This window comes from Escherichia sp. TC-EC600-tetX4 (genome assembly GCF_019356055.1).
Classification (GTDB): Bacteria; Pseudomonadota; Gammaproteobacteria; order Enterobacterales; family Enterobacteriaceae.
Window position 1 is genome coordinate 1668411 of sequence record NZ_CP079924.1, and the last position, 57671, is coordinate 1726081.

General features: G+C 50.8%; 42 protein-coding genes, 5 pseudogenes and 1 riboswitch (1 of these 48 only partly in view). Of the genes and pseudogenes, 23 read left to right on the forward strand and 24 right to left on the reverse strand.

The window, feature by feature from the left end:
* The 9 genes and pseudogenes from KXD89_RS07950 to metG form a co-directional block, all read right to left on the reverse strand.
* On the reverse strand, positions 1–287 hold the 5' portion of the coding sequence (locus KXD89_RS07950) for a YehR family lipoprotein (protein WP_001295429.1). It extends 175 nt beyond the left edge of the window; the window shows 287 of its 462 coding nt (coding positions 1–287); its start codon is at positions 285–287; its stop codon lies off the left edge, out of view.
* Positions 288–411: 124 nt separating this feature from the next.
* Positions 412–2412: pseudogene (locus KXD89_RS07955) on the reverse strand (SWIM zinc finger family protein).
* On the reverse strand, positions 2409–3545 hold the full coding sequence (locus KXD89_RS07960) for a VWA domain-containing protein (RefSeq protein ID WP_001333512.1): 1137 nt from the start codon (positions 3543–3545) through the stop codon (positions 2409–2411). The pseudogene KXD89_RS07955 and the gene KXD89_RS07960 overlap by 4 nt, the downstream one beginning before the upstream one ends.
* The gene (locus KXD89_RS07965) at positions 3538–5817 is read right to left on the reverse strand and encodes a DUF5682 family protein (protein ID WP_001294387.1); all 2280 of its coding nucleotides are present in this window, start codon (positions 5815–5817) and stop codon (positions 3538–3540) included. The genes KXD89_RS07960 and KXD89_RS07965 overlap by 8 nt, the downstream gene beginning before the upstream one ends.
* A 10-nt stretch (positions 5818–5827) precedes the next feature.
* Positions 5828–6916: an AAA family ATPase gene (locus tag KXD89_RS07970; protein ID WP_001350535.1), complete on the reverse strand. Its 1089-nt coding sequence runs from the start codon at positions 6914–6916 to the stop codon at positions 5828–5830.
* Positions 6917–7222: 306 nt separating this feature from the next.
* Complete coding sequence (gene yehK / locus KXD89_RS07975; protein ID WP_000636925.1) at positions 7223–7540, reverse strand: protein YehK; 318 nt, start codon at positions 7538–7540, stop codon at positions 7223–7225.
* 60 nt (positions 7541–7600) lie between these two features.
* Positions 7601–11233, reverse strand: coding sequence for a DUF4132 domain-containing protein YehI (gene yehI, locus KXD89_RS07980; RefSeq protein ID WP_000356817.1), 3633 nt, complete (start codon positions 11231–11233; stop codon positions 7601–7603).
* A 9-nt stretch (positions 11234–11242) separates the two neighbouring features.
* Positions 11243–15038, reverse strand: a pseudogene (locus KXD89_RS07985) (DUF4132 domain-containing protein).
* A 140-nt stretch (positions 15039–15178) separates the two neighbouring features.
* The gene (metG, locus tag KXD89_RS07990) at positions 15179–17212 is read right to left on the reverse strand and encodes a methionine--tRNA ligase (protein ID WP_001350533.1); all 2034 of its coding nucleotides are present in this window, start codon (positions 17210–17212) and stop codon (positions 15179–15181) included.
* Between the two features lie 131 nt (positions 17213–17343).
* Between metG and apbC the strand changes: the two genes are divergently transcribed.
* From apbC to KXD89_RS08020, 6 genes are all read left to right on the forward strand, one after another.
* Positions 17344–18432: an iron-sulfur cluster carrier protein ApbC gene (apbC, locus tag KXD89_RS07995; RefSeq protein WP_072647300.1), complete on the forward strand. Its 1089-nt coding sequence runs from the start codon at positions 17344–17346 to the stop codon at positions 18430–18432.
* A gap of 283 nt (positions 18433–18715) precedes the next feature.
* Positions 18716–18997: a YehE family protein gene (locus KXD89_RS08000; protein ID WP_001324851.1), complete on the forward strand. Its 282-nt coding sequence runs from the start codon at positions 18716–18718 to the stop codon at positions 18995–18997.
* A gap of 292 nt (positions 18998–19289) precedes the next feature.
* A complete protein-coding gene (locus KXD89_RS08005; RefSeq protein WP_000830456.1) occupies positions 19290–19832 on the forward strand; it encodes a fimbrial protein in 543 nt (180 codons plus the stop codon).
* Between the two features lie 79 nt (positions 19833–19911).
* A complete protein-coding gene (locus KXD89_RS08010; protein WP_000677393.1) occupies positions 19912–20586 on the forward strand; it encodes a fimbria/pilus periplasmic chaperone in 675 nt (224 codons plus the stop codon).
* 15 nt (positions 20587–20601) lie between these two features.
* A complete protein-coding gene (locus KXD89_RS08015) occupies positions 20602–23082 on the forward strand; it encodes a fimbrial biogenesis outer membrane usher protein (RefSeq protein WP_000945454.1) in 2481 nt (826 codons plus the stop codon).
* Positions 23083–23097: 15 nt separating this feature from the next.
* Positions 23098–24132, forward strand: a complete 1035-nt coding sequence (locus KXD89_RS08020; RefSeq protein ID WP_000405713.1) for a putative fimbrial-like adhesin protein — start codon at positions 23098–23100, stop codon at positions 24130–24132.
* A gap of 81 nt (positions 24133–24213) precedes the next feature.
* Here the strand turns inward: KXD89_RS08020 and rcnB are convergent, their stop codons facing one another.
* Both rcnB and rcnA read right to left on the reverse strand, forming a co-directional pair.
* Positions 24214–24552: a Ni(II)/Co(II) efflux transporter accessory subunit RcnB gene (gene rcnB / locus KXD89_RS08025; RefSeq protein WP_000153067.1), complete on the reverse strand. Its 339-nt coding sequence runs from the start codon at positions 24550–24552 to the stop codon at positions 24214–24216.
* Between the two features lie 218 nt (positions 24553–24770).
* Complete coding sequence (gene rcnA / locus KXD89_RS08030; RefSeq protein WP_000134636.1) at positions 24771–25595, reverse strand: nickel/cobalt efflux protein RcnA; 825 nt, start codon at positions 25593–25595, stop codon at positions 24771–24773.
* A 120-nt stretch (positions 25596–25715) separates the two neighbouring features.
* Here rcnA and rcnR point away from each other — a divergent pair, with 120 nt between their 5' ends.
* The 5 genes from rcnR (at position 25716) to KXD89_RS08055 (ending at position 29477) form a co-directional block, all read left to right on the forward strand.
* Positions 25716–25988, forward strand: coding sequence for a Ni(II)/Co(II)-binding transcriptional repressor RcnR (rcnR, locus tag KXD89_RS08035; protein WP_000019944.1), 273 nt, complete (start codon positions 25716–25718; stop codon positions 25986–25988).
* Positions 25989–26079: 91 nt separating this feature from the next.
* Positions 26080–26176, forward strand: a riboswitch (TPP riboswitch).
* Positions 26177–26210: 34 nt separating this feature from the next.
* Positions 26211–26999, forward strand: a complete 789-nt coding sequence (thiM, locus tag KXD89_RS08040; RefSeq protein WP_001195564.1) for a hydroxyethylthiazole kinase — start codon at positions 26211–26213, stop codon at positions 26997–26999.
* Positions 26996–27796 (forward strand): bifunctional hydroxymethylpyrimidine kinase/phosphomethylpyrimidine kinase, encoded by an 801-nt coding sequence (gene thiD, locus KXD89_RS08045; protein ID WP_000822274.1) that lies wholly within the window; start codon positions 26996–26998, stop codon positions 27794–27796. Before thiM ends, thiD begins: the two co-directional genes overlap by 4 nt.
* A gap of 64 nt (positions 27797–27860) precedes the next feature.
* Positions 27861–28679 carry a glycoside hydrolase family 25 protein gene (locus KXD89_RS08050; protein WP_001351783.1) on the forward strand — a complete coding sequence of 273 codons (819 nt, stop codon included), beginning with the start codon at positions 27861–27863 and terminating at the stop codon, positions 28677–28679.
* 51 nt (positions 28680–28730) lie between these two features.
* Positions 28731–29477 carry a GntR family transcriptional regulator gene (locus KXD89_RS08055; RefSeq protein WP_000434038.1) on the forward strand — a complete coding sequence of 249 codons (747 nt, stop codon included), beginning with the start codon at positions 28731–28733 and terminating at the stop codon, positions 29475–29477.
* On the opposite strand, the gene KXD89_RS08060 is transcribed toward KXD89_RS08055, so the two are convergent.
* The 3 genes from KXD89_RS08060 to KXD89_RS08070 are packed head-to-tail and all read right to left on the reverse strand — an operon-like array spanning position 29451 to position 32691.
* Positions 29451–30416 (reverse strand): carbohydrate kinase family protein, encoded by a 966-nt coding sequence (locus tag KXD89_RS08060; protein WP_000012001.1) that lies wholly within the window; start codon positions 30414–30416, stop codon positions 29451–29453. The two genes, KXD89_RS08055 and KXD89_RS08060, sit on opposite strands and share 27 nt — an antisense overlap.
* Positions 30413–31417, reverse strand: coding sequence for an ADP-ribosylglycohydrolase family protein (locus KXD89_RS08065; protein WP_000846217.1), 1005 nt, complete (start codon positions 31415–31417; stop codon positions 30413–30415). The genes KXD89_RS08060 and KXD89_RS08065 overlap by 4 nt, the downstream gene beginning before the upstream one ends.
* The gene (locus KXD89_RS08070; protein WP_000858484.1) at positions 31414–32691 is read right to left on the reverse strand and encodes a nucleoside permease; all 1278 of its coding nucleotides are present in this window, start codon (positions 32689–32691) and stop codon (positions 31414–31416) included. Before KXD89_RS08070 ends, KXD89_RS08065 begins: the two co-directional genes overlap by 4 nt.
* A 256-nt stretch (positions 32692–32947) precedes the next feature.
* On the opposite strand from KXD89_RS08070, the gene fbaB reads away from it, so the two are divergent.
* The 8 genes and pseudogenes from fbaB to KXD89_RS08110 form a co-directional block, all read left to right on the forward strand.
* Positions 32948–34000, forward strand: a complete 1053-nt coding sequence (fbaB, locus tag KXD89_RS08075) for a class I fructose-bisphosphate aldolase (RefSeq protein ID WP_000129551.1) — start codon at positions 32948–32950, stop codon at positions 33998–34000.
* 307 nt (positions 34001–34307) lie between these two features.
* The gene (gatY, locus tag KXD89_RS08080; protein ID WP_001307281.1) at positions 34308–35162 is read left to right on the forward strand and encodes a tagatose-bisphosphate aldolase subunit GatY; all 855 of its coding nucleotides are present in this window, start codon (positions 34308–34310) and stop codon (positions 35160–35162) included.
* A 28-nt stretch (positions 35163–35190) separates the two neighbouring features.
* Complete coding sequence (gatZ, locus tag KXD89_RS08085; RefSeq protein WP_000853883.1) at positions 35191–36453, forward strand: tagatose-bisphosphate aldolase subunit GatZ; 1263 nt, start codon at positions 35191–35193, stop codon at positions 36451–36453.
* 9 nt (positions 36454–36462) lie between these two features.
* Complete coding sequence (gene gatA, locus KXD89_RS08090) at positions 36463–36915, forward strand: PTS galactitol transporter subunit IIA (RefSeq protein ID WP_000182899.1); 453 nt, start codon at positions 36463–36465, stop codon at positions 36913–36915.
* A 30-nt stretch (positions 36916–36945) separates the two neighbouring features.
* Positions 36946–37230: a PTS galactitol transporter subunit IIB gene (gene gatB / locus KXD89_RS08095; protein ID WP_000823270.1), complete on the forward strand. Its 285-nt coding sequence runs from the start codon at positions 36946–36948 to the stop codon at positions 37228–37230.
* A gap of 3 nt (positions 37231–37233) precedes the next feature.
* The gene (locus tag KXD89_RS08100; RefSeq protein WP_000490679.1) at positions 37234–38589 is read left to right on the forward strand and encodes a PTS galactitol transporter subunit IIC; all 1356 of its coding nucleotides are present in this window, start codon (positions 37234–37236) and stop codon (positions 38587–38589) included.
* Positions 38590–38636: 47 nt separating this feature from the next.
* A complete protein-coding gene (gene gatD, locus KXD89_RS08105) occupies positions 38637–39677 on the forward strand; it encodes a galactitol-1-phosphate 5-dehydrogenase (protein ID WP_000844219.1) in 1041 nt (346 codons plus the stop codon).
* 105 nt (positions 39678–39782) lie between these two features.
* Positions 39783–40082: pseudogene (locus tag KXD89_RS08110) on the forward strand (DeoR family transcriptional regulator); the annotation flags it as partial.
* 29 nt (positions 40083–40111) lie between these two features.
* Here the strand turns inward: KXD89_RS08110 and KXD89_RS08115 are convergent.
* Positions 40112–41274, reverse strand: a protein-coding gene (locus KXD89_RS08115; RefSeq protein WP_085947771.1) for an IS3-like element IS3 family transposase whose coding sequence is annotated in 2 segments (ribosomal slippage) — positions 40112–41013 and positions 41013–41274 — 1164 coding nt in all. Because the reading frame shifts where the segments join, the coding sequence is not laid out codon by codon here.
* A gap of 66 nt (positions 41275–41340) precedes the next feature.
* Here KXD89_RS08115 and KXD89_RS08120 point away from each other — a divergent pair.
* Positions 41341–41817 (forward strand): annotated as a pseudogene (locus tag KXD89_RS08120) (DeoR/GlpR family DNA-binding transcription regulator); the annotation flags it as partial.
* A gap of 81 nt (positions 41818–41898) precedes the next feature.
* On the opposite strand, the gene yegS reads toward KXD89_RS08120, so the two are convergent.
* On the reverse strand, positions 41899–42798 hold the full coding sequence (gene yegS / locus KXD89_RS08125; protein ID WP_000807348.1) for a lipid kinase YegS: 900 nt from the start codon (positions 42796–42798) through the stop codon (positions 41899–41901).
* A gap of 405 nt (positions 42799–43203) precedes the next feature.
* On the opposite strand from yegS, the gene yegR reads away from it, so the two are divergent.
* The 3 genes and pseudogenes from yegR to ogrK all read left to right on the forward strand — a co-directional run bounded on the left by yegR (position 43204) and on the right by ogrK (position 44208).
* Complete coding sequence (gene yegR / locus KXD89_RS08130; protein ID WP_001318299.1) at positions 43204–43521, forward strand: protein YegR; 318 nt, start codon at positions 43204–43206, stop codon at positions 43519–43521.
* 174 nt (positions 43522–43695) lie between these two features.
* Positions 43696–43908 (forward strand): annotated as a pseudogene (locus KXD89_RS08135) (phage late control D family protein); the annotation flags it as partial.
* 81 nt (positions 43909–43989) lie between these two features.
* Entirely contained in the window at positions 43990–44208 is a 219-nt protein-coding gene (gene ogrK / locus KXD89_RS08140; protein WP_000468310.1) for a prophage transcriptional regulator OgrK, read from the forward strand.
* 272 nt (positions 44209–44480) lie between these two features.
* Here the strand turns inward: ogrK and yegQ are convergent, their stop codons facing one another.
* The 8 genes from yegQ to mdtA form a co-directional block, all read right to left on the reverse strand.
* Positions 44481–45842 carry a tRNA 5-hydroxyuridine modification protein YegQ gene (gene yegQ, locus KXD89_RS08145; protein WP_000476011.1) on the reverse strand — a complete coding sequence of 454 codons (1362 nt, stop codon included), beginning with the start codon at positions 45840–45842 and terminating at the stop codon, positions 44481–44483.
* Between the two features lie 146 nt (positions 45843–45988).
* Positions 45989–46321, reverse strand: coding sequence for a YegP family protein (locus KXD89_RS08150; protein ID WP_001350529.1), 333 nt, complete (start codon positions 46319–46321; stop codon positions 45989–45991).
* 190 nt (positions 46322–46511) lie between these two features.
* Positions 46512–47234, reverse strand: a complete 723-nt coding sequence (gene baeR, locus KXD89_RS08155) for a two-component system response regulator BaeR (protein WP_000137877.1) — start codon at positions 47232–47234, stop codon at positions 46512–46514.
* Positions 47231–48634: a two-component system sensor histidine kinase BaeS gene (gene baeS / locus KXD89_RS08160; RefSeq protein ID WP_000675150.1), complete on the reverse strand. Its 1404-nt coding sequence runs from the start codon at positions 48632–48634 to the stop codon at positions 47231–47233. Before baeS ends, baeR begins: the two co-directional genes overlap by 4 nt.
* Positions 48631–50046 carry an MFS transporter gene (locus KXD89_RS08165; protein ID WP_000130850.1) on the reverse strand — a complete coding sequence of 472 codons (1416 nt, stop codon included), beginning with the start codon at positions 50044–50046 and terminating at the stop codon, positions 48631–48633. The genes baeS and KXD89_RS08165 overlap by 4 nt, the downstream gene beginning before the upstream one ends.
* On the reverse strand, positions 50047–53124 hold the full coding sequence (gene mdtC / locus KXD89_RS08170) for a multidrug efflux RND transporter permease subunit MdtC (RefSeq protein ID WP_000667481.1): 3078 nt from the start codon (positions 53122–53124) through the stop codon (positions 50047–50049).
* Positions 53125–56247, reverse strand: a complete 3123-nt coding sequence (gene mdtB, locus KXD89_RS08175; RefSeq protein ID WP_001197875.1) for a multidrug efflux RND transporter permease subunit MdtB — start codon at positions 56245–56247, stop codon at positions 53125–53127.
* The gene (gene mdtA / locus KXD89_RS08180) at positions 56247–57494 is read right to left on the reverse strand and encodes a multidrug efflux RND transporter subunit MdtA (RefSeq protein ID WP_000678989.1); all 1248 of its coding nucleotides are present in this window, start codon (positions 57492–57494) and stop codon (positions 56247–56249) included. Before mdtA ends, mdtB begins: the two co-directional genes overlap by 1 nt.
* Between the last annotated feature and the right edge of the window lie 177 nt (positions 57495–57671).

Genomic DNA, 57671 nt, shown 5'->3' on the forward strand with positions numbered 1-57671 from the left:
GTTAATTTTTCTTCAACACCCGCGATGTTTTTGTATTTGGCGCTTAACGGCTCAAGTGTCTTGGCAGCATCTTCTTTGGTGGTTGCACCAATGGAGGCAAATTGAATTTTGGTTTCAGAAGATTGCTTAAGCACCTTGTCACCTTTGTAGACATAGGTAATGGCAATTTCAGTGCCGTTCAGATTGGCGCTGAATTTCTTCGATTCTTCTTTGTCACCGCAGCCAGCAAGAGAGAAAACCAGAACAGATGCAACAACGAGGGAAAACAGCTTATTGAAAGCCTTCATGTAAAACTCCATTTTATTTAATCAAGGAACTGGTGACTCTCACCAGGGGCTATATAGGATATGCCTAATACCGTGGCGTGAGCAGTCCGGAACTGGAGTAGAACTCTTAGTAAAAAGCACTATTTCATCCTTGTTGCTGAAGCATGGGGAATAATTGTTCGCAAAGCAAAACACCGTTATTCATTGCTTCTACCCGTGCCTCGCTTTCTGTATTACGAAATTGTCCCAACACATGTGCCAGCCGATAAAAACCCACCGCGGTGAGGTCATTCGCCAGCAACTATGCCTGACCAATAGCACTCTGTTCCTGATAGCGCCAGCCGTTATGGAGCAGTTGAATAAGTAACGCCTGGCAGCGTATCAGCAACTGATGAGCAGTAGACGGCACAGGCAAAACGCTGGCAGAAGGTAGCGGTGCCACAGGCGTAGTTTCTGCGTCCAGCGCCCAGGCACGGGTTTTTGTCATCATCACCCGTGGTTCCAGTGTCAATTGCCCTTCAACAAAACTGACAAAGCCAGAAACCAGACACACGGGGTCGTCTGTTTGTTGCAAAAGCGCCGCCATGCGTTCAACGGCATAAGGTGCGCTGGCTGAGGCTGGTAATGATAACGTCAGCACATTATCTTCCCCTTCGCCGCTAATGACCTGCGCATCCAGCGTCTGGCGGCTGCTGTCCCAACCGAGCGAAATACACTCAGCGACCGGCAGAATAAATAAGTTATCGACCTGATTAAGAGGCCGTATGCAGGCGGGGGGACGCTGGCGTAAATATTCCCGCAAAGCCACAATGCCCGGCTGGCGTAACGGCGCGCTCAACATTTGCCAGGCATCAGGCGACAGCGGCACAACGCTGCTTAAGCGGTTGCGGGTAGCTAACAGCAGCTCGCCATCGGCACTGCGTTTTGCTGCTTGTGAAACAATTTGCCCGCCCGCCAGTGCGCCAGCCTGAAAACTAAACAGCCGACGCGTAGCTGCCGGTGAGTTTTCCTGTTCACTTCGCGGCCAACTGCGCGAAAGGTGCAAAATACTGCCGGTGTCGGGATCGGTAAACCAGATGCGTAAACCATAATGCTCAATATCCTGCCAGCAACGCATACCTAAAGACACCAGCCGCAGATGATCAAGCTTTGCTTCTCCGGCAATGCCAGAGCCAACGACCGTGCGCCACGGCACAGGAGGAACTTCACCAATACTGTCGCGCCGGGCCATCTCTTGTGCGCAATTTAATCGACTGTTTAATGCCGCAAGCTGATGTAAGCATTCTCCGGCATTATAGTGGCTGGCGCGGGCGTGGAAGGCATCAACGCTGGCGCGCAGTTGCCGTAGCGATTCACTCACCCAGCGCCAGTTGCAGGTCTCTGCCGCCTGCAATGCGCGGTTGAATGCTGCCTCGTAATGGATGAGCGGCTGGCTGATGCCGCCAAGCCATAATGTCTGGCTTAATTGCTGAACATATTGACGACACGCGTTGCCTTCTTCGCTGGCAAACGGATCGTCAGATGATGTGACGTGTTCGCTGCGCATCTGCCAGATTAAATGGTTAAATTCTGCTTGCTGCGCTTTGGCCTCGACGAAGGCCTGTACCGCCAGTACGACATGTTCGCAAAGTGTGCCTTCAATACAATCACAACGGGCGAAACGAATACTGCTGCGGGAATAAAAACGCACATCGCTCATCGGTAAGCGGGCAGAGGGAATTTCACCCGGCGCACAGAACAACTCAATGGTGATGCCTTTAGCGACCAGCGCCTGTGCGCGTTTGCGGGTAGCATCGGGAAGGGTAGCCAGTTCTTCCAGCCAGATTGCCGGATCCCACTCTTCTTCTTTTTCCGTAGACTGAGTGGTGGCACAAAGTCGTTGATAACTTAACACCAGCATCACGCGATGACGGCACATACCGTTGGCCCCGCAACTGCACTGAGCCTCTTTCAGTGCCTGGCCGTTCGCCAGCTGGGTACGGACACCGTCACTGAAGGTGGCGATTAAAGCGTCGTTCTCATGGCTGATCTCCGGGACGTTGCCATTTTCCAGTTCCTTAAGACTGCGCTTAACAAAACCGGCATTGCTTAACGCCGTCAGGGCCTGCGGTGTCAGTTCTAATAATTCCGGACGTAGTGAATTCATGACTGAAGATTCTCCGCAAGCCATGATGCCAGCTCGCCCGGCGTCATGGCGGCTATTTGTGCGCCGACATTAACCAGCGCCTGGGCCGTATCGCGGTCATAGCAAGGTGTTGCGGTGCTATCGAGCGCTGCCAGTCCCAGCACTTTGATGCCGCTCTGGACACACTTTTTCACCTGATGCGTCAGTAATGATGATGAACCCCCTTCGTAAAAATCGCTCACGAGGATAATGACGCTTTTCGCTGGTTGTTCAATAAGTTGCCGACCATACTCCACGGCACTGGCGATATTGGTCCCGCCGCCCAACTGTACTTTCATTAATAACTCTACCGGATCGGCAACGTCTGCCGTGAGATCAACGACGCTTGTGTCAAACGCCACCAGATGGGTACGAATGCCGGGTAACTGCCACAAACAGGCCGCCATCACCGCAGAGTGGATCACCGAATCGACCATCGATCCGCTTTGATCAACCAGTAAGACCAGTTGCCATTGTTCGCTTTGGCGTTTAATGCGGCTGTTAAAGCGGGGGGATTCGATATACAACTTGCCGTGTTGCGGGTGCCAGTGTTGCAGGTTGGCGCGCAGAGTACTTTTGAAATCAAAGTTTCGCGCCAGTGGAATAAATGAACGGCGACGGCGATCGCGGACACCAGAAAAAGCCTGACGAACTTCCTTTGCCAGTCGAGCCATAATTTCTTCAACAACCTGGCACACTATCCGGCGGGCGGCAGCCAGTACTTCGGGGTTCATCAGATGTTTGGTGTGCAAAACAGCGCGTAGCAGGCTTTCAGAAGGCTGCATACGTTCCAGCACGTCGAGATTCGTCACCACATCTTCAATGCCGTAGCGCAGCACGGCATCGCTTTCCAGCCGCTCAATCACCTGCTGCGGAAACAGCGTGTGAATACTGTTGATCCACTCAGGGGTGGTGAGATTTGAGCCACCTAATCCACCGGAACGTTCACCACGCTGGAGCCGTTCAGGATCGCGCCCATACAGCCACTCCAGCGCGTGGTCTATCTGCCGGGCGTTGTCATCCAGCCCACAAAGCGTCGTTTCTGCCGCTTCGCCAAGAATTAATCGCCAGCGTTGTAGCTCACGGGTGGTCAGAAGATCGTTCAGTTCAGACATGGAAAACTCCCCAGTTTTGCAGCGATGCCAGTGCCTGCTGTTCGAGTTGTTGATGATGTGCAATGGCCTGTGGTGGACAATGCAACGGCATTTGCAGCGCCGAAACGGGAAGTTGCGCCAGTTGATAATGCTCAAGCACCTGATGCGCCAGCGTCCCGCGTTCTCGTGGTGGTAGCCAGGCCATCGCCGCGCGTAAATCGGGCAGGGCGTTAATAAAATCGGCTTCACTCAGTTGATTTAAATGACTGCTGAAACCGGCGATAAATGCCGGCTGACAGGCCAGTTGATGGCGGGCCAGCGCCAGCAAACCGTGCAGCGCCTCACCAGATTGTGCCGGGGATAACTGCGCCAGCATCGTCAGCGCCGCTTCGGCACTGGCGTTGGGATGTTCCAGACGCATTAGTGCGCCAAGAGCCGCGCCGCGATCCAGCGCCGGGGCATGAATTGCCTGACTGCGTCGCTCCAGTAAGGCTACCGCCGCAGAAAGAGAAACGCCGGGTAAATTAACGCCGCTATGTAGATCGCGCAGAATATGGCAAAGCGCTTGCCAGCTATGCAGGTGAGCGTGAAACTCCTTTTCATCCGGTCTGCCGTTAGATTCACACAGCCACAGCGTGCGATCGATAGTCGCGCATAACGTCGTTTGTAATATCTGCGCGCCTTGCATACCGCTAATTTCATCCAGCCGCCATAAGGCATAAAGCACTTCCAGCGCCTGGCCCATTTCGGCAAATTGATTTTCCTGGGCGATTAATAGTGTGAGTTGCTCCAGTAATTGTTGACTGAAGGACGCCAGACCCGCTAACGCCGCCTGGCTAAGACATGTGGTGATACTGCCGATTCCGCCCGCGTCCAGCATATCGGCTTCTAATTTATTGCGTGCGGCTTCCTGGAGTGTGGCACCAAAACAGGCGGCCTCAATCAATGCCGCATGCTGGCTAAGCGGGCGGGTTAATTTCCAGCGTTCTTCACCGTTGCCTGCAAGTGTCAGTGTACTTCCCTGCTGGCGTACAATCCCAGGGATCTCCAGTATTGCCAGCCGATGTAACACCTGACTTTGCGCCAGCCCATCGGGGGTAAAGCGATTTAAGGTAAGCTCCGCCGGAAGGGAGATTGCGGTACGTTCCAGTTCGCAGGTGACATCTTTTGGCAGAGGCGGTTGTGGCGTAGAAGGGGCAAGTTTACCGAATCCGTCACCCGCTAATGTGTCTATCAACGTTAGCAGAATCGGATCGGTATCGGGATGAATAACGCCGCGATAGCTCCACGGCAACGGCGCGTTCAGGGCTTCTTTAATCAGCGAGCCTGCTATGGCATCCAGCCAGTCAGTGCGTAACGGTAGTGTATGACCGCGCAACTGTGCCAGCGCCATCGCATGCAGATGAGCGGCAGCCATATCCGCGGTAGAAGCGGGCAATTTGTGCTGGCGCAAACGGGTAAGGATAGTTTTTAGCAGTTGTTCACCGGCCTTCTGCAAGCCCCACTGCCAGCACCAGTTTTGCCATACCGGGGCAGGCATTCCTGAAAGGTATCCTGCCAGCACATCAAGGCGCTTTTCACTGTAGGGTGTGAGATAACAACCTGTAACGGCATCTGCCAGCGAGGGCAATTCTGGCTTGTTAATTTTCTGAGGGCATTCGCGCCACATCTTTGCCAGTGCCGGAGCGTGCCAGCCACCGCAGACAACTAACACGTCGCCATTATTTTGCTGCATCGCCCATCCAATCCAGCGGGCCATAAAGGCTTCGCGCTGACGATTGAGCGCATCGCCGGAGGCGTCGCCCCGCAGTTGGGCAAAATAGTGCGCCAGCGCAGAGGGTAATGCAGTTTGCTGGCTTTCATCTTCGAACAAGTGATCCCACAGGGTATCGCTGTTATCCATGCGGGTGGCACGCAGCAGTAAGGCCTGGCTTTCATCTTGCGTATCAGGCGAATCGTCCTCTTCTTCACTCTGCGCCCAGCAAGGCAAATCGATGAAGTAAGTTTGTGCCTGAATGCGACGTGCGGCTTGTAGCGCCTGCCACTCCGGCGAAAATTCAGCAAATGGCGTCCAGGCACCACGCCCGGGGGCTGCACCGTCCTGATACTGGCAATAACTGTAAATAGCTACCGGAAGCTGGTGGGCTAAAAACAGTTCGTCTACCCGGTCATTAAAATCAGCCGGGCCTTCAATCAACACGTATCGTGGCCGCTGGCTTTCGATTAACGATTTCACCAGCCGGGCGCAGGCCGGACTATGATGCCGGATGCCGACAATTAACGGCTCGCTCATGCATCTTTCCTCACGGCAGGCGGTGGCGGGCTTGATAATAAGCCTGCCAGTGAGCTTCTTTATGTGTGGCGACACGCTGTTCGAAGTAACGGCGCAGACGCGCGCGATCTTCTTCGTTATCTTTGACGATGGTTCCGGCAATACATTCCACCAGGTCGGCAGGCTCCCCCGCGCGATTCGCTAAAAACCAGGCGCGGACGCCCACAGCATGGGCCACGTTCACGGCTTCAGCGGTGGACATAATCGCTGTCAGTGTATCCATTGACGTTTTCTTTTCGCCGTTGGCACGCAGATCGCGGAAGGTGCGGACCAGTAATTCCAGTACCGCGTCAGGCACTTTATGCGGAATACCGCTATGGGCCAGCAAACGCGCCGAAGCACTGGCGACCAGTTCCAACTCCTGGGCGAAATCCATAATCGGAAAAACCGTTTCAAAATCGAAGCGACGCTTTAGCGCAGCACTCATTTCATTGACGCCGCGATCGCGGGTATTGGCAGTGGCAATAATATTAAAGCCTTCTCGCGCATAGAGCTGACTGGCTTCACCAGTGAGTTCCGGCCCCGTCATCACCCTGTCAGAAAGCATACCTAACAGACAGTCCTGCACTTCCAGCGGTGTACGCGTTATCTCTTCGAAACGGACGATTTTGCCGTCGCGCATTCCCTGATAAAGCGGGGCAGGGACCAGCGCTTCCGTTGACGGACCATGATTGATAAGCAGGGCGTAGTTCCAGCCATACTTGATTTGATCTTCGGTGGTAGATGCCCCGCCCTGGATGGTTAACCCGGCATCGCCGCTAATAGCGGTTGCCAGTAATTCAGAAAGAAGAGATTTTGCGGTACCCGGTTCCCCCACCAACATCAAACCGCGGCCGGTAGCAAGAGTGACTAACATACGTTCGACAGCGGAGGGGCTAATCACCACTTTACGGCTGATATTTTGCGCTTCGTCGCCAAGGATAAAAGCACGGGCCGCAGGCAAACTTAACTGCCAACCGGGCGGGCAAGGTGCGTTATCATTTTGTTTTAATTTTGCCAGTTCATCGGCGTATAACACAGCAGCAGGCGGACGCTGCAGATGATTATTCTGCGGTGACATATATTCATCCCTGAAATGTATTAATGAAATAAACGATATTTTACGCGCAATAAATGTTTGGCGCATTAGTTGTTTGAGCGAAAAATATCTGGAAAGCAGATCACAGTAAATAAAAAAACCTGCTGGTGAGGCAGGTTCTTTTATTTACTATTTTCAGGCCTAACACCACAGCCTGTGCAACATCGTGTTCCAACGAACGAATTATAACCACGGCTGGACCCCGTTGCAATTAAGATAATGAGATTTATAATCCAGGCCATTGGGACGTTGCGCCGGATCGGACCAATTTGAATTATTTAGAGTATATTATTCTATTTCTTGGTTGAATATATTCTGTAGTTCACGATTAAAAATTGCTATTACAGTTTCAGGTGATTCACCTCGTAATTTCCGCTCATCAATACACTCATCTCTTATATAAATCAACGCATCATTTATTAGCGGGTCAGCATCTTCTCGATCACGTTGATGAAATGTTGGACGTAGCCGGAATCGCTCCAGTCGATAGACGGAACCTGTAAATAATTCAGAGCATTTATGGATCTCAAGTCTGAAGGAAAACGGATCTTCAGGTACAGGGACCTCATAATCGTAAATAGCAACCAGCTCTTTTTGCACGATCATCGCTTTCCCCGCTGGTAAGTCGTGTTGATAACGGGCAGTTGCATCACTGCCCGCTGTGTTTTAATGGAAAATGACGTCAGGTGCGCTTAACGCCTCACTCAAATCAAACACATCAAGTTCGGCAAAAGTGACGGATTTATTGTCACGGTACACTCGAAGAGAACGGAAGCTCATTAGCGCTTTGCTATCAACATTGTAGTGGTTAAAACCGGGTGAAAACTTAAGGACCAGCCGGTACTCACCCAGGTTATAGACAAATGCGTCCTCATAGCCTGACTCCCAGCCTTTGTATCGCATTCCCATAAGTTGCCCAACGGTAGCGGATTTACCTTCCCAGCGAGTCAGGCTGTTACTGGTTGACTCGTCAGGTGTGAGCAGCACCGTGCGGCGCGACAACTGGCGAAAAGGCGGCATAATTTCGTAATCGGCAAAAAGCTGTGCAAATTCACTGCGCATTTCTGCTGTCATTTCTAACGGGTGGGCAATGCCAATCAGAGCGTCCGCAGGCAGGTCAATTGGCTCATCTTGCGCATTGCAGAACTCCCCCTCTGCGGCCACACGAAAGGCTTTGAGTAAACAACGCGGTTCATTTGCCGGATAAACCCCCCATATTAATCGCTGGGTAACCAGACGGGTAAAGGGATGATTAACAAACAGAGAATGAAAATCTGCCAGCGACCAGCGTCGGGTGGTACGTAGGGCCGTTTCAAGACGCGGGAGCAGGTTTTTGCTCACCTGAGTAGCATCTTTTTTTAGCCCTTTTAGTCGGGCCAGTGCCTCGGGCGCTTTCAGTTGATCGTCATCGGCGCGCAAACGGGGAACGCTTTTCTGGCGAACGTTTTGCTGATCAAAGATAACCGGGTTGAGATTTTCATCGAAGCGAACGGTAAACTGCCGGGGACCAAAATCAAAACTCAACGCCTGCGGATCATCAAGGCCCAGGGTTGGGACTAATCTGTCCGCTAGCTCTTCCTGGCTTAGCCCGCGATTTTCTGCGACCACCTGAAGAAATTCCGCCGCGTTATCACGTAAGGGGCGGGATTTAGCCCGTTGCGATATATGATGCAGCTGTATCAGCGCCATATCATTATTCATCAGGGTAAGGATGTTCAGGCCGCTGACAGCACGGGCAGATTTGCCTTCTTGTGGCCAGGCGAGGATCTGTGTCGTCAGATCCCGTGCCGTGCTTTCGTCACCAAAGAGACTTAACGCCAGAAATGCCCAGTTGTCTTTTGCGGGGGCACCAGCTTGTTGCCACGCAGTGAAGAGATCCCAGGCAAAAGCTGCCAGCGTTTGTGGCTGGCAGAACGTTTTCAGTTGTTCCAGCCCGCTATAAAAACGTCCCCCCTGGGTAAAGCGCAGCATTTCGCCGATAATTTCCAGAGCGTCATTGGTAACAGTTTGATTATTAGTGATAAGGCGCGGCCTGGACCACATTTGCGGATGCCAGAAATCAGGGGCTTTTGGAATGCGTGCCGGGTAAATGTCCATTGGACCCTGTTTAAGCAACTGCTCCAGGGCAGACCATACATCTGTACGCTGCCAGCGGTTTGCCACGGTTTGTAGCAATTCGCCATGTCCCTGTTCGTACAGTAAACGCAGGGCAAGTAATGCGGCTTCGCTATTATCGCTGGGTTTGGTAAAGACAAGAGGGATAAGTGCACTAGCCGTATGTTCCGGCCATTGTAAAATCCACTGGCGAGCCAGATCACGCTGCGCCGCGAAACGTCGCCAGACGTGGGCAACAGGCAGCGCCAGTTCTGTTGCGCCAAAATTTAAAATTAACGGAAATGTTTCTTTTGGACGATGTGAAAAAGCCAACAGCAGACCTGGTAGCGCATCCAATCCGAGGATACTGAGAAAATAGTCCTCACCCGCGAACAGATGCTTTTTCTCATTGATACGCAGCCAGAAGGTCAAAGCCATCTCACGCGGCAACTGTGCCAATAAATACAGGTTCCAGACACTCTTTTCCGGACGATAATGTGAGTAGTTGTCATTTTCCCATATGTTAATTAACGCTTCTATGTGACCGCTGCGGAGCGCCTGTTCTGCTAATTGTGCTTCCGGGGAGTTCCAGCCATTCAGGATCTCTTCAACCCGCCCCTGGTAGTAATGCCACTGAACAAAGAGTGAATTGCGTGCAGCATCCAGTTTTCCGGGGAGTATATAATTCAGAAACAGCCATACATCATCCCCAAAACCCAGTTCCTGTAATACAACTCGTCCACTTTTTTGTTCCATGCGTTGCGCAAGAGATTCCGTGCTGAAATAACGGGCAGGCTCAGTGGCGGCAAGCCTCTCTTGTTCGCCTGGTTGCCAGTAAACTTGCGGAGTTAATTCGAGCGGTGCCAAATCAAGACGTGGAGCTGTCATTTTTTTCTTACTACGCCACGGTGGTGAAACGAGGATTTCTGGCAGATTGCTGTTATCGGTGCCATCAATAACCGGTTTGGGCGGTGCCGATAAATAACTCTTCAGCACTGACTGGGGTTGAGTACTTAACCACGGCATCACTTCTGCTGCCAGTTGTGGCTGCGATGCCATCAGCGTTTGTAACAGCGTACGCCAGTATTCATCGCGTGCTTTTTGCTGTGCAGGCAGCTTTTTGTCTTCGATGATTGGATAACCAGGGCGGGCTGGTGGTTCTGTTAACGCCAGCAGTTCTGCCAGTGCGGCGAGCGTCGCATGGGGGAAGTTTTTATGGTATTTAGCTACACGTTGCAGGCTGGGTTTGTTTTTATCAGCCACCAGTAGCAAGGTGCGGATGACTTGCGGATGGTTAATTTGTACCAGCAGACTGCCGCAATCTTCTTTATGGGCATACATCGCGAGGCGCGGAATGGCTGCCAGTCCTTGTTCGCGCAAAAGGGCGGCGCAGGCCGCGTAGCCGAAGTGGTTTTCATGCGACATGTAGCTGGCTTCTCGATCGCTAAATATATCCTGGCTCCAGTAGTGTTCGAGTTTTCTCACCGCTGTGGGGTCATTAGCAACAACTTTTAACCACTCCTTAGAATGAAAATGAGTTCGCGGGCATTCAAGGCCTACCAACTCATTGGCTATTTCTGGTTTTTCCGGGAGGATCAGCGCAATAAAAGGGCGGCGAACTTTGTTTATTCCTGGTAGTGCGGCAATGAGTTTGTCGGCGCAACGCTGCCAGCAGCTTTCCTCTGCCAGAGAGAGATGCTTACGCAGTCGGAGATCGAATTCGTTATAGGTTTCTGAGCGATAACCATAGCCATAATCCTCGTCCTGATACTGCAATGTCACTACCAGAGGATCACTCTCATAACACCGCGCAATAAACTGGCGTGCAATCACCACCTCAGTCGCATATTCCAGCCCCTCTTGTTGGACGATTTCGTCGAGCAACTGTTGGCTGTCATTTTGCGCGATACAGGCTAGCGCCGCCATTGTCCGGGCCGGGATTGAGGGTTTGTGTTCGCCGATCAAGTTGATGGCCTGCGTGATGGCGGACTGCCACTCCAGTGAAAAATTCTCATAACGCCAGACAATGTTTTTTTTCTTCTCAGCTTTTTGTAGCAATTCATCACCCAATGTCTGGATGAGACTTCCAGTGATAACGGACACTGGTTCGCCCGGCCAGCGACGATGACTGAGCGGCGTTTTGCCTTTTTTATATTTCAGTTCCAGTTGGGCGTTATCCGCCAGCCACGGTAATTCCTTGTCCATGCTCTTTCCTTATTCAAACAGGGCTTCAATATCGTTAATTAGCTCGCTGGCGGTGATGGCATCGATTACGGAGAACTGCGCTTCCTGTGTTGAATTACTCCCCCAGCCATATCTTTCTGCTTTGCCTTCCCATAGCCACAGCTTGCTTAAGAGCTGCTCAGCGCTGAGTTCGGCTGGCGACATGCCTACCGCAAAGCCTTCATCGATTTCCATGATTAACGACCAGCGACCCAAAGGTTTGATCATCCATCCGATCCAGCCTCCATCCTGTGGTTCGCCCTTTATCCAGCCTTTATTCGCCAGCCCCATGACCCGACCACTCGGGCATTTTCTGCCTGCCCAGCGGGTCAGTTCACTGGCATTGCGCTCGGCTTCTGTCAGGGCGTAGCTGTTACGGTCGAGCTGGCGGAACGGTGGTAGCAGTTCGTAGTCGGCAAAAAGCTGACCAAAGGCGGCAGCATCCGTTGGTGATATTTCCAGAACGTGAGGAGTGCCGATAGAGATATCGCCTTCCGGCAGGGTGAAAAGATCATCGTCAGCGGTGCTGGAGCTGTTATCTTCTGCTACGCGAAAGCAAGCCAGTAGCTGGTTTTCGGCGCTATAAACGCCCCAAATCAGACGGCGGGTTAAGTGACGAACCAGCGGATGCTCAACCAGGAAGAGCTGGAAGTTTTCCAGCGACCAGCGGCGGCGCAGGCACATGGCGGATTCCAGCCTTGCTACCTGCTGGGCGGCGATGGTACGCGCATCTTTTTTCAGCAATTTGTAGCGGTTAACCGCATCGTTCGCCCGCGTTTCATCATCGCTTTTGTTCGGTTTGGGCAGGTCTTTCAGGCGGCTGCCGGAAACATCACGCACAAACGGTTTTAAGGTTTCATCAAAGCTGACGGTGAACTGCCGTGGGCCAAAATCCAGCAGCAGCGAACCGTTATCATCCAGACCGAGATCCGGTGCTAACCCGATCTTCAAGCTCCGCCACCGTGAGTTCGCGGCTCTCGGCAATGTCGGCAATTTTTTCTTTTGCCCGCTCCTGTAATGCTTTGAATTTCAGTTTCTGGGCGATGCCGTTAAGCTGCATAAGGGCGATATCACTACCGATAGCAGCGAGAATATCCAACCCAACGGTGGCGCGTTTATGCTGGGATTCACCAGGCCAGGCGCGTATTAATGGCGTCAGTTTGCGGGCGGTGTCATCGTTACCGAGAACGCCTAACGCAGTGAACGCCCAACTCTCTTTCGACGGCGCGCCAGCGGTCTGCCAGGCGGTAAACAGATCCCAGGCAAATCCCGCCAGTGAGTCGGCGGAACAGACGTCTTTCACCTGCAATAATCCCGGATACAGAGCCTCTTCCTGAGGGAAGCGGAGCATTTCACCGAGGTGGAGGAGGGCGCTATCTGGCAGTGATTGGGCATTTGCTTTTAATACCGGGCGCGTCCAGAGCGATGGCTGATAAAAGGCCGGAAGAGTGGGGATTTTTGTCGGGTGATTATCTAAGGGATCGAGCGCAAGCAGAGCGTTCACCGCATCGGTTACTTCCGGCTGGTTATAACGTCGGGCGATTTCTTGCAGTAATGGCTGATGACCGTTTTCGGTAAGCATACGCAAGGCAGCGCGGGCGTTATCCTGTGCTTCACCGGCTTTGCCGAGCGCCGCAGGCAGCAGGCCGGTAAGGGCATGTTCCGGGTATTTCAACAGCCAGCTACGGGCGTTTTCGCGTAGCGTTTTCAGTTTGTTGAAGGCACGGGCGACGGCAGGAGCCAGCTCACTCGCTGCGAAGTAATTCGTGATGGGCAAGGCTTCTTGTGGATAGCGTGCAAGTGAGTTTACTAACCCAGGTAACCCTTTGAGTCCAAAATGTAACATGGAGTATTCGGTATCGGTATGTGGAGATAGGGTAAGGGCATTCCATGCTTTTACTGCTTTCTCCAGCGGCAATGTTGTCAAAATCCCCAACTGCCAATAATGCCCGGTAGGTGAATGAAACACCTTAAATTCACTTAGTAAGGTTGAATAATCTTCATTTAGCCATGCCTCAACTACCGCTTCGGGAGCTTTAATATATGTACCAGCGATCCGTCGTTGAAAACCCATCCTTGCCAACAGGTTGGTAGTACTTTCTTCATGGCTAACCGTGATGTGTTTTGAATACCAGATATATTTCGCCAAAAGTTGATTACTGATTTCTTCTGTCAGATAACAGATTGGCTCAATGCCTAATGGCGCTAAATCCAGCACCGGAATCGGCGATTTTTTCTTTTTCGAAAGCCAGGGAGGGGAGACTACTACGGCTGGCAGTAGATCGGCGCTGGCATGGTTTGAGGGCTGTGTCAGTTGTTGCTGGCATGATTTCAGTACGGCAACTGCGGGTGTCGAGAGCCAGGGAATGACCTGTTCTGCCAGTGCTGGTTGTGAGATAAGCATTGTCATTAGCATAATGCGCCAACTGTTCTCTTCTTTTTGCCCAAGAAGTTCCGTCAGTGCCGCCATTGCTGCATGTGGGAACGCAGCAATGGCTTTCGTCATCCGATCGTGACAGCGTTTAGTTTGCCCGGCTACACGTATAAGCAGTGTCAATGCGAACGGATGATTGATATGACGCAACACATCGGCGCAGTAGTCACTTGCGGCATAGGGAGCAAATCGGGGCAGGGCTGCAACACCTTGCTCCTGTAATACGGTGGCTGACCATATCGCACCACAATAGTAATCATCAAAAATGGCATATGGTTCGTGATATTTTTCTAATGAGGCAAGAATGTGCTCATCAGTCGCCACTATTTTTAACCACTCAAGCGAGGGTAATTTTTTTTGCCCCAGTAGACGCTGGGCAATTTCATGTGCAATTTCTGGTTTTTCGGGTAATAACAAAGCAATTAATGGTTGCCGCCATTCTGGAATATGTGGAATTGCGGCAATAAGTTTTTGTGCACATTTTTGCCAGAGAGACTCTTCCGTCAGTGATAAATGTTTACGTAGGCGTCATTCAAATCTGGAATATTGCTCCAAGTAGCTAGGTGCAATGCCAGACGGCAGAATAATAATGACATTATTCGCATAATCCCATTCAATATCAATCTGTTGAAGGTGTATTATTACATCAGTAGCATATTCCAGACCGCCTTCCTGGACGATCTGATCCATAACATCCTCACGCACTTTATATCTTGTGCATTTCATTTCAAGTGCCGTGAGTACAGCCATTACTGGTGATGGTAACTGTGTTGTTTTCAGGCCGTCGATCTGACTGATCGCCTGGGCGACGGTGTTTTGCCATTCTAAAGAACAGGCGCTGAAGTCAAATGTGGCTGTTTTATTATCCCGTTGCGACACACTACAGGCTAAGCGACGTAATTGGGGCAATTTGTCTGCTTGCTGAACAGGAACTCCGGGAAAGCGGCGATGACTTAACGTGGTGTGTACAACTTCGGGCGGAAAAACGACAGCAATATCTTTCGCCAGCCACGGTAAAACAGCATCTGTATTTTTGTCAGGCGCACGGGTTTCTGCTACGAAAGAGGGTTGTTCCTGAATAATGGTGGATAAGTCCGCTACCTTGAGAGAGCCCGTTACCGTTTGGGAAGGTTGCAAAGAATTATCCTTCGCTTGCTCCACATACCCCTTCTTCACCTTCTCCGCAATCAGCTTAAGCTCCGCTTTTGCCGCTGCCGCAGCATCTGAAAAACTTTTTATCTGGCTTTGCCCTTTGGTGCCAACTTTTCCCCAACTGATATGCAACTCGTTTCCCTGTTGCTCAACTGCCCTGAATTTATGTGATTTTTCGTCCTGATAGATAAAGTGTCTCATTCTGCATCCCTGTAATTTTATCCAGTTGAATGCAGATGCTACCAGTATTTATGCGGGTTAGAGAGAGACAAAATCGCAAGAAAACAACTTTAGGAATTTATAAAGAAAAGTCGCTGTCGATGCAGCGCCTTGAAGGGGGATTATTTCACCTGATGACCCGGTTTAGCACCGGCATCCGGGCTTAGCAGGAAAATATCTTTCCCGCCAGGACCGGCAGCCATCACCATGCCTTCAGAGATACCGAAGCGCATTTTACGTGGTGCCAGGTTAGCCACCATAATGGTGTGACGACCAATCAGTGCCTGCGGATCCGGGTAAGCAGAACGAATACCGGAGAAGACATTGCGTTTTTCACCGCCGAGATCCAGCGTCAGGCGCAGCAGTTTGTCAGAACCTTCAACAAACTCTGCGTTTTCAATCAGCGCCACGCGCAGGTCAACTTTAGCGAAGTCGTCAAAGGTGATGGTTTCCTGAATCGGATCATCTGCCAGCGGGCCAGTTACCGGCGCGGCAGCGGCTTTTACTTCTTCTTTAGAGGCTTCCACCAGTGCTTCAACCTGCCTCATATCGATGCGGTTATACAGCGCCTTGAACGGATTCACTTTGTGGCCCAGCAGCGGTTGCTGGATACCATCCCAGGTCAGTTCCGTATTGAGGAATGCTTCTGCACGCTCGGTCAGTTTCGGCAGTACCGGCTTCAGGTAAGTCATCAGCACGCGGAACAGGTTGATGCCCATTGAGCAAATTGCCTGCAGGTCGGCATCGCGGCCTTCCTGTTTCGCCACCACCCACGGAGCCTGTTCATCGACATAGCGGTTAGCCAGATCAGCCAGCGCCATGATTTCGCGCACGGCTTTACCAAATTCACGGCTTTCCCACGCTTCACCAATCACTTCAGCGGCATCAGTGAAGGTTTTGTACAACTGCGGGTCAGCCAGTTCGCTTGCCAGCACGCCGTCAAAACGCTTGTTGATAAAGCCCGCATTACGGGAGGCCAGGTTAACCACTTTGTTAACGATATCGGCATTCACACGCTGAACGAAATCTTCCAGGTTGAGATCGATATCATCAATGCGCGAAGAGAGTTTCGCAGTGTAGTAGTAACGCAGGCTGTCTGCGTCAAAATGATTCAGCCAGGTGCTGGCTTTAATAAAGGTGCCGCGAGACTTGGACATCTTTGCGCCGTTCACCGTCACATAGCCATGAACAAACAGGTTGGACGGCTTGCGGAAGTTGCTGCCTTCCAGCATGGCAGGCCAGAACAGGCTGTGGAAGTAAACAATATCTTTACCGATGAAGTGGTACAGCTCGGCGGTGGAGTCTTTCTTCCAGTATTCATCGAAGCTTACGCTGTCGCCGCGCTTGTCGCACAGATTCTTGAAAGAACCCATGTAGCCAATCGGTGCGTCCAGCCAGACGTAGAAATATTTGCCCGGCGCGTTCGGAATTTCAAAACCGAAGTAAGGGGCGTCGCGGGAGATATCCCACTGTTGCAGGCCAGATTCAAACCACTCCTGCATTTTATTTGCCACCTGCTCCTGCAACGCACCGCTGCGGGTCCATGCCTGCAACATTTCGCTGAAAGAGGGCAGATCAAAGAAGAAGTGTTCAGAATCACGCATTACCGGCGTAGCGCCAGAAACCACCGATTTCGGCTCGATCAGTTCAGTCGGGCTGTAGGTCGCGCCGCAGACTTCGCAGTTATCGCCGTATTGATCCGGGGATTTACATTTCGGGCAGGTGCCTTTCACAAAACGGTCCGGCAGGAACATGCCTTTTTCCGGATCGTACAGCTGAGAGATGGTGCGGTTTTTAATAAAACCGTTTTCTTTCAGGCGAGAGTAGATAAGTTCTGACAACTGGCGGTTCTCTTCGCTGTGCGTCGAGTGATAGTTGTCATAGCTGATGTTAAAGCCTGCGAAATCAGTCTGATGCTCCTGACTCATTTCGCCAATCATCTGCTCCGGGGTGATACCAAGCTGCTGAGCTTTCAGCATGATCGGTGTACCGTGGGCATCGTCGGCGCAGATGAAGTTGACCTCGTGGCCGCGCATTCGCTGGTAACGGACCCAGACATCAGCCTGGATGTGCTCCAGCATATGGCCGAGGTGGATTGAGCCGTTAGCGTACGGCAGTGCGCACGTCACCAGAATTTTCTTCGCGACTTGAGTCATAGTAGGCATTACTTCTTAATAGTGAAAAGGGGTTAGATAGTACCAAATGGGAAAATGTTAAGTAAGTACTTCTCTATATTCTTCAGGTAAACTATCAGCTGATGGTTTATCTATACAAAAAAGGAGTCGGGATGAACGAACAATCCCAGGCCAAATCACCAGAAGCCTTGCGCGCAATGGTCGCCGGGACACTGGCCAATTTTCAGCACCCAACCCTGAAGCATAACCTCACCACGCTGAAAGCGTTGCACCATGTCGCCTGGATGGACGACACGTTGCATGTGGAACTGGTTATGCCGTTTGTCTGGCATAGCGCGTTCGAAGAGTTAAAAGAGCAATGTAGCGCCGAACTGCTGCGCATCACCGGGGCGAAAGCTATCGACTGGAAACTGTCGCATAACATAGCCACTCTGAAACGCGTGAAGAATCAGCCGGGAATTAACGGTGTGAAGAACATTATCGCGGTGAGTTCCGGTAAAGGCGGCGTGGGTAAATCGTCCACGGCGGTAAACCTGGCACTGGCGCTGGCGGCAGAAGGGGCGAAAGTCGGCATTCTGGACGCCGATATCTACGGCCCATCAATCCCAACAATGTTGGGCGCAGAAAATCAGCGTCCAACTTCGCCGGACGGTACCCATATGGCACCGATTATGTCTCATGGCCTGGCAACCAATTCAATTGGTTATCTGGTCACTGACGACAATGCGATGGTGTGGCGTGGACCGATGGCGAGCAAGGCGTTAATGCAGATGTTGCAGGAAACCTTGTGGCCGGATCTCGACTATCTGGTGCTTGATATGCCGCCAGGCACCGGTGACATTCAATTGACGCTGGCGCAAAACATTCCAGTAACCGGTGCAGTCGTGGTCACCACCCCGCAGGACATCGCGCTGATCGATGCGAAAAAAGGCATTGTGATGTTCGAGAAAGTCGAGGTTCCGGTGCTCGGTATTGTCGAGAACATGAGTGTGCATATTTGCAGTAACTGTGGTCACCATGAACCGATTTTCGGTACCGGTGGTGCAGAGAAACTGGCTGAAAAATACCATACACAGCTGCTGGGGCAGATGCCGTTACACATCTCCTTACGTGAGGATCTCGATAAAGGTACGCCAACGGTTATCAGCCGTCCGGAGAGCGAATTTACCGCTATCTACCGCCAGCTGGCTGACCGCGTTGCAGCTCAGCTCTACTGGCAGGGTGAAGTCATTCCAGGCTAGATTTCCTTCCGCGCGGTCTAACGCCTATTAACCATTCTGGTTATTCTTCATACACCGCAGAGATGTTACATTGATGCGGTGTATTAGTTTTTGCCGCATTAATGAACACTTATTTAATACTGCGAATATTCTGCGGACCTTCGTCCGAAACTCTACAAAGTCGATTGATCATACAGGCAATGCTTCATTATCATCCTTCGTGGCTGTGTAGTGGATGTACAGCTATAGTTTGTTATGCACTCATTCTATCCAGGCATAACCTTTACTACAGGGATAACGTTCAATGAATAAGTATTGGCTGTCAGGAATTATTTTTCTTGCCTATGGATTGGCTTCTCCCGCATTCTCTTCAGAGACTGCCACATTAGCGATTAATGGCAGGATCAGTCCCCCAACATGCAGTATGGCTATGGTTAATGGTCAACCTCAACAGCATTGTGGTCAGTTAACGTATAATGTTGACACCCGTCATCTGTTTTCTTCGCCCGTCAAAGGTGTAACGACAGAAGTGGTTGTTGCAGGTAGCGATAGCAAACGTCGAATCGTGTTAAATCGCTACGATTAATTTGGCAACCTGATTTTAATTGCATTTAGAAAGCCGAAATCATTTATATAAATGATTTCGGCTTTTTTATTGATATCAACAATACCATTTACATAAATCTACATTAATTGATAGATGCGATAAATAGTTAATACTCTTAAATATTTTTTGTATTTATATTGCAATGGTTAATTTGTTTTAAATCAATAAAACAATGTGTTTACATTGCGGCAACTTTTTTGATGTGAGAAATTTGTTTCCAAGAGATACAGACTCTTAACAACCAAAAATAAATTTTATTAAGGAACATATTATGAAACGTTCAATTATTGCTGCCGCTGTCTTTTCTTCTTTTTTTATGAGCGCTGGAGTATTTGCTGCAGACGTTGATACCGGAACATTAACTATTAAGGGGAATATTGCAGAATCTCCGTGTAAATTCGAAGCGGGTGGTGATTCAGTAAGTATTAATATGCCGACTGTACCAACCAGTGTCTTTGAAGGTAAAGCTAAATATTCTACCTATGATGATGCAGTCGGTGTAACCAGCAGCATGTTAAAAATTAGCTGCCCGAAAGAAGTTGCTGGTGTAAAACTCTCGTTGATTACCAACGATAAAATAACCGGTAACGATAAGGCGATAGCCAGTAGCAACGATACCGTGGGTTACTATCTCTATTTAGGTGATAACAGCGATGTCCTGGATGTTTCTGCACCTTTTAACATTGAGAGTTATAAAACAGCGGAAGGTCAATATGCTATTCCGTTTAAAGCAAAATACCTGAAACTGACAGATAACTCAGTGCAATCAGGTGATGTGTTATCTTCTCTGGTTATGCGTGTGGCGCAGGATTAATAAATAAAATTGTAAGTTTCTCCAGGTAATAAACATGGCCGCTATCCCATGGCGGCCTTTTAATTTAAGAGGCATTAAAATGAAAGGATTATTATCTTTACTCATTTTTTCTATGGTCCTTCCTGCACATGCCGGAATTGTTATCTACGGGACGCGCATTATTTACCCGGCAGAAAATAAAGAAGTGATGGTGCAGTTGATGAACCAGGGAAACCGTTCTTCGCTGCTGCAGGCGTGGATTGATGATGGCGATACGTCATTACCACCAGAAAAAATTCAGGTTCCTTTCATGTTAACGCCACCAGTGGCAAAAATAGGGGCAAATTCCGGGCAGCAAGTAAAAATCAAAATTATGCCGAATAAACTGCCCACTAATAAAGAAAGCATTTTTTATCTGAATGTTCTGGATATTCCACCAAATAGTCCAGAGCAAGAAGGTAAGAATGCACTGAAGTTTGCGATGCAAAACAGAATTAAGTTGTTTTACCGGCCAGCGGGTATTGCTCCGGTAAATAAAGCGACATTTAAAAAATTGCTGGTAAATCGCAGTGGCAATGGTTTGGTGATAAAAAATGACTCAGCTAATTGGGTGACGATTTCGGATGTCAAAGCTAATAATGTCAAAGTCAATTATGAAACTATTATGATTGCCCCCTTAGAAAGTCAGAGTGTTAATGTCAAAAGTAATAATGCAAATAACTGGCATCTGACCATTATCGATGACCATGGCAACTATATTAGTGACAAAATTTAATTGCAGGAGCTGCCTATGTTGAGAATGACCCCACTTGCATCAGCAATCGTAGCGTTATTGCTCGGCATTGAAGCTTATGCAGCTGAAGAAACCTTTGATACCCATTTTATGATAGGTGGAATGAAAGACCAGCAGGTTGCAAATATTCGTCTTGATGATAATCAACCCTTACCGGGGCAGTATGACATCGATATTTATGTCAATAAGCAATGGCGCGGGAAATATGAGATTATTGTTAAAGACAACCCGCAAGAAACATGTTTATCAAGAGAAGTTATCAAGCGGTTAGGCATTAATAGCGATAACTTCGCCAGCGGTAAGCAATGTTTAACATTTGAGCAACTTGTTCAGGGTGGGAGCTATACCTGGGATATCGGGGTTTTTCGTCTCGATTTCAGTGTCCCGCAGGCCTGGGTGGAAGAACTGGAAAGTGGCTATGTTCCACCGGAAAACTGGGAGCGGGGTATTAATGCGTTTTATACCTCTTATTATCTGAGTCAGTATTACAGCGACTATAAAGCGTCGGGTAATAACAAGAGTACATATGTACGTTTTAACAGCGGGTTAAATTTACTGGGGTGGCAACTGCATTCTGATGCCAGTTTCAGTAAAACAAATAACAATCCAGGGGTGTGGAAAAGCAATACCCTGTATCTGGAACGTGGATTTGCCCAACTTCTCGGCACGCTTCGCGTGGGTGATATGTACACATCAAGCGATATTTTTGATTCTGTTCGCTTCAGAGGTGTGCGGTTGTTTCGTGATATGCAGATGTTGCCTAACTCGAAACAAAATTTTACGCCACGGGTGCAGGGGATTGCTCAGAGTAACGCGCTGGTAACTATTGAACAGAATGGTTTTGTGGTTTATCAGAAAGAGGTTCCTCCTGGCCCGTTCGCGATTACAGATTTGCAGTTGGCCGGTGGTGGAGCAGATCTTGATGTCAGCGTGAAAGAGGCGGACGGCTCGGTAACCACCTATCTGGTGCCTTATGCAGCGGTGCCAAATATGCTGCAACCCGGCGTGTCGAAATATGATTTAGCGGCGGGTCGTAGCCATATTGAAGGGGCGAGCAAACAAAGTGATTTTGTCCAGGCGGGTTATCAGTATGGTTTTAATAATTTATTGACGCTGTATGGTGGCTCGATGGTCGCGAATAATTATTACGCGTTTACTTTGGGGGCTGGCTGGAATACACGCATTGGTGCCATTTCCGTCGATGCCACTAAGTCGCATAGTAAACAAGACAACGGCGATGTGTTTGACGGGCAAAGTTATCAAATTGCCTACAACAAATTTGTGAGCCAAACGTCGACGCGTTTTGGTCTGGCGGCCTGGCGTTATTCGTCGCGTGATTACCGGACATTTAACGATCACGTTTGGGCAAACAATAAAGATAATTATCGCCGTGATGAAAACGATGTCTATGACATTGCCGATTATTACCAGAACGATTTTGGCCGCAAAAATAGCTTTTCCGCCAATATGAGCCAGTCATTGCCAGAAGGTTGGGGGTCTGTGTCATTAAGTACGTTATGGCGAGATTACTGGGGGCGTAGCGGCAGTAGTAAGGATTATCAGTTGAGTTATTCCAACAACCTGCGACGGATAAGCTATACCCTCGCGGCAAGCCAGGCTTATGACGAGAATCATCATGAAGAGAAACGTTTTAATATTTTTATATCGATTCCCTTTGATTGGGGTGATGACGTTTCGACGCCTCGTCGGCAAATATATATGTCTAACTCAACGACGTTTGATGATCAGGGGTTTGCCTCAAATAATACGGGATTATCAGGAACAGTAGGGAGTCGGGATCAGTTCAATTATGGTGTCAACCTGAGTCATCAACATCAGGGAAATGAAACGACAGCTGGGGCGAATTTGACCTGGAACGCGCCGGTTGCGACAGTGAATGGCAGTTATAGTCAGTCGAGTACTTATCGACAGGCTGGAGCCAGTGTTTCAGGGGGCATTGTCGCCTGGTCGGGTGGCGTTAATCTGGCGAACCGTCTTTCCGAAACGTTTGCTGTGATGAATGCGCCAGGAATTAAAGATGCTTATGTCAATGGGCAAAAATATCGCACAACAAACCGTAATGGAGTGGTGATATACGACGGAATGACACCTTATCGGGAAAATCACCTGATGCTGGATGTGTCGCAAAGCGATAGCGAAGCAGAATTACGTGGCAACCGGAAAATTGCCGCCCCTTATCGCGGCGCGGTTGTACTGGTTAATTTTGATACCGATCAGCGCAAGCCATGGTTTATAAAAGCGTTAAGAGCAGATGGGCAATCATTAACGTTTGGTTATGAAGTCAATGATATCCATGGTCATAATATTGGCGTTGTCGGCCAGGGAAGTCAGTTATTTATTCGCACCAATGAAGTACCGCCATCGGTTAATGTGGCAATTGATAAGCAACAAGGACTTTCATGCACAATCACCTTCGGTAAAGAGATTGATGAAAGTAGAAATTATATTTGCCAGTAATAGTCAGGTGGTTCTATGGAAATTCGCATAATGCTATTTATATTAATGATGATGGTTATGCCTGTGAGCTATGCGGCATGTTATAGTGAGTTATCTGTTCAGCACAACTTGGTTGTTCAGGGGGATTTTGCACTTACTCAAACACAAATGGCGACATATGAGCATAATTTTAATGATTCGTCATGCGTAAGTACAAATACTATCACCCCTATGAGCCCGTCGGATATTATTGTTGGACTTTATAACGATACCATAAAATTAAATTTACATTTTGAATGGACCAATAAAAACAACATCACGTTGTCAAATAATCAGACCAGTTTCACCAGTGGTTATTCAGTTACGGTGACACCTGCGGCCAGTAATGCAAAAGTGAATGTTTCTGCGGGGGGCGGCGGTTCAGTGATGATTAATGGTGTTGCGACATTATCCAGTGCTTCATCATCGACACGCGGGAGTGCCGCAGTACAATTTCTACTGTGTTTATTAGGTGGCAAGTCATGGGATGCATGTGTAAATAGCTACAGAAATGCATTGGCACAAAATGCAGGTGTCTATTCCTTTAATCTGACATTGTCATACAACCCGATAACCACAACCTGCAAACCGGACGATTTATTAATTACTTTAGACAGTATTCCCGTTTCACAATTACCAGCCACAGGTAACAAAGCAACAATAAATAGTAAACAAGGGGATATTATTCTGCGTTGTAAAAATTTATTAGGTCAACAAAATCAAACATCACGGAAAATGCAGGTGTATTTATCAAGTTCTGACTTGTTAACCAACAGCAACACAATACTGAAAGGTGCGGAAGATAATGGCGTAGGATTTATTCTTGAAAGTAATGGTTCGCCAGTCACACTTTTAAATATCACTAACAGCAGTAAAGGATATACAAATTTAAAGGAAGTTGCGGCGAAGTCAAAACTTACAGATACAACGGTTTCAATTCCGATAACAGCCAGTTACTACGTCTACGATACAAACAAAGTTAAATCTGGCGCACTGGAGGCAACCGCATTAATCAACGTGAAATACGACTAATAACAAGCAAGACGAGCAAGTGGCTAATAATAAAAAATAACAAGGTGTCTGCATTTCCCCCTCATGATGAGGGGGCTTTTTTTAGCGATGATAAAAAATCTCACCGTCGTAGGCTTTAATGATTTTACCGTCGGTGTCGCTGATCAACACGTACGCGCCACCCATATAGGTCCAGTGCGTCCCGGCATCAGGCGCGGGCAGGTTACGCAACTGCCACTGCTTAATGTTGTACTCATCGGTACGGTACATTTCTGGTACGGTGTCCCCTGGTTTGAAATGCTTAAAGTCAGCAATGAAACTACTTAACTCATACTTAGAAATTCCCGAGGTATTGGTCGAACCCGCGGTGGCTGGTGCGGCCCAGGCGGCACTGGTAACCAGCAAAAGCGCACCCAGCAACATCTTATTTTTAATGGTCATAAACTCTCCACTTTGGGGATCTGTAATATCAGTCGCATATCTTTCCTGCCATACAATATAACTGACAAGCGATATTTTGTTAGTGATCCCATGATTTCGTAAAAAGTGTAAATGAAAGGATGCCCTAAAAGCATCCTTAGCGAGCAGAGAGTCAGCGGAAATAGCTGATTTAAGAATCATCCTGGGCTGAAGATAACATGCAAGCCTAAAGGATTGAGTTATCGCATTATGCCCATGAAGCCATGTACGCCCATATACACACCGACTAAGCCAATCAACAGACTGGAAAAATAGGGGGCGCGTTTAGCGAGAGTGTTAAATCCGCTCCAGCGTTTTGCGACCTGCTGAACGCTGATTGCTGCGCCAACGCCTACGGTGACAAGCGTTAACGCCAGGCCAATGCTGAAACTGACGACCAGTGTTGCGCCCAGTGTCAGGGCTTTCAACTGAATGCATATCAACAGCACGGTAATTGCTGCCGGGCAGGGGATAAGGCCACCGGTTAAGCCAAATAACAAAATTTGCCAGTTGGTGACCTCTCTACCATCAAAGCGTCGTTTAATGTCATTGGCATGGGCTCGTGCATGGGCATCCTGATACTCGCCATGTTCGTGATGGTGATGATGTCCATGGTCGTGGTGATGTTCGTGATCGTGATGATGATGCTCATAATCATGCCCGTGCATATTCTCCAGCCAGTTGCGTTCGCCGCGCCAGGTACGCCAGAACATCCAGAACGCGGTGCTAATAATGATCACTGCGGAAATCAGCTGGAGCCACGGTTCTGCTGATTGAGCAGTAAAGCGCTTGCTGATCACCATCCCGCCAAAGGCAATTAACCAGACCACTGCGGTATGCGAAATAGTTGCTGCCAGTCCGAGCATCACCGCTTGTTTAATGGTGCCTTTGATGGCGATGATAAACGCCGCCATCATCGTTTTTGAGTGCCCTGGTTCCAGGCCATGAAGCGCACCAAGTAAGATGGCGCTGGGGATGAAGAACCAGGCGTTTCCTTGCTGAAGAAGAGTTGTAAATTCGGTCATGATAATAATTCTTAGTATTAATTCGGCAATCTGATTCTACTCCCCCCCAGTACCTGATACTACCCCCCAGTAGATTAATAGTGCTATGATTTTTCATATTCTTGTTAACCAGGTGTTGCCATGTCTCATACAATCCGTGATAAACAGAAACTGAAAGCGCGTGCCAGTAAGATTCAGGGCCAGGTCGTGGCGCTCAAGAAAATGCTCGACGAGCCGCACGAATGCGCTGCAGTTTTACAACAGATTGCTGCTATCCGTGGCGCGGTAAACGGTCTGATGCGGGAAGTGATTAAAGGTCATCTGACGGAACACATCGTTCACCAGGGGGATGAGCTAAAACGTGAAGAAGATCTGGATGTCGTTCTGAAGGTGCTGGATTCATATATCAAATAATTTATTAACGCGATTGTAAAACTGCCGTTTTTCCTCGTTTACAACGCGTGCGCTGGACATTACCATCCTCCTCTGCGATTTATCATCGCAACCAAACGACTCGGGGTGCCCTTCTGCGTGAAGGCTGAGAAATACCCGTATCACCTGATCTGGATAATGCCAGCGTAGGGAAGTCACGGACCACCAGGTCATTGCTTCTTCACGTTATGGCAGGAGCAAACTATGCAAGTCGACCTGCTGGGTTCAGCGCAATCTGCGCACGCGTTACACCTTTTTCACCAACATTCCCCTCTTGTGCACTGCATGACCAATGATGTGGTGCAAACCTTTACCGCCAATACCTTGCTGGCGCTCGGTGCATCGCCAGCGATGGTTATCGAAACCGAAGAGGCCAGTCAGTTTGCGGCTATCGCCAGTGCCTTGTTGATTAACGTTGGCACACTGACGCAGCCACGCGCTCAGGCGATGCGTGCTGCCGTTGAGCAAGCAAAAAGCTCTCAAACACCCTGGACGCTTGATCCAGTAGCGGTGGGTGCGCTCGATTATCGCCGCCATTTTTGTCATGAACTTTTATCTTTTAAACCGGCAGCGATACGTGGTAATGCTTCGGAAATCATGGCATTAGCTGGCATTGCTAATGGCGGACGGGGAGTGGATACCACTGACGCCGCAGCTAACGCGATACCCGCTGCACAAACACTGGCACGGGAAACTGGCGCAATCGTCGTGGTCACTGGCGAGATGGATTATGTTACCGATGGACATCGTATCATTGGTATTCACGGTGGTGATCCGTTAATGACCAAAGTGGTAGGAACTGGCTGTGCATTATCGGCGGTTGTCGCTGCCTGCTGTGCGTTACCAGGCGATACGCTGGAAAATGTCGCATCTGCCTGTCACTGGATGAAACAAGCCGGAGAACGCGCAGTCGCCAGAAGCGAGGGGCCAGGCAGTTTTGTTCCACATTTCCTTGATGCGCTCTGGCAATTGACGCAGGAGGTGCAGGCATGAAACGAATTAACGCTCTGACGATTGCCGGTACTGATCCGAGTGGTGGTGCGGGGATTCAGGCCGATCTTAAAACCTTCTCGGCACTTGGCGCTTATGGTTGCTCAGTTATTACTGCACTGGTGGCGCAAAATACCCGTGGCGTACAGTCGGTGTATCGCATTGAGCCTGATTTTGTCGCCGCCCAGCTCGATTCGGTGTTCAGCGATGTGCGAATCGATACCACTAAAATCGGTATGCTGGCGGAAACCGATATTGTTGAAGCGGTGGCAGAACGGTTGCAACGTTATCAGATCCAAAACGTGGTACTCGACACCGTTATGCTGGCAAAAAGCGGCGACCCGCTGCTTTCACCTTCGGCGGTTGCTACGCTGCGCAGTCGATTATTGCCACAGGTTTCATTAATAACGCCAAACTTGCCCGAAGCTGCCGCCTTGCTCGACGCGCCACACGCGCGCACCGAACAGGAAATGCTGGAACAAGGGCGATCGCTGTTGGCGATGGGCTGTGGCGCAGTGCTAATGAAAGGTGGTCATCTGGATGATGAGCAAAGCCCGGACTGGCTGTTTACCCGCGAGGGTGAACAACGGTTTACCGCACCGCGCATTATGACCAAAAACACCCACGGCACTGGTTGTACACTCTCTGCGGCGTTGGCTGCACTACGCCCGCGCCATACAAACTGGGCTGACACCGTACAGGAGGCAAAAAGCTGGCTTTCATCGGCGTTAGCCCAGGCCGACACGCTGGAAGTTGGTCACGGTATTGGTCCGGTTCACCACTTCCACGCCTGGTGGTGAGCACCGTACTATAGCTGCTTTGGTTATTGTCAGCCTTTGGCACTGACATTCAGGGATGAAACCAATGCAGCTAAGAATTACCAGTCGAAAAAAACTCACCTCTCTATTATGCGCTCTTGGGCTAATTTCCATCGTTGCAATTTATCCGCGTCAGACGGTGAATTTTTTCTATTCGACAGCAGTTCAGATTACAGACTACATCCACTTCTACGGTTATCGCCCGGTTAAATCTTTCGCTATTCGCATTCCTGCCAGTTACACCATTCACGGAATAGATGTTTCGCGCTGGCAGGAGCGGATCGACTGGCAGCGGGTGGCAAAAATGCGCGACAATGGTATCCGCTTACAGTTTGCTTTTATTAAGGCGACGGAAGGCGAAAAGCTGGTGGACCCCTATTTTTCGCGTAACTGGCAACTAAGCCGCGAAAATGGCCTGCTGCGTGGGGCGTATCATTATTTCTCCCCGTCGGTATCCGCTTCAGTTCAGGCGAGATTATTTCTGCAAACGGTGGATTTCTCACAAGGCGATTTCCCTGCCGTGCTGGACGTAGAAGAACGGGGAAAATTATCGGCAAAAGAATTACGCAAGCGGGTAAGTCAGTGGCTAAAAATGGTCGAAAAAAGTACGGGGAAAAAGCCGATTATTTACTCAGGAGCCGTTTTTTATCACACCAATCTGGCGGGCTATTTCAATGAATATCCGTGGTGGGTGGCTCACTACTATCAACGTCGTCCGGACAATGACGGAATGGCCTGGCGCTTCTGGCAGCATTCCGACCGTGGACAGGTAGATGGCATCAATGGTCCGGTGGATTTTAATGTATTTAATGGCACGGTGGAGGAGTTGCAGGCATTCGTTGATGGGATTAAAGAAACGCCTTAAATAAGAAGCAGTGATATACTCCCACCAGACTCCCCGGCAGGAAAAAGACAAATGGAACAAGCGCATACCCAGCTGATTGCCCAACTGAACGAGCGTATTTTAGCGGCGGATAACACGCCGCTTTATATTAAGTTTGCCGAAACGGTAAAAAATGCCGTGCGCAGCGGGGTGCTGGAGCATGGCAATATTTTGCCCGGTGAGCGTGATTTAAGTCAGTTAACCGGCGTTTCGCGCATTACGGTGCGCAAGGCGATGCAGGCGCTGGAAGAAGAGGGTGTGGTGACGCGTTCGCGCGGTTACGGCACGCAGATCAACAACATCTTCGAATACTCGTTGAAAGAAGCGCGAGGTTTTTCTCAGCAGGTGGTATTGCGCGGGAAAAAGCCCGATACGCTATGGGTTAACAAGCGTGTCGTGAAATGTCCCGAAGAAGTCGCGCAGCAGCTGGCGGTCGAAGCAGGAAGTGATGTCTTTTTGCTTAAGCGTATTCGCTATGTCGATGAAGAAGCGGTATCGATTGAGGAATCGTGGGTTCCGGCGCATTTAATTCATGATGTTGATGCCATCGGGATTTCACTTTATGACTATTTCCGCAGCCAGCACATTTACCCACAACGTACGCGTTCCCGCGTTAGCGCCCGGATGCCGGATGCCGAGTTTCAGTCACATATTCAGTTAGATAGCAAAATACCGGTGCTGGTGATCAAGCAAGTGGCGCTTGACCAACAGCAACGGCCTATTGAGTACAGCATTAGCCACTGTCGCAGCGATCTATACGTTTTTGTGTGCGAGGAGTAGTTCCTCGCGCGTTGGCGCACAATCACCGCCCCGATGCCCGACAACCCACGACGCCACTGCATTGCCCAGTAATACGGCATCCGCCAGTGGCAGACCAGAGGCCAGCCCGGCAAGTACGCCACCGGCATGACTGTCGCCCGCCCCAATGGTGTCGACAACTTGCGTTGGAAATGCCGGAATGCAGCCAGAAGCGTCGTTGCTGAAATACCATGCGCCTTCTTTATCGAGACGAACGATCAACGGCGCGGCAAATTTCTCCTGCCATTGCTTGCCAAGTGTTGTTATCTCTGCGGATAAAGCAAAACGTTCGGCGGCAATCTCAGCCTCTTGACGATTGAGCGACACTAAAGGTCGACAGGCCATGATCCGCGCCAGTAATGCATCCGGGATATCGCCAATACGTGGGCCAAAATCGATAAACGGCGTCACGTCTTGCAGCTCTTCCAGCCATTCCACTAACAATTCGCCGCAGGGCGAGGCCAGTTGATAACCGGAAAAATAGAGCAGGCTGCCAGGCGCAACGGTTAATCGCGCCAGCCACTGGCGATTCCACTGATTTTCAACACCGCTGAATGACATAAAAGTGCGTTCGCCATCCGGCTCAACCAGCGCCAGACACCAGCCGTTATCACCTTCGGCGTTATCGATCAGGCTGATTAAGCCCTCTTTTGCCATCCGGTTGCGAATCATCTCCGCCCACACGCCCTGACCGAGCGGCAAGGCATTACCCGCTTCGATGCCGAGGCGCTTTAACGCCACGGCAATATTCAGTGCGCAGCCGCCAACGTTAACGCTCTGCTGTTTCAGTTCGATATCGCACCCACGCCAGGGGAGGGCATAAGCGTCGGCGATCACGTCAATGACCGCCGCGCCGACGACCATCACCGACTGACGCGTGGTTAATTCAGGCAGCAGCGTGTGTAATCGAGCGCCGCTCATACCGCCTCCCGTTGTTGACGATATTTCGCCAGCGCTGTGGCATAGCGGTTGAAATCAAGCTGATTTACCGCATCCAGTTCCGCCTTTAACGCAGGATCGATAGCGTTAACGCCATGCAACGCGCCGCAAATTGCCGTCGCCATAGCACCGATGGTGTCTGTGTCGCCGCCAAGGTTAGCGCACAGGACGGCGCAGCGATTCGGGTCGGTTTGTGCCAGTTCAACCAGCGCAATGGCGCACGGAACGGACTCAATAGTGCTGGTACCTGCGCCAACGACCTGGTAAAGCTGTTCGCTGGCGGATTCGGTGCCGTCGGCATTGCGCACAATTTTCAGCGCAATCTCCAGCCGCGCCGCCAGTGAGGCGCTGAACGTAGTGATGCGTTTTTGCTGTGCATGTCGCGCAATTGAAGGCAGGGAATCAACAATCGCTGACCAGCTTTCTCCGTCAATGGCACGAGAAATCGCCCATGCGATGACTACCGCGCCTGCAACCGCCAGATCGGATTTATGGGTCGGGCTGGACGCCAGCGCTACATCATCAATAAAGGAATCAACATCACGCGCCGGAAGCAAACAACCTAATGGCGAGACGCGCATCGCTGCGCCGTTGGTCACGCCGTTGTTTTCCAGTTCAGCAACGGGTTTACCGTCGCGAATGGCGTTAAGCGCAATCTTCGAGGTCGGACCTAGTACGTTTTTGTTAAAGGCGTCGAAACGCAGCGCCCAGTCGAGAATATTACGCCCAATCAGATCCGGATCGATCTTGCCTTCACGTTCCAGTAACGCATCCGCCAGACACAGCGCCATCGAGGTATCGTCGGTGAATTCGGCGCGGTTAAAATAACAGGCCGCGTTATTCTCCTTTGGTCCAGGAAGAAAACGGTCAATCCAGCCAAAGTGTGCTTTAACGCGGCTGCGTGGCCAAAGCTCGGAGGGCATCCCCATCGCATCCCCTAACGCCTGCCCATAAAGAGCACCGAGAATACGTTCTGTTTTCATTTAACTTCCCCTTGTGTCAACGCAATATCGCGATCATCGACCTTGATAGCCGTAATTTCGTTGTCGGATTCGCGGAAAAAAATCATGAACAGCACGGCGATAATGGCAATCATCACCGCGCCGAAAGTCCACATCCCGGACCAGTTGAAAGTCAGTCCGTTTACCGGTTCCTGATAAGCGAACATCTTTTCCATCATCACACCGCCAAGACGATAGCCGAGCAAACTGCCGAAGCCCTGGCAGCAGAGCGTGATCAGCCCCTGCGCAGCGGTACGCATATGCACGGGGGCTTTTTTATCGACATAGATGTAAGCGGTAACGTAGTAAAAATCGTAACTTACGCCGTGAAGCAAAATACCGAGGAACAGTAACGCGTAGGTGAAATATTCATCCGCACTACCGTAAATAAAGAAGCCATAGCGGATCGCAGCGGTGACCAGACCAAGCAATAATACCTTTTTGATACCAAAGCGTTTAGTGAAAAACGGCAATGCCAGCATAAAGAAGATTTCAGAGAACTGGCCGAGCGTCATCCAGCCGGTGGCGTTTTTCATGCCAACTTCGGTCAGATAACCGTTGGCAAAGATGTAATAGAACGCTAGTGGCATCGCAAACAGGAATGAACAGAAGAAAAAGACGAGGAAGTTTTTATCGCGCAGCAGGATCAGCGCATCCAGGCCGAGCATGACTTTAATATCCATTTTGCCGGTGCTTTTTGGTGGCGTGTCGGGCAGGAAAAACGCAAACACACCGAGCAGAGCAGAACTTCCGGCGGTAATCAGCAGCGGGATGTTAGTCGGTGAGATATCGGCATACCCCAGTATTTGCGGCAAGAAACCACATGCCAGACCGGAGGCAATCCAGCCGATAGTGCCCATCACACGAATGCGCGGGAAATCACGCTCAACATCCGGCACGTTGGCAAAAGCGATGCTGTTAGTCAGCGCAATGGTCGGCATATAGGTTAGCGAGTAGGCCAGCAGTAACGGGAAGAACCCGGCAAAAGTGGTCTGTTGCGCAGCGAAATACATCAGCAGCGCGCCTGCGAACATCAATACCGCCAGCACTTTTTGCGCCGAGAAAAAGCGGTCAGTGATGGAGCCAACCAGAATTGGCGACAGGATCGCCGCAATGGCGGTACAGGCATACGACCAGCCAATTTCTCCGGCACTAAAACCGCTTTTACTTAACCACAACCACAATGGCACAAACCACGCGCCCCAGATAAACCATTCAACAAACATCATGAACGACAGCTTTGCTGTTGTTTTCATCTTTTAATTCCTTCATGACAGGTAATGTAAGGTACGCGATGACAATACCACTTAATAATACCTTTTAAATACCTTTGCGGTGAAAACTTGACCGCGCTAACATTTTTTCTGATGAATCGAGCCAACAGAAAACGCTGAAAAAACATCCAAAAGATGGAAAAACTCGCCCGTAACGACCAGGATTATGATTGCCCGCAAAAGGCGGGCCAGGACAATCCATAGCCGATATCCAATCGGAATTTACGGGAGCATAGTAATGACAGATATTGCGCAGTTGCTTGGCAAAGACGCCGACAACCTTTTACAGCACCGTTGTATGACAATTCCTTCTGACCAGCTTTATCTCCCCGGACATGACTACGTAGACCGCGTAATGATTGACAATAATCGCCCGCCAGCGGTGTTACGTAATATGCAGACGTTGTACAACACCGGGCGTCTGGCTGGCACAGGATATCTTTCTATTCTGCCGGTTGACCAGGGCGTTGAGCACTCTGCCGGAGCTTCATTTGCTGCTAACCCGCTCTACTTTGACCCGAAAAACATTGTTGAACTGGCGATCGAAGCGGGCTGTAACTGTGTGGCGTCAACTTACGGCGTGCTGGCGTCGGTATCGCGGCGTTATGCGCATCGCATTCCATTCCTCGTCAAACTTAATCACAACGAGACGCTAAGTTACCCGAATACCTACGATCAAACGCTGTATGCCAGCGTGGAGCAGGCGTTCAACATGGGCGCGGTTGCGGTTGGTGCGACTATCTATTTTGGCTCGGAAGAGTCACGTCGCCAGATTGAAGAAATTTCTGCGGCTTTTGAACGTGCGCACGAGCTGGGTATGGTGACAGTGCTGTGGGCCTATTTGCGTAACTCCGCCTTTAAGAAAGATGGCGTTGATTACCATGTTTCCGCCGACCTGACCGGTCAGGCAAACCATCTGGCGGCAACCATCGGTGCAGATATCGTCAAACAAAAAATGGCGGAAAATAACGGCGGCTATAAAGCAATTAATTACGGTTACACCGACGATCGTGTTTACAGCAAATTGACCAGCGAAAACCCGATTGATCTGGTGCGTTATCAGTTAGCTAACTGCTATATGGGTCGGGCTGGGTTGATAAACTCCGGCGGTGCTGCGGGCGGTGAAACTGACCTCAGCGATGCAGTGCGTACTGCGGTTATCAACAAACGCGCAGGCGGAATGGGGCTGATTCTTGGACGTAAAGCGTTCAAGAAATCGATGGCTGACGGCGTGAAACTGATTAACGCCGTGCAGGACGTTTATCTCGATAGCAAAATTACTATCGCCTGATACGCCTTATACGAACAACACCACCCCGTAGGACGGATAAGGCGTTTACGCTGCATCCGGCAACCTATGCCTGATGCGACGCTGAAGCGTCTTATCATGCCTACATAGCACTGCCACGTATGTTTACACCGCATCCGGCATAAAAACACGCGCACTTTGCTACGGCTTCCCTATCGGGAGGCCGTTTTTTTGCCTTTCACTCCTCGAATAATTTTCATATTGTCGTTTTTGTGATCGTTATCTCGATATTTAAAAACAAATAATTTCATTATATTTTGAAATCGAAAACAAACGACAGGATATGAAAATGTACGTGGTATCGACAAAGCAGATGCTGAACAACGCACAGCGCGGCGGTTATGCGGTTCCGGCATTCAATATTCACAATCTCGAAACGATGCAAGTGGTGGTAGAAACCGCTGCCAACCTGCATGCGCCGGTCATCATCGCCGGAACGCCTGGCACATTTACTCATGCTGGTACAGAAAATCTGTTGGCGCTGGTCAGCGCGATGGCGAAGCAATATCACCATCCACTGGCAATTCATCTCGACCATCACACGAAATTTGACGATATCGCTCAGAAGGTTCGTTCTGGCGTGCGCTCAGTCATGATTGACGCCTCGCATTTGCCTTTTGCGCAAAATATTTCACGGGTCAAAGAGGTGGTGGATTTTTGCCATCGCTTTGATGTCAGCGTCGAGGCGGAGCTGGGGCAACTTGGCGGCCAGGAAGATGATGTGCAAGTCAATGAAGCCGATGCGTTGTACACCAACCCCGCTCAGGCGCGTGAATTTGCCGAGGCAACCGGAATTGATTCCCTGGCGGTCGCCATCGGCACGGCTCATGGGATGTATGCCAGCGCACCGGCGCTTGATTTTTCTAGACTGGAGAACATTCGCCAGTGGGTGAACTTACCGCTGGTGCTGCATGGCGCGTCAGGGTTATCGACTAAGGATATTCAGCAAACCATCAAACTGGGGATATGCAAAATCAACGTTGCAACGGAGCTGAAAAATGCCTTCTCGCAGGCGTTAAAAAATTACCTGACCGAGCACCCTGAAGCGACCGATCCCCGGGATTATTTGCAGTCGGCTAAATCCGCAATGCGCGATGTGGTGAGCAAAGTGATTGCCGATTGTGGCTGCGAGGGCAGGGCATAACGCACCTGCCATTTAACAAGGAAAAAACATGAAAACGTTAATTGCCCGGCATAAAGCTGGTGAACATATCGGCATATGTTCAGTCTGTTCTGCCCATCCGTTGGTTATCGAAGCGGCGCTGGCATTTGATCGCAACAGCACGCGCAAAGTGCTGATTGAAGCAACGTCAAACCAGGTCAATCAATTTGGCGGTTATACCGGAATGACACCGGCAGACTTTCGCGAATTTGTTTTTACGATTGCCGATAAAGTTGGGTTTGCACGCGAACGCATTATTCTCGGCGGCGATCATCTGGGGCCAAACTGCTGGCAGCAAGAAAATGCGGATGCGGCGATGGAAAAATCCGTCGAGCTGGTAAAGGAATATGTTCGTGCCGGCTTCAGTAAAATTCATCTTGATGCGTCAATGTCCTGCGCGGGGGATCCCATACCGTTAGCACCAGAAACGGTTGCGGAACGAGCTGCTGTGCTTTGCTTTGCTGCGGAAAGTGTGGCGACAGATTGCCAGCGTGAGCAACTGAGCTATGTCATTGGCACCGAAGTTCCGGTTCCGGGCGGTGAGGCCAGCGCCATTCAGTCAGTACACATCACCCATGTTGAAGATGCCGCCAATACTTTACGTACGCATCAAAAGGCCTTTATTGCCCGTGGGCTGACAGAGGCGTTAACACGTGTGATTGCCATCGTGGTGCAGCCGGGTGTGGAATTTGATCACAGCAATATTATCCATTATCAGCCGCAGGAAGCGCAGCCGCTGGCGCAATGGATAGAAAACACCCGAATGGTTTATGAAGCACATTCTACCGATTACCAGACCCGGACGGCTTATTGGGAATTAGTCCGCGATCACTTTGCAATATTGAAAGTCGGTCCCGCATTAACCTTTGCTTTACGCGAGGCGATATTTGCACTGGCACAAATTGAGCAGGAACTTATCGCCCCTGAAAATCGCAGCGGTTGCCTGGCGGTAATTGAAGAAGTGATGCTCGACGAACCGCAATACTGGAAAAAATATTATCGTACGGGTTTTAACGATTCATTACTGGATATTCGTTACAGCCTGTCGGATCGTATTCGTTATTACTGGCCGCATAGTCGGATTAAAAATAGCGTCGAAACGATGATGGTGAATCTTGAAGGCGTGGACATCCCACTGGGCATGATTAGTCAGTATCTTCCCAAACAATTTGAACGCATTCAGTCCGGGGAATTATCAGCAATACCGCATCAGCTGATTATGGATAAAATTTATGATGTTTTGCGCGCCTATCGCTACGGCTGTGCGGAATAAGGACGGTATATGACTAACCTGTTTGTTCGTAGCGGAATTTCTTTTGTCGATCGTAGCGAAGTTTTAACCCATATCGGTAATGAGATGCTCGCCAAAGGTGTGGTTCATGATACCTGGCCACAGGCATTAATTGCCAGAGAAGCAGAATTCCCTACCGGGATAATGCTTGAGCAGCACGCTATTGCAATACCGCATTGTGAGGCGATTCATGCTAAGTCGTCAGCCATTTATCTGTTAAGGCCAACAAATAAAGTTCATTTTCAGCAAGCGGATGATGATAACGACGTGGCGGTATCGTTGGTTATTGCGTTGATTGTGGAAAATCCGCAGCAGCAATTGAAACTTTTACGCTGTTTATTTGGCAAGTTACAACAGCCCGATATCGTCGAGACACTAATCACTCTTCCTGAAACCCAGTTAAAGGAATACTTCACAAAGTATGTTTTAGATTCAGACGAATAAATCCCTCTGTAACAATAAAAAGGACTATTTATGAAACGCAAGATTATTGTCGCTTGCGGAGGCGCGGTTGCGACCTCTACGATGGCGGCGGAAGAAATTAAAGAGTTGTGTCAGAATCATAATATTCCTGTTGAATTAATCCAGTGTCGGGTTAATGAAATAGAAACCTATATGGATGGTGTGCATTTGATATGCACCACTGCCAAAGTGGATCGTAGTTTTGGCGATATTCCGTTAGTTCACGGCATGCCTTTTATTTCTGGTATCGGTATCGAAGCATTACAAAATAAAATTCTGACTATCTTACAGGGGTGACCTATGTTTTCAGAAGTCATGCGTTATATTCTCGACCTCGGCCCTACGGTGATGCTGCCGATTGTCATCATTATTTTTTCTAAAATATTAGGCATGAAGGCAGGCGATTGCTTTAAAGCGGGTCTGCATATCGGGATTGGCTTTGTTGGCATTGGCCTTGTGATTGGCTTAATGCTGGATTCCATTGGCCCGGCGGCGAAAGCGATGGCGGAAAATTTCGACCTGAATCTGCATGTGGTCGATGTTGGCTGGCCGGGCTCTTCACCAATGACCTGGGCGTCGCAAATTGCGCTGGTGGCGATTCCGATTGCGATTCTGGTTAACGTGGCGATGTTACTGACCCGTATGACGCGGGTGGTAAATGTTGATATCTGGAATATCTGGCATATGACCTTCACCGGCGCGTTGCTGCATCTGGCAACCGGTTCATGGATGATAGGGATGGCAGGTGTGGTAATTCACGCGGCGTTTGTTTATAAGCTCGGCGACTGGTTTGCCCGCGATACCCGAAATTTCTTTGAGCTGGAAGGTATTGCTATTCCGCACGGTACGTCGGCGTATATGGGGCCGATTGCGGTGCTGGTCGATGCTATCATCGAGAAAATCCCAGGCGTTAACCGAATTAAATTTAGCGCCGACGATATTCAGCGCAAATTTGGTCCATTTGGCGAGCCTGTCACCGTGGGTTTTGTGATGGGGCTGATTATCGGCATCCTCGCGGGTTACGATGTCAAAGGTGTATTGCAGCTGGCGGTAAAAACGGCGGCAGTGATGCTGCTAATGCCACGGGTGATTAAACCCATCATGGATGGTTTAACGCCCATCGCTAAGCAAGCTCGTAGTCGTTTACAGGCGAAGTTCGGCGGTCAGGAGTTCCTGATTGGCCTTGATCCGGCGTTGCTGCTGGGACATACGGCGGTGGTATCGGCAAGCCTGATTTTTATCCCACTCACCATTTTAATTGCTGTTTGTGTGCCGGGTAATCAGGTGCTGCCGTTTGGCGATCTTGCCACCATCGGCTTCTTCGTGGCGATGGCGGTCGCCGTGCATCGTGGAAATCTGTTCCGCACCTTAATCTCGGGTGTCATCATTATGAGCATCACCCTGTGGATCGCGACGCAAACTATTGGTTTGCACACCCAACTGGCGGCTAATGCTGGGGCGTTAAAAGCCGGGGGTATGGTGGCTTCAATGGATCAGGGCGGTTCTCCCATTACCTGGTTACTGATTCAGGTTTTCTCCCCGCAAAATATTCCCGGTTTCATTATTATCGGTGCAATTTATCTGACCGGTATTTTCATGACCTGGCGTAGAGCGCGTGGCTTTATTAAACAAGAGAAAGTCGTTCTCGCAGAATAATTTTTACCTGAGGGGGAGGTTATCCCCCTTAACAATCAGGAGTTTTTATGAAATCAGTGGTGAATGATACTGATGGTATCGTGCGCGTTGCAGAAAGCGTCATTCCTGAAATTAAACATCAGGATGAGGTGCGGGTAAAAATTGCCAGCTCGGGCTTATGTGGTTCCGATTTACCCAGGATATTTAAAAATGGTGCACATTATTATCCAATAACGTTAGGCCATGAATTTAGCGGCTATATTGATGCGGTGGGATCCGGTGTTGATGATTTACACCCTGGCGATGCGGTTGCCTGTGTGCCGTTATTACCCTGTTTTACTTGTCCAGAGTGTCTGAAAGGGTTTTATTCCCAGTGCGCAAAATATGATTTTATTGGCTCGCGGCGTGATGGTGGATTTGCTGAATATATTGTCGTTAAGCGAAAAAATGTCTTTGCTCTACCCACGGATATGCCTATTGAGGATGGGGCTTTTATTGAGCCGATTACCGTTGGTCTGCATGCTTTTCATTTAGCGCAAGGTTGTGAGAATAAAAACGTTATTATTATTGGTGCCGGAACCATTGGCCTGCTGGCCATTCAGTGCGCTGTCGCGCTGGGAGCAAAGAGTGTGACGGCGATCGACATTAGTTCAGAAAAACTGGCACTGGCAAAATCTTTCGGTGCGATGCAAACATTTAACAGTAGCGAAATGAGCGCGCCGCAAATGCAGAGCGTTTTACGCGAACTGCGCTTTAATCAGCTTATCCTCGAGACGGCTGGCGTACCGCAAACTGTCGAACTGGCGGTAGAGATTGCCGGTCCTCATGCCCAACTGGCGCTGGTGGGCACGTTGCATCAGGATCTGCATTTAACATCGGCAACGTTTGGCAAAATATTGCGTAAAGAGCTGACGGTTATCGGCAGTTGGATGAACTACTCCAGCCCTTGGCCGGGGCAGGAGTGGGAAACGGCGAGCCGGTTGCTGACAGAACGTAAGTTAAGCCTGGAGCCATTAATCGCTCACCGTGGAAGCTTTGAAAGCTTCGCCCAGGCGGTGCGTGACATCGCTCGTAATGCTATGCCGGGCAAAGTGTTGCTCATTCCCTGAAACCGCGGGCCAGCGTGATGCTGGCCCGGTATTGTGCAAAACAGATCATTCACCAATGGTCCCCCTTCGTTTACACTAGCCACAATTGAATATGGGTAAATGACGATGAATTCATTCGAGCGAAGGAATAAGATCATCCAATTAGTGAATGAACAGGGAACCGTGCTTGTTCAGGATCTGGCGGGAGTATTTGCTGCCTCGGAAGCGACAATCCGTGCCGATTTGCGCTTTCTCGAACAAAAAGGCGTGGTTACGCGCTTTCATGGCGGTGCGGCGAAAATAATGTCTGGTAATAGTGAAACCGAGACCCAGGAAGTCGGGTTTAAAGAGCGATTTCAGCTCGCCAGCGCGCCAAAAAACAGAATAGCGCAGGCGGCAGTCAAAATGATCCACGAAGGGATGACTGATCCTACCCACGTAATATGGACACAGGCCTAAGCGAGGTTCTTGTTTTCAAATTGTTCCGGACTGAGGCCGCCACACCAACTGTGCCGCCGCCACCGATTGTAATCACATTCGATATAATTAAACACCGTTGCCCGCATTATTTCCCGGCTGATAAAGTGTTCTCCATGGATACATTCCACTTTCAGCGAATGAAAGAAGCTTTCCACGCAGGCATTATCGTAGCAGCAACCTTTTGCGCTCATACTTCCACGCAGATTATGCCGCTTCAGTTGCGCCTGATAATCTGCTGAACAGTACTGGCCTCCACGGTCCGTGTGAACGATAACGTTCCGGGGCCTCTTACGCCGCCACAGCGCCATCTGCAGGGCATCGCAGGCCAGTTGCGCCGTCATGCGTGGCGACATTGACCAGCCAATAACGGCACGTGACCACAGGTCAATGACCACTGCCAGATACAGCCAGCCTTCATCTGTACGTAAGTACGTGATGTCTCCTGCCCACTTCTGGTTCGGGCCACTGGCGTAAAAATCCTGCTCCAACAGATTTTCTGACACAGGCAGGCCGTGTGCGCGGTAGCTGACCGGGCTGAACTTCCGGGAGGCCTTTGCCCTCAGTCCCTGACGGCGCAGGCTTGCCGCCACGGTTTTTACGTTAAAGGGGTAACCCTGAGCACGCAGTTCATCCGTCAGGCGTGGGGCACCGTAACGCTGTTTTGACCGGGTAAAAGCCGCGAGGACAACGCTGTCGCAGTGTTGGCGGAACTGCTGACGCGTGCTTATCCTTGTCCGCCGCTGACACCACGTATACCAGCCGCTGCGGGCCACCCGGAGCACGCGGCACATTGCTTTGATGCTGAACTCAGCCTGATGTTTTTCAATAAAGACATACTTCATTTCAGGCGCTTCGCGAAGTATGTCGCGGCCTTTTGGAGGATAGCCAGCTCTTCATCCCGTTCTGCCAGCTGGCGTTTGAGACGTGCAATCTCGGTAGACATCTCCAGTTCACGTTCAGAAGACGTCTGCTGATTTTGCTGTTTACTGCGCCAGTTGTAGAGTTGTGATTCATACAGGCTGAGTTCACGGGCTGCGGCAGTAACACCGATGCGTTCAGCAAGCTTCAGGGCTTCACTGCGAAATTCAGGCGAATGCTGTTTACGGGGTTTTTTACTGGTTGATACTGTTTTTGTCATGTGAGTCACCTCTGACTGAGAGTTTACTCACTTAGCCGCGTGTCCACTATTGCTGGGTAAGATCAGACCGTTATTCTCGACAGCGGAAGTACGACAATGCTTATCGCCGAAGGATTAATGACCGCCAAAAATATCACGGTGATTACCAACAGTCTCCCGGCAGCGTTTGCCCTTTCCGAAAATAAAGACATTACTCTGGTCGTCTGTGGTGGCACGGTCCGCCATAAAACGCGCTCGATGCATGGTTCCATTGCCGAGCGTTCATTACAGGATATTAATGCCGATTTAATGTTTGTCGGTGCTGATGGTATTGATGCGGTTAATGGTATTACGACCTTTAATGAAGGTTATTCTATTAGCGGTGCGATGGTCACAGCCGCTAATAAAGTGATTGCCGTTCTCGATTCATCGAAATTTAACCGTCGCGGTTTTAATCAGGTACTACCAATCGAAAAAATTGACATTATTATTACCGATGATGCTGTGTCAGAGGTGGATAAACTGGCATTGCAGAAGACGCGGGTAAAATTAATTACGGTGTAGTATTGTTCTGTATGCCGGATAAGGTGTTTACACCGCATCCGGCATTACGGATTCTCCCTGGTTCAAGAGAGAATAGTTTGATTAACGCAACAGTGGACAATCTGGTGGTAATCGACAACGCAACGCTGCCGGAAGTATTTCAATATGAAAATTTTGCCCACTCAACGGTTCGCCATCAAGATTAAAGGTGATGTCGTGTGGTGCCTGAATATCAAACCACGACGAAGCGCCTTCGATAATATTCGGGTTATCTTCGTCAGATTTTAAGGTTGATACGAGAGCCGGAAGTATTTCATCGCCGGTAAAAATGCGCAGTTGCAGCAAGCCATCGTTAATTAACGCGTTCGGACACAATTGCTGACCGCCACCGGCCTGACGCCCGTTACCAATACCAATGACCAGGGCGTCACCTTGCCAGTGAAAGTTTTCACCGCGGATTTCACAACGGTCCGGTTGCAGAGTATCCATACGCATTAAGCCATGAATGATGTAAGAGACGCTACCCAGCGCGGCTTTTAATTTTTCCGGCGTTTCTGTGGTAATACGCGTCCCAAATCCGCCTGTCGCCATATTAATAAAACAGGTTTGTTTGTTGACCTGCGCCATATCTATCGCAATGGCGTCACCGGCAATTGCCAGTTTCAGCGCCTTATCCAGTGCCTCAGGAATCCCTACACTGGTGGCAAAATCATTGGCGGTTCCTAATGGCAAAATTCCCAGCGCGGGTATGTCATCCCCCTCACACTGAATCAACGCCGTAGAAACTTCATTAATGGTGCCATCGCCACCACCGGCAATCACCGTTGCGACGCCAAACTTCCGGGCCTCCTCTACATATCGTGCGGCATCGCCTTTCTCCCAGGTGACCCGCACATGGATCGTCATTCCTTCCTCACGCAACAGCATAATTGCTTCGCGCAAGGGTAGATTGTCAGTACTTTTGCCATTAAGAATCAGTAAGCTGGCGGGAAATTCTGCCATGATCGTATGTGCCTTTATGATTGGTCTGTAGATAGTGTAGAGCAGAAAACAAAAGGTGGAGTCAGAACAGGATGAAAGTCGGAGGATAAAAAGTCAGTTCAAGTATGGAGGATTCAGTGGTTACCACCAGGAGCTTGCAATGGGGACAGCGAATACTAACGGCTGCCACCGATAAATTTCAAAAAAGAGCATATACCTAATATTCAACTAAACAGTGGCATCTTCAATATAATATATTAAAGCCCCCATGGAGTTACCCTGAAGGGCCTCAATGTCCGTAATTCCTACTTATGTAGGAAATGTTGTACAGAACATTTATTATAATCCTATTCAATTATAATAATCATGCCATTATTATATTTAAACACTAGAGAGTGTCGTTGGTATTTAATGGGGGAAGGTGAGATGAAAAAGATAGCTGCTATATCATTAATTAGTATTTTTATTATGTCTGGTTGTGCTGTGCATAATGATGAGACAAGTATCGGTAAATTTGGTCTTGCATATAAAAGTAATATTCAGCGTAAACTCGATAACCAATACTACACCGAAGCCGAAGCTTCTTTAGCCAGGGGTAGAATATCTGGTGCAGAAAATATAGTAAAAAATGATGCAACTCATTTCTGTGTTACTCAGGGCAAAAAAATGCAAATAGTTGAGCTGAAGACAGAAGGTGTAGGATTACATGGTGTCGCTCGTCTGACATTCAAATGTGGAGAGTGAGAATATTTTTTGGTAAGCGTCAAATATGCGCGTTCTGGCTGTGCGTAGCCGGAACCTGTGGGAGCACGATGCCGATAAGTGAAAGGCATCGTGCTATGAAGGAGGATTCTATCGATGTGGTCAATGGAAGACGGTTACCAGAGATAGGGCTTATGCATAAAAAAATAAGCCCGTGTAGCAGAGTTCTCCATCAGCCTGGCTACCGGTCGGGCAGATATTTACACGGAAACACCGGTCAAAGTGTCTGGCTTTAAGCGCGTCATAGACGAGCAGGACTGGACAATCACTAAGGTGACACATTTTCTGAATAATAGCGGCTTCACGACGTCATTAGAGCTTGAGGTCAGGCTTTCTGATGTGGGGTACGAAACAGAAGATAATGAGTGATGTTTTTATTTTATCTGTTTGTTTTGTAAGGGTAAATTAACTAAAATGGCACCATCAACAAAACCGGAAGAGGTGCTCGCGATGTTTCATTGTCCTTTATGCCAGCATGCCGCACATGCGCGTACAAGCCGCTATATCACTGACACGACAAAAGAGCGTTATCACCAGTGTCAGAACGTGAATTGCAGCGCCACGTTCATCACTTATGAGTCGGTACAGCGATACATTGTGAAGCCGGGAGAAGTCCACGTCGTAAGGCCGCACCCGTTGCCGTCAGGGCAGCAAATTATGTGGATGTAATTAGAAACAGGAAGCCCCTCAGTCGAGGGGCTTTTTTGTCGATGTGGTCAATGTGTGGACGTGACCAGAAATAAATCCTTTTATTTCATTGTATTACGCGTAAAAAATAAGCCCGTGTAAGGGAGATTACACAGGCTAAGGAGGTGGTTCCTGGTACAGCTAGCATTTTATGGGTTATGTTTTTCAGCGAAACGGATGATAACCTTAATAAATGCAGCTGTATGTGATCGGTTTCTAAGAATTTTCCATCCGGGAAAAATAATCGAAATTAATCACTTACCGTGGGGATTACGCGTGGTTTCCCCGGAGAAATTACGCATCAGCAGCGCGTAATTGAGCTCAAGATCCTGCGGGACCGGGAGCCACACAGTATAACCATCGCCTGGTGCTATCGGCATAGCTTCGCCTTTGGCGTTTTCCATGTGCTCAAGGGTAAAATTAATGTTGCCTTGCGGCGTCATCAGCTCAAGGCTGTCGCCAACGGAGAATTTATTTTTCACCGCTACCGCCGCGAGGTCCCCCTTGCGCTCACCGGTAAACTCACCAACAAACTGCTGGCGGTCAGAAACTGAATAACCGTATTCGTAGTTCTGATAATCGTCGTGAGTATGACGACGCAGGAAACCTTCGGTATAGCCACGATGCGCCAGACCTTCCAGAGTTTCCAGCAGGCTGGTATCGAACGGTTTTCCCGCAGCGGCGTCATCGATAGCTTTGCGGTAAACCTGTGCGGTGCGTGCACAATAGTAGAAAGATTTGGTACGACCTTCGATTTTCAGCGAATGCACGCCCATTTTGGTCAGGCGTTCTACATGGGCGATGGCGCGCAGATCTTTCGAGTTCATGATGTAAGTGCCGTGCTCATCTTCAAACGCGGTCATATACTCGCCCGGACGCTGGGCCTCTTCGATCATAAACACTTTGTCGGTTGGTGCGCCGATACCCAGCGTCGGCTCAACATTTTGCACCGGAATCGGCTCGTACTTGTGTACGATGTTGCCAACATCATCTTCTTTCCCTTCCTGGACGTTGTACTCCCAGCGGCAGGCGTTGGTGCAGGTGCCCTGGTTCGGGTCGCGCTTGTTGATATAGCCAGAGAGCAGGCAGCGACCGGAGTAGGCCATGCACAGCGCGCCGTGAACGAAGATCTCGATCTCCATATCCGGCACCTGATTGCGGATCTCTTCAATCTCTTCCAGCGACAGCTCGCGAGAGAGGATCACGCGGGTCAGGCCCATTTGCTGCCAGAATTTCACCGTCGCCCAGTTCACGGCGTTAGCCTGCACCGAAAGGTGGATCGGCATTTCAGGGAAGTGCTCACGCACCAGCATAATCAGCCCTGGATCGGACATAATCAGCGCATCCGGCCCCATTTCCACCACCGGTTTCAGGTCACGGATAAAGGTTTTCAGCTTGGCGTTGTGCGGTGCAATGTTGACCACGACATAAAACTTTTTCCCCAGCGCGTGGGCTTCATTGATGCCGAGCTGAAGATTTTCGTGGTTGAATTCGTTGTTGCGCACACGCAGGGAATAACGCGGCTGGCCCGCATAAACAGCATCTGCGCCATAAGCGAAAGCGTAACGCATATTTTTCAGCGTTCCCGCCGGGGAAAGGAGTTCCGGTTTAAACATAATTCTCTCGTTCTGATGACAGGTCAGATCCGCTTCACCTGATGAAGCGGTTAGGGGAGTGCCCCCACTTTAAGGGCGGGCATTGTAGCGCTGTGGGGGGCTCTGGTAAAGCGCCGGACGCCAACAACCCACGCCCGGCATCGTAATTACGTATTGTCTTTCACCGTCTGGCTTGTGCCATTGGCTTTAACGGAGGCAATTCCGGTTTCACGAGATTGCGCGGTGGCGTACATCTGGCTGGAGCCGATAATTTGATGATTAGCGGCTTTCAGATTGAAATAGAATTTGCCGTTACTTGCCGTTTTTTTCTCATAGCGTTCTTCTTGCGGGCTGTTGCTACGCACCGACGCGATGCCCTTTTCCGCAGAGGTTTTTGAGGTATAAAGCTCGCTGGTGAGGATAGTCTCACCATTGCCCGCTTTTAGCACAAACCGGAACTGATTATCACTGCTCTTACTGAGTTCAAACCAACCAGCCATAATGACTCCTTGATTGAAATTGTGTATCGAAAACAGCATCTAAAGGTGCTGTTTACCGATTAAAGTATGAGCGATTTTCTGATGCCTGCCAGGGCGGAGAGATAATGTCAGTTTGCTGACCATGCGTGGGATAATGTTGCCGGATCTGGTCTGAACGCCATCTCCGGCTAACAAAATAATGTCGCTAAAACTAAACGATGCGGCAGGCGTCGGCTTCCCAGCGGTAACCGACGCCATAAACGGCGCGGATAAATGACTGTTCGGCGTCGAGAGATTCCAGCTTGCGGCGCAGGTTTTTAATGTGGCTGTCGATGGTGCGGTCGGTTACTACGCGGTAGTCGTCATAAAGATGATTGAGCAATTGCTCGCGGGAGAACACTTTTCCTGGTTCGTGAGAGAGCGTTTTCAGCAGACGAAATTCCGCAGGCGTCAGGTCAAGCATTTTACCGCGCCATGAAGCCTGAAAACGACCTTCGTCGATAATCAACGGGCTTTCAGCATCCTGTTGCTGCAACTCGCGCTGCGGTTTGCAACGGCGCAAAATGGTTTTGACGCGCGCTACCACTTCCCGTGGGCTGTACGGCTTACAGATATAATCATCTGCGCCAATCTCCAGCCCCAGCAGGCGATCGATCTCTTCGATTTTTGCCGTCACCATCACGATCGGAATGTCAGAAAAACGACGAATTTCCCGGCACAGCGTCAGGCCATCGGTGCCAGGGAGCATCAGATCTAACAGGATCAGATCCGGTGGTGTCTGGCGCACATACGGCAGTACCTGATCGCCGTGGCTGATAAGCGTCGGCGCATAGCTCGCAGCACGCAGATAATCAATGAGCAACTGCCCCAGCTTCGGTTCATCTTCCACGATCAAAATACGCGGTGTGTTTTCGTCGATTGGTAACTCGGTCATACTTCTCTCTGTAAATCCCGTTCCAGCGGTAACTCTACTGTAATGCTTACCCCGCCAAAAGGCGAATGGGCAGCAATAATGCGACCATTATGTGCTTCAACAATGTTCAGGCAAATCGCCAGCCCCAGCCCGGAACCGCCGCTGGCACGGTTGCGGGAACCTTCGGTGCGATAAAAACGTTCAAACAATTTTTGTAGCTGATCGTCACTGACACCTGGCGCACTGTCGGCAAAGGTCAGGCGCACCGTTTTGTCGCGCTGCCCGGCAGAGATTTGCAGGCTGCCGCCGCTGTCAGTGTAGCGCAGGCTGTTTTCCAGTAAGTTATTGAATAACTGCATTAAACGGTCGCGATCGCCAAATACGGTAATACTGTCTGGCAGGGAAAATTGCAGTTTCAGGCCACGACTGGCGAATCGTTCGCGAAATGCGCCGCCCGCCACTTCCAGCAGTGGGATCAAATCTACCGGTGCTTTTTGATAGGCGAGAGCGCCTTCATCAGACATCGACAACTGATGGAGATCGTCAACCAGTTTGGTCAGTGTACCGACCTCCGCCTGTAAAGACGCCACCGTCTCCGGCGTGAATTTACGCACGCCATCCTGAATGGCTTCCAGTTCACCGCGCAGCACCGCTAATGGCGTACGCAGTTCGTGAGAAATATCGGCCATAAAATCGCGCCGCATTTGCTGGTTTTTCTCCAGTGTGCTGGCAAGCTGGTTGAAGTCTTGCGCCAGTTTGCCCAGTTCATCTTCACTGGTGGGCGTTACGCGGGTAGTGAAATCGCCCGCCGCCAGTTTGTGCGTGCCATCGACAAGTCGTTTTACCGGTGCCAGTAAACCGCGCGCCAGCAGAAAAGTGGCAAGTGCCGCGAGTAACGTTGCCAGGGCGACAATCAACCAGCTGGTTTGCCGCTGTTGTTTATCGAAATTGATATCAGTATTGCGCGTTAACCGCTCAACGGGGGAGGCGATCACCGCGCCAACTTCCGCACCGTTGACCAGAATGGGTCGCCGTGTACCGTCAGGTGGAATCGGCGCTCGCGGACCAACCAGCACTTTGTTGTTTTGATCAACCACCCAGAACTGGGTACGCCAGCCGTGCGGTGGCATACCCGGGCCGGGTTTATCTTCCGAATTATCGTGTTCAAATGAACGCAGGATCTGAAAGACAAAGCGATCATTGTTGCGCAGGAAGCGCCAGTTGCCATGCTGCGCATACTGCTCGCCAAGCGCATCACTTAACAGTTGTAATCGCTGTTCATTACCATGCTTGATGTAATCAATAAAGCCACGCTCAAAACTGATACGCACCGCCCAGTGCATACTGATCAGCAAGACAATGCAGGTGGCGAAAATCGCCAGAAACAGTTTGCCGGTAATACCGGGTCGCCAGAACTTCATTGCGCGCTCCTTTTTCGCCGCGAAATAGCTACATTTTGATGCGTATCGTTCGGCACTCTGGCAAAGATGAACGCCGGAAGGGCGATGATCAACGCCATGCTAAGCCAGGTGTACATAAAGACGGTTTGTGTGGTGCCGCTGTCGACGCTGACATGCTGTGAACCAAAAAGTCCCAGCAACAGCCCGGCGATAGTGACGCCGATACTCATCGACAATTGCATAATCATCGACAGCAGGCTGTTGCCGCTGCTCGCCAGATTGTCCGGGAGATCTTTCAGCGTCAGGGTGTTCATGGAGGAGAAACGCGTCGAGTTGACCATCCCTTGTAAAAACAGGACGAACGGCAAAACGTAGTACCAGCCCAGCAGGGCGGTAGTCATAAACAACAGGGTGACCAGCGACAGACCCAGCGTGGTCGCTACCAGTACCCGACGATAACCAAAGCGATTCACCACCTGTACCACAATTCGCTTCATTCCCATGCTGCCAAGCACCATCGGGATCATCATCAGTCCGGCATGAAACGGCGAGAAACCGAGGCCAATTTGCAGGAAAACCGGTGTCATAAAGGGCAACATGCCACTGCCAATACGTCCGGCAAAGCTCCCCGCCAGGCCCAGCGAAAAGGTACGAGTACGGAACAGTTTCAGACTGAACAGGGCACGGTTGTTATTTCTGGCGTGCAGCAGATAAAGCACCAGTGCCACCACGCCAACTGCGACCAGGCCTGCAATCGTCAGCGGCGATAAACCTGTACCTTTACTGCCGTCCAGCGCCAGGGTTAATACCGCCATGCCAACCGCCAGCAATAAAAATCCGGAGAGATCAAAGCGCCGCGTCTGCATGGTGTAGTTCGGCATTAACAGCAATGTGGCGATCGCACCGATAATCCCCACCGGAATGTTGATCAAAAAGATCCAGTGCCACGATGCGTACTCCACCAGCAGACCGCCGAGCGCCGGACCGAGCAGCGGACCGACCTGACCGGGTAACGTGACAAAGGTCATCGCCGCCATATATTGCTCGCGCGGTACGATTTTCATCACCGTCAATCTGCCGACCGGCACCATCATCGCGCCGCCAACGCCCTGTAACGCGCGTGCCAGCAACAGTTCGTTCAGCGTGCCGGAAAGCGCGCAAAACAGTGAACCGAGAGTAAACAGCACGATGGCGGTAAAGAAAATATTGCGCACGCCGACTTTGTCCGCCAGCCAGCCGCTGGCGGGCAGCATCACCGCCACGGTCAGCACATAAGAGACAATGACCATGTGCATATGCAACGGACTTTCCCCGAGGCTTTGCGCCATTGAGGGAAGGGCGGTGTTTACGATGGTGGTGTCCAGCGACTGCATAAAGAAGCCGAAAGCCACAATCCACAATTGCCAACGGGTGCTGTCGGGAAGATCTGTCATTTACTCGGTTACCGTTTGTTTAGGTTTACGCGAAAAACGCAGCCGCAGACGGTCGAAAAAGAGATACACCACCGGCGTGGTATACAGCGTAAGGAGCTGGCTCATTACCAGTCCGCCGACAATGGTGATCCCCAGGGGTTGCCGCAGCTCCGAGCCGTCGCCGCCCGACAATACCAGCGGCAGCGCACCAAACAGCGCCGCCAGGGTAGTCATCATAATCGGGCGAAAACGCAGCAGACAGGCCTGGAAAATAGCTTCCTGCGGCGTCAGGTTACCGTGCCGTTGGGCTTCAAGCGCAAAATCGACCATCATAATGGCGTTTTTCTTCACGATGCCGATTAATAGCATGATCCCTATCAGGGCGATTAGGCTGAACGGGGCATTGAACAGCTCCAGCGCCAACAGCGCTCCAACGCCCGCCGAGGGCAGGGTGGAGAGAATCGTCAGCGGATGTACGTAACTCTCGTAAAGGATACCCAGCACGATATACACCGTGGCGATGGCGGCGATAATCAGGATCACCTGCGAGTTCATCGTCTCCTGGAACACCTGCGCCGTGCCGGCAAAACTGCCGCGCACCGTCGAAGGCACACCAAGCTGGGTCATTGCGCGATCGATCGCCGCACTGGCGTCCGAGAGCGATTTTCCGGTCGGCAGGTTAAACGAAATGGTCGAGGCCGCCGATAATCCCTGATGATTCACCGATAGTGGGGCATTCGCCGGTTGCCATTTAGCGAAATACGACAGCGGGATCGCTTTGCCTTCGTTATTGATAACGAACATTTTTTCCAGCGCACTGATGTCCTGGGTATAGCGCGGATCCACTTCCATCACCACTTTATACTGGTTCATCGGCTGGTAAATGGTCGAGATTTGCCGCTGACCGAAGGCGTTATTTAACAGACTGTTGGCGGCTTGTACGTCGATTCCCAGCCGTGCCATGGTGTCGCGGTCGTAAACCAGATTCATCTCCGCGCCGTTATCCTGCTGATCGGAGTTCACGTCCGCCAGTTCCGGCAACGTCGCCAGTTTTTTGCGGATTTTCGGCTCCCATTCTCGCAGTGCCGCCAGGTCGTCGGATAACAACGTGTACTGGTAGCTGGCGTTCGACTGACGCCCACCAACGCGAATATCCTGTACCGCCATCAGGAACAGATTCGCCCCCGGTTCTTTCGCCAGTTTTACGCGCAGACGGTCGATAATTTGCTGCGCCGTTTCGCTGCGTTCGTCGCGTGGCTTGAGGGTGATAAACATCATCCCGCTGTTCACTCGCGAACCGCCTGTAAAGCCGGTGACATTATCCACTGCCGGATCGTCACGGATAATTTTCATGAAATCCTGCAACTTACCGCGCATCGCCTGAAACGAAATACTCTGATCCGCCTGAATCCCGCCCATCAACACGCCAGTGTCCTGCTCCGGGAAGAAGGTTTTCGGGATCGAGATATACAGCCAGATATTCAGCGCAATGGTGCCAAGCAGCACCACGCCCACCAGACGGGTATGATTGAGCACCCATTTTAGTGACTTGCCGTAGCCTTGTTGCAGGGCTACCAACATGCGACCAAAACCACGCAGTCGCTTTTGCTCGCGCGGCTTGCTGGCTTTCAGCATCCAGCCACACATCATTGGCGTTAATGTCAGAGAAACCAGCAACGATATACCAATGGCGACAGAAAGCGTCACGGCAAATTCGCGTAACAGTCGGCCCGGCAATCCGCCCATCAACAGCAGCGGCAGGAACACCGCCACCAGTGACAGACTCATCGACAGCACCGTAAAACCGACTTCGCGAGTACCTTGCAGTGCGGCTTGCAACGGTTTCATTCCCGCTTCCAGATGACGTGCAATGTTTTCCAGCACCACGATGGCGTCATCCACCACGAAACCAGTAGCGATGGTGAGCGCCATTAACGAAAGGTTATTGAGACTGAATCCGCACAGGTACATCGCCGCAAACGTACCAATCAGCGAAACCGGCACCGAAACGGCGGGAATAATAGTGGCGCGACCCGAGCGCAGGAATAAAAACACCACCAGAATCACCAGCGCCACCGAGATAATCAGCGTTTGCTCGACTTCTTCCAGCGAGGCGCGAATGGTGGGGGAGCGATCCTGGGCAATTTGCAGATCAATCGCCGCCGGAATGGTTTCCTGCAACTCCGGTAATTTTGCCCGGATGCTGTCAACCGTCTGGATAATATTGGCTTCCGGCAGTTTGCGGATCATCAGTAAAATAGCCGGTTTGGCGTTGGTCATCCCGGCGTTGCGCACATCCTGCACTGAGTCGGTCACCGTCGCCACATCGCCCAGACGAACCGCGCCGCCGTTGTTGTAGTGAATAATCAACGGCTGATATTCAGCGGCGGTTTTTAGCTCATCATTGGTCTGGATCTGCCAGCGGTGAGTGCCATCTTCCAGCGCGCCCTGCGGTTTACGCACGTTGGCATTGCTGACGGCGGTGCGTACGTCGTCCAGCGACACGCCCTGATTAAACAGCGCCTGCGGATTCAGCCCGACGCGTACGGCGGGCAGTGAGCTGCCTCCGACATCGACATCACCAACACCGTCGATTTGCGAAATCGTCGGAGCCAGCTGCGTCGAGGCGAAATCGTACAGTTCACCCTGCGAATAAGTATCGGACGTCAGCGTGAGGATCATAATTGGCGCATCCGACGGGTTCGCTTTGCGATAGGTCGGGCGGCTGGGCATCCCACTGGGCAGCAAACTTTGTGCAGCGTTGATCGCCGCCTGCACATCACGCGCTGCGCCGTTGATATCCCGGTCAAAATCAAACTGCAAAATAATACGCGTGCTGCCGAGCGAACTGCTGGAGGTCATTTCACTGACTCCGGCAATGCGCCCAAGTGAGCGCTCCAGCGGCGTGGCAACGGAAGACGCCATTGTTTCTGGTGACGCACCGGGCAGCGAGGCGCTGACGATAATCACCGGAAAATCGACCTGCGGCAGCGGGGCGACCGGCAGCATACGGAAGCCCAGTATGCCGCACAGGGTAATGGCAACCGACAGTAAAATCGTCGCCACCGGGCGGTAAATGAAGAGGGCAAAAAACTTCACTTACGCCTCCTCTTCATGACGGGCAAAGCGGCTTTTGGTCCACAATGCCAGGCGGTCGAACAGCAAATAAATCACCGGCGTGGTAAACAGCGTCAGCACCTGGCTGACAATCAGACCGCCGACCATGCCGATACCTAACGGACGACGCAGTTCCGCGCCGACCCCGGTACTCAACATCAGCGGCAGCGCGCCAAGCAGAGCCGCCAGAGTGGTCATCAGGATCGGACGAAAACGCAACAGACAAGCCTGGTAGATTGCCTCGCGCGGCGACATGCCTTGCTCGCGCTCAGCAGCCAGCGCGAAGTCGATCATCATGATGGCGTTCTTCTTCACGATACCGATCAGCAAAATAATGCCGATAATCGCAATCACATCCAGTTCGCTACCAGCAATCAGCAACGCCAGCAGTGCGCCAACCCCTGCGGTGGGTAGCGTCGAGAGAATGGTGATCGGGTGAATAAAGCTCTCGTACAGAATGCCGAGCACGATATACATCGCCACCACCGCCGCGACAATCAGCCAGACAGTGCTGCCCAGCGCCGACTGGAAGGCGAGGGTGCTGCCCTGGAACTGCGTGGTGATATCCACCGGCAGATTCAGCGTCTTTTCGGTGTCCATAATCGCCTGCACCGCATCGCCCAGCGAATAGTTATCCGGCACGTTAAAGGAGATGGTCGTTACCGGGAACTGATCCAGATGGTTGATGGAGAGCGGCGCAAAACGCTGCTCAATTTTGGCAATTGAGCTTAGCGGCACCACGCCGCCGTCGCTGCTGGTCAGGCGAATGGTATCCAGCGCCGCGAGGCCTGGGGTATTTTCGGTGTTGTGCTCCAGCACCACGCGATACTGGTTGGCCTGAGTATAAATAGTGGAAATCAGCCGCTGACCAAACGCGTTGTACAGGGCGTTATCGACATCCGCCATGCTGATCCCCAGACGGCTGGCGCTGTCGCGATCAACATTGACATACGCCACCAGCCCTTTGTCCTGCCAGTCGCTGGAGACATCAGAAAGCTGTGGCAGTTGCTGGAGTTTTTCCATCAACTGTGGCACCCAGGTACTGAGCGCATCCAGTGACGTGGCCTGCAAGGTAAACTGGTACTGGGTGCGGCTGACCTGAGTATCAATAGTCAGATCCTGCGTTGGTTGCAGGAAGAGATCGACGCCCGGCACTTTATCTACCGCCGTTTGCAGACGGGCGATGACTTTTTGCACCCGATCATCACGTTCATCCAACGGTTTGAGGTTGATTTGTAAACGTGCACTGTTCAGCGACGGGTTAGTGCCATCAACGCCAACAAATGAGGTCAGGCTTTGCACTGCCGGATCCTGCAAAATCACGTCCGCGACCTGGCGTTGTCGCTGGGCCATATTGGCAAAGGAGCTGGATTGCGGTGCCTGCAAAGTGCCCTGAATAATGCCATTGTCCTGTACCGGGAAGAAACCTTTCGGAATGAACACCCACAGCAGCACGCTAAGCAGCAGCGTGCTGAGTGCCACGCTTAAGGTCAGCCACGGATGATTCAGCACTTTCGCCAGTCCACGACCATAGGCGGCGATTATCCTGTCGAACATTTTTTCCGAGGCACGGGAGAAGCGGTTCTGTTTACGCAACGACTCCTGGCTGAGCATCCGCGCGCACATCATCGGTGTCAGGGTCAGCGACACCACCGCTGAGATCAAAATCGCTACCGCCAGGGTAATAGCAAATTCGCGGAACAGTCGCCCGACGATATCGCCCATAAACAGCAGTGGGATCAACACCGCAATCAGTGAGAAGGTCAGCGAGATAATGGTAAAGCCGATTTCACCTGCGCCCTTGAGCGCCGCCGCCAACGGTTTTTCGCCTTTTTCGATATAGCGGGAAATGTTTTCGATCACCACGATGGCGTCATCGACCACGAATCCGGTGGCGATAGTTAACGCCATCAGTGTCAGGTTATTGATTGAAAAATCGAGAAACACCATAACCGCGAAAGTGCCGATTAACGACAGCGGTACAGCAACACCGGGAATGATGGTCGCCGGAATATTGCGCAAAAACAGGTAGATAATCATGACTACCAGCGCGATAGCCATCATCAATTCAAACTGAGTATCATCGACGGATGCGCGGATATTGGTGGTGCGATCGGAAAGCACTGTCACCTTCACCGATTTCGGCAGACTCTCAGTGAGCTGTGGCAGCATCTGCCGAATGCTGTCGGCGGTGGAGATAATGTTAGCACCGGGCTGGCGCTGAACATTCATCACAATGGCCTGTTCTTTGTTCGCCCACGCGCCGAGCCAGCTGTTTTCTGCACCTTGCTCTACAGTTGCGACATCGCCCAGACGAATTGGCGCGCCGTTCTGGTAGGCGATGATTAGCTGGCGATACTCTTCGGCGGATTGCATCTGGTCGTTCGCGGAAAGCGTGACCGCACGGGAAGGGCCGTCGAGGCTACCTTTTGCCGAGTTAACGTTAGCGCCGGTAATGGCGGTGCGCACGGTTTCGCTGGTCAGGCCGAGGGCGGCAATCGCCTGAGCGTTAAGTTTGACGCGAACAGCCGGACGCTGACCGCCGGAAAGCGTCACCAGGCCGACGCCGGAAATCTGCGAGATTTTCTGCGCGACGCGGGTTTCCACCATATCTTCCACTTGCGTCATCGGCATGGCGGTTGAGGTGACGGCGAGCGTCATGATCGGCGGATCTGCCGGGTTCACTTTGCTGTAAACCGGCGGGTTAGGCAGATCGCTCGGCAACAAGTTGGTCGCAGCGTTAATCGCGGCCTGCACTTCCTGCTCGGCGACATCGAGCGGTAATGTTAGCTGGAACTGCAAAGTGATAACTGACGCACCGCCGGAACTTTGCGACGACATCTGTTTCAGGCCAGACATCTGCCCGAACTGGCGTTCTAGCGGCGCGGTAACGGCAGAGGTCATGACATCCGGGCTGGCACCTGGGTAGAGCGTGACCACCTGAATGGTCGGATAGTCCACTTCCGGCAGCGCCGAAACGGGCAGGGCGCGATAACCGATAATCCCGGCGAGTAAGATCGCCACCATCAGCAGCGTGGTGGCCACAGGACGCATAATAAACAGGCGCGACGGGCCGCCTGTGCTGCTCGGGGGTAACACCTGCATCAGGAGCGTGCTCCTTTTTTCGCGTATTCGCGGCTGGTGGCTTTCTCTTCCGGAGTAGTGGCGCTCTGGGCTTCCACCACTTCCACTTTCGCCCCTTCGGTCAGGCGATCAATGCCGTCTGTCACCACGCGATCGCCCGCAGAAATACCTGCACGGATCACCACTTTCTGACTGTCCTGAATGCCCGGCGTCACCAGATGTTTGCTGACCTTGTTTTCGCTATTCAGCACCCAGACAAAATGGCCTTCATTGCCCATTTGCAGGGCGGCTGTTGGGATCACTACGGCGTTTTGTTCGGTGTCGACTAACATGCGCGCGTTAACAAACTGATTGGGAAACAGCGCATCATCCTGATTATTAAAGCGTGCTTTCACTTTAATCGTACCGGTAGTGGCATCGATTTGGTTATCTAGACTTAACAGCGTGCCTTCACTTAATTTCTTCGAGTTGGTGCGATCCCAGGCTTCTACCACCAGCGGTTTTCCGGCTTTCTGCGCCTGCACTACGGTAGCGATATCGCTTTCCGGCAGGGTAAAGACTAAATCGATAGGATGCGTCTGGGTGATCACCACGATCCCGGTGGTATCACCACTGGAGATTTGGTTACCAACATCAACCTGCTTGAGACCAACGCGACCATCGACTGGTGCGGTAATCCGGCTCCAGTCGAGTTGCAGCTGCGCGCTGGCAACGCTTGCTTCATCAGCCTTAATGGTGCCTTCGGTTTCACTGACCAGCGCCTGTTGGGCATCCAGCTCCTGGCGGGAAACGAGATTGGTTTTTGCCAGTTGTTGATAACGCGCCAGGTCACGGCGGGCGTTGGCAAGCGTGGCTTTATCTTTTGCCAGTTGGCCCTGGGCTTGTGCTAATGCAACTTTGAACTGGCTGGGGTCAATTTCTGCCAGTAAATCGCCTGCTTTGACCTGCTGGCCTTCCTGGAAATGTAACGCTATCAGTTGGCCGTCCACGCGGCTGCGCACCGTAACGGTATTAGCGGCGGTAATGGTGCCAAGCCCGGTGAGGTAACGCGGAACTGCCTGTTCTACGGCGGTCGCCGCCTGAACCGGGGCTAATGGGCCGGAACGCATACCACGTCGACCACCCGCTGGCGATTGCTGCGCTTGTTTCGTCGCCCCTGGGGCTGCACTCCGGGAGTCATTGCGGCCTTGCCAGAACCAGAATGCGGCGATGGCGGCGATAACCACCACGATTACGATTACCCAACGGGATTTATAACTACCTTTCATCGTTAAGAGTTTCTCTTCCTGAAACGTTTCGCGGAATGATACTAGTGTAGCCAGCCAATAAGGGAGAAAAATGGAGGAATTATGAAACACTGTCTGGAATCGTCTGAATGACGGGCACATTTGCGAGCACGCATCCAGTAATAACACAGGAAACTATTTTATCTACGCGTTAGCGAT

Excerpts from the sequence above, each read along its gene's own strand:
- mdtB (WP_001197875.1), bottom strand. The coding sequence starts at position 56,247 with ATGCAGGTGTTACCCCCGAGCAGCACAGGCGGCCCGTCGCGCCTGTTT.
- rcnA (WP_000134636.1), bottom strand. The coding sequence starts at position 25,595 with ATGACCGAATTTACAACTCTTCTTCAGCAAGGAAACGCCTGGTTCTTC.
- KXD89_RS07960 (WP_001333512.1), bottom strand. The coding sequence starts at position 3,545 with ATGTCTGAACTGAACGATCTTCTGACCACCCGTGAGCTACAACGCTGG.
- gatB (WP_000823270.1), top strand. The coding sequence starts at position 36,946 with ATGAAACGCAAGATTATTGTCGCTTGCGGAGGCGCGGTTGCGACCTCT.
- baeS (WP_000675150.1), bottom strand. The coding sequence starts at position 48,634 with ATGAAGTTCTGGCGACCCGGTATTACCGGCAAACTGTTTCTGGCGATT.
- baeR (WP_000137877.1), bottom strand. The coding sequence starts at position 47,234 with ATGACCGAGTTACCAATCGACGAAAACACACCGCGTATTTTGATCGTG.
- yegQ (WP_000476011.1), bottom strand. The coding sequence starts at position 45,842 with ATGTTTAAACCGGAACTCCTTTCCCCGGCGGGAACGCTGAAAAATATG.
- KXD89_RS07965 (WP_001294387.1), bottom strand. The coding sequence starts at position 5,817 with ATGAGCGAGCCGTTAATTGTCGGCATCCGGCATCATAGTCCGGCCTGC.
- KXD89_RS08165 (WP_000130850.1), bottom strand. The coding sequence starts at position 50,046 with ATGACAGATCTTCCCGACAGCACCCGTTGGCAATTGTGGATTGTGGCT.
- rcnB (WP_000153067.1), bottom strand. The coding sequence starts at position 24,552 with ATGACCATTAAAAATAAGATGTTGCTGGGTGCGCTTTTGCTGGTTACC.
- mdtA (WP_000678989.1), bottom strand. The coding sequence starts at position 57,494 with ATGAAAGGTAGTTATAAATCCCGTTGGGTAATCGTAATCGTGGTGGTT.
- KXD89_RS08070 (WP_000858484.1), bottom strand. The coding sequence starts at position 32,691 with ATGAAAACAACAGCAAAGCTGTCGTTCATGATGTTTGTTGAATGGTTT.
- gatD (WP_000844219.1), top strand. The coding sequence starts at position 38,637 with ATGAAATCAGTGGTGAATGATACTGATGGTATCGTGCGCGTTGCAGAA.
- gatY (WP_001307281.1), top strand. The coding sequence starts at position 34,308 with ATGTACGTGGTATCGACAAAGCAGATGCTGAACAACGCACAGCGCGGC.
- apbC (WP_072647300.1), top strand. The coding sequence starts at position 17,344 with ATGAACGAACAATCCCAGGCCAAATCACCAGAAGCCTTGCGCGCAATG.
- gatA (WP_000182899.1), top strand. The coding sequence starts at position 36,463 with ATGACTAACCTGTTTGTTCGTAGCGGAATTTCTTTTGTCGATCGTAGC.
- KXD89_RS08005 (WP_000830456.1), top strand. The coding sequence starts at position 19,290 with ATGAAACGTTCAATTATTGCTGCCGCTGTCTTTTCTTCTTTTTTTATG.
- metG (WP_001350533.1), bottom strand. The coding sequence starts at position 17,212 with ATGACTCAAGTCGCGAAGAAAATTCTGGTGACGTGCGCACTGCCGTAC.
- KXD89_RS08050 (WP_001351783.1), top strand. The coding sequence starts at position 27,861 with ATGCAGCTAAGAATTACCAGTCGAAAAAAACTCACCTCTCTATTATGC.
- thiM (WP_001195564.1), top strand. The coding sequence starts at position 26,211 with ATGCAAGTCGACCTGCTGGGTTCAGCGCAATCTGCGCACGCGTTACAC.
- rcnR (WP_000019944.1), top strand. The coding sequence starts at position 25,716 with ATGTCTCATACAATCCGTGATAAACAGAAACTGAAAGCGCGTGCCAGT.
- KXD89_RS08000 (WP_001324851.1), top strand. The coding sequence starts at position 18,716 with ATGAATAAGTATTGGCTGTCAGGAATTATTTTTCTTGCCTATGGATTG.
- yehK (WP_000636925.1), bottom strand. The coding sequence starts at position 7,540 with ATGATCGTGCAAAAAGAGCTGGTTGCTATTTACGATTATGAGGTCCCT.
- yehI (WP_000356817.1), bottom strand. The coding sequence starts at position 11,233 with ATGGACAAGGAATTACCGTGGCTGGCGGATAACGCCCAACTGGAACTG.
- KXD89_RS08010 (WP_000677393.1), top strand. The coding sequence starts at position 19,912 with ATGAAAGGATTATTATCTTTACTCATTTTTTCTATGGTCCTTCCTGCA.
- yegS (WP_000807348.1), bottom strand. The coding sequence starts at position 42,798 with ATGGCAGAATTTCCCGCCAGCTTACTGATTCTTAATGGCAAAAGTACT.
- fbaB (WP_000129551.1), top strand. The coding sequence starts at position 32,948 with ATGACAGATATTGCGCAGTTGCTTGGCAAAGACGCCGACAACCTTTTA.
- ogrK (WP_000468310.1), top strand. The coding sequence starts at position 43,990 with ATGTTTCATTGTCCTTTATGCCAGCATGCCGCACATGCGCGTACAAGC.
- KXD89_RS08150 (WP_001350529.1), bottom strand. The coding sequence starts at position 46,321 with ATGGCTGGTTGGTTTGAACTCAGTAAGAGCAGTGATAATCAGTTCCGG.
- KXD89_RS08065 (WP_000846217.1), bottom strand. The coding sequence starts at position 31,417 with ATGAAAACAGAACGTATTCTCGGTGCTCTTTATGGGCAGGCGTTAGGG.
- KXD89_RS08020 (WP_000405713.1), top strand. The coding sequence starts at position 23,098 with ATGGAAATTCGCATAATGCTATTTATATTAATGATGATGGTTATGCCT.
- KXD89_RS08055 (WP_000434038.1), top strand. The coding sequence starts at position 28,731 with ATGGAACAAGCGCATACCCAGCTGATTGCCCAACTGAACGAGCGTATT.
- gatZ (WP_000853883.1), top strand. The coding sequence starts at position 35,191 with ATGAAAACGTTAATTGCCCGGCATAAAGCTGGTGAACATATCGGCATA.
- yegR (WP_001318299.1), top strand. The coding sequence starts at position 43,204 with ATGAAAAAGATAGCTGCTATATCATTAATTAGTATTTTTATTATGTCT.
- KXD89_RS08100 (WP_000490679.1), top strand. The coding sequence starts at position 37,234 with ATGTTTTCAGAAGTCATGCGTTATATTCTCGACCTCGGCCCTACGGTG.
- thiD (WP_000822274.1), top strand. The coding sequence starts at position 26,996 with ATGAAACGAATTAACGCTCTGACGATTGCCGGTACTGATCCGAGTGGT.
- KXD89_RS08015 (WP_000945454.1), top strand. The coding sequence starts at position 20,602 with ATGTTGAGAATGACCCCACTTGCATCAGCAATCGTAGCGTTATTGCTC.
- KXD89_RS07970 (WP_001350535.1), bottom strand. The coding sequence starts at position 6,916 with ATGTCACCGCAGAATAATCATCTGCAGCGTCCGCCTGCTGCTGTGTTA.
- KXD89_RS08060 (WP_000012001.1), bottom strand. The coding sequence starts at position 30,416 with ATGAGCGGCGCTCGATTACACACGCTGCTGCCTGAATTAACCACGCGT.